Below are 56,165 nucleotides of genomic sequence, written 5' to 3'. Positions count from 1 at the left end.
TAGGAGACGATGTCGTCGGCGTACAGGGCCATGATTTTATCGACGTTCTTCGAGATGACCGCCTCACGATAGGTGTCGATCAGAGTCTGGATTTCGTGGGTAGCGCTCATGATGGTTCTCCGTGGTTTTTATGGGAAGACACCCTTAGTCGTCCGGCGATCCGCCAAATCGACAGTCGAAATAAAAATAATCCAGGAACGCAAACTCGCTAGAATCCGAGACTCATTCGTGTTGGAAAAAGGACACTCCAGTGACAGCCCGACTCGTGCCTTACGAAAGCCTGAATGCGCTGCAGCGCCAGCAGGTCGAGGCCATCGAAGTACATCCGCAACAGATCAGGTTTTGCGGCGATATTCATGGTGCGTTGCACACCCTGTTGTCCAAGCCCGGCCCCGGCGTGAAGGGCTTTGCCTTGCTGGCCGATGCGGTTCCCGTGGCCTTTCTGCTGCTCAAACGCCCACCGGTGTTGCCGGCATGGGCCGACGAACACAGCGCCACGCTGCACGCGCTACAAGTTGATCAGCGCGCTCAGGGCAAAGGTTACGGCAAGGCTTGCCTGCAAGCGCTACCCGAGGTGGCGCGCCTGGCGTGGCCGGAAATCCGGGGGCTGGAATTGTCGGTGGATGCCGATAATGACGCCGCCATCGCGTTGTATGCCAAATATGGTTTTGTCGACAGTGGCGAGGCGTACAAGGGGCGGATCGGCTATGAGCGGCGGATGGGCCTGAAATTCTGAAGTCAGCACATTCCAAATGTGGGAGCGAGCCTGCTCGCGATTGCGGTGTAACAGCTTGCATTGATGCTGACTGAAACGACGCAATCGCGAGCAGGCTCGCTCCCACAAGGGGGTCTGCGTCGGGTTTAGAGGTTCAGCACCATCTCATGCCAAGCCATTCCGCCATGGTCGGACGCCGATGGCTTGATGTAGGCAAAACCAAAGCCTGCATACAACGGAATATGCCTTTCCTTGCACATCAGGTTCATGCTGACCTTGCCCAAGACGCGCATACGTTCGATGAACTCGCCCATCAAGCGCTTCGCCAGGCCCTGCCCCTGATAGTCCGGGTGCACGACCACCGACATGATCACCACGTGCGGCCCGGCCGGGTCGTGGCCGATCAGCTCCTTGAACGCTTCGTCGGACATTTCCACCTGGAACGCCGCGCCGGAATTGATGAAACCGGCGACCACTCCATCCACTTCAGCGACGATGAAACCCTCGGGCCAGGTGGCGATGCGGGTGGCGATTTTTTCGCGGGTGGCAGCTTCGTCGCCTTCATAGGCCAGGGTTTCGATGGCGTAGCAGCGGTCCAGATCAGCAGGCGTGACGTGGCGGATGACGGTGTTCATGGCGGGTCGCAAATCAGTTGGAAAGGACGAGGATCATAAAGCAGCGTCGATAGGACATCGAGAGACGAATCGTTTTTGATCCGCCTCCCGACGTTGGGATCATGCCTTGATCGGCAACCAAATTTCCAGCTTGCCGGTTTTGAGCCTGGGGTTGAAGTCTTCGCTGTAGCGTTCGAATTCCGGTGCGTTCAACAGCTCGCGCCCGGACTGCGGCAGCCACGTGCCATGGATGTACTGGAAGGTCTGCGGCAAGGACTCCAGCGGCCCCTTGTGTTCGAACACCACATACTGTTGAGGCTGGACCTCGACCCAGCGGTATGTGTCCGGCAAATCATCGAGTTTGCTGATCTCGACACCCGCGATGTAATCAAAGCCGCCCTTGCCGTCGAAATTGCAGCAGACGCCGTAGGTCACTTCGCCCTTTTGCCCGGGAACATTGCCGGCATGTGGGATGAATTTTTCCCAGAGCTCGGGAATGCCTTTTACGTTTTGCTGGGTGAAGTGTCCGCCAAGCCCTGCAATGAGCAGGAAGTGTCCATGTTCGAAGCGGGGTTCCGTCACTTCGACGCGTGTTTGTTCATCCATGACTCGACTCCTGGAAGGTAAAAGTGGGTTCGGCTGGGAGTATAGAAGCCAAACCCGATTCGCCCACTTACAGGGCGTGCAACTGCTCGACGGCAGCTGCGCCGATAAACTCGTTGTAGCCCGATAGAATCACGTACACCGCGAAATAGCAGAAGATCGCCGCTGATGCCATATAGGAATAGCGCAGCAGCTTGTCGCCGAGCAACTTGCCGCCGTGGCTTGCCGCGAAGCACAGGCCGGCGGACCACAGCAACCCGGCGCAGAGAAATCCACCGAGGAACAGTGCCGAGCTGAGCGCGCCGCCGCCACCGGAACGAGCGATCAACGTGCCGCCTACTGCGGCGAACCAAAGAATCGCGCTGGGCGACGACATGGCGAGAAAAATCCCACGGAAAAACTCCTTGCGATGAGAGTTATGACCCACCTCGGCGGTTTCGGCCAACAGCGCCTCATGGTGGATCGCCGAGTAAATCATCTTTGCCGCGAAATACACGAGCAGCGCCGAACCGCCGATCCACAACACCCAGCGCACGGTTTCGTACTGCAGCAAAACGGTCATGCCGGCCAGCGCCAGCACGGCGTAGATCAGGTCGCCGACGCAAGTGCCCAGGCCCAGGGCGAAGCCTTGAAAATAGCCGCGCTGCATCGCCAGGGTGATCATCGCGATGTTGGCGACGCCAATGTCCAGGCACAGTGAAAGGCTCAACAGGAAGCCACTGGTAAATTCCATCCAATCCTTTCCTTCGGAAAAATTTGTTTACGTTGAGGCTGGACAGTCTGCCACAGCAGATCGTACATTCCGCCACAGGTCACCGCAGTGACCAGCGTCGCTCGGACGGTTCCGGGCGCTTACGTTATCCGAGGCAACAATGGCCGAACAAGGTTCGCCGCGCCGCTTTGCGCGCATCGATCGACTCCCCCCCTACGTTTTCAACATCACTGCCGAGCTGAAGATGGCCGCCCGTCGTCGTGGCGAAGACATCATCGACTTGAGCATGGGCAACCCCGACGGCGCCACGCCGCCGCACATCGTCGAAAAACTGGTCACTGTCGCCCAGCGCGAAGACACCCATGGCTACTCCACGTCCAAGGGTATTCCGCGCCTGCGCCGAGCCATTTCCAACTGGTACAAGGAGCGCTACGAGGTCGACATCGACCCGGAAAGCGAAGCCATTGTCACCATCGGTTCCAAGGAAGGCCTGGCACACCTGATGCTGGCTACCCTCGACCAGGGCGACACCGTGCTGGTACCCAACCCGAGCTATCCGATCCATATCTACGGTGCCGTGATTGCCGGCGCCCAGGTGCGTTCGGTGCCACTGGTGCCGGGCGTGGATTTCTTCGCTGAACTGGAACGGGCCATTCGCGGTTCGATCCCGAAACCGAAGATGATGATCCTCGGCTTCCCGTCCAACCCCACCGCCCAGTGCGTGGAACTGGATTTCTTCGAACGGGTGATCGCCCTCGCCAAGCAGTACGACGTGCTGGTGGTGCATGACCTGGCCTACGCCGACATCGTCTACGACGGCTGGAAAGCCCCGTCGATCATGCAGGTGCCCGGCGCCAAGGACATCGCCGTCGAATTCTTCACCCTGTCCAAGAGCTACAACATGGCGGGCTGGCGCATTGGCTTCATGGTCGGCAATCCGGAACTGGTCAATGCCCTGGCGCGGATCAAGAGCTACCACGACTACGGCACCTTCACCCCGCTGCAAGTGGCGGCCATTGCAGCGCTCGAAGGCGATCAGCAATGCGTACGCGACATCGCCGAACAGTATCGCCAGCGCCGTAACGTGCTGGTCAAAGGCCTGCATGAACTGGGCTGGATGGTGGAAAACCCGAAAGCGTCGATGTACGTCTGGGCCAAGATCCCCGACGCCTACGCGCACCTGGGCTCGCTGGAGTTCGCCAAGAAACTGCTGGCCGAGGCCAAGGTTTGCGTCTCGCCGGGTGTCGGCTTTGGTGAGTATGGGGACGATCATGTGCGCTTCGCGCTGATCGAAAACCAGGACCGGATTCGCCAGGCCGTACGCGGGATTCGCGGGATGTTCCGGGCGGATGGGTTAGCCCCGAAAACCAACAGCTAACACAAAACACTGTGGGAGCGAGCCTGCTCGCGATGAGGCCATCACATCCAACAAAGATGTCGACTGTCCCACCGCTATCGCGAGCGGGCTCACTCCTACATTGGTTTTGTGTACAGCCATGAGATCAACACCCACAAAAAAACCGCATCGCTGCGGTTTTTTTTGTGTCTGGCGAATGCCTTAAACGAACAACGACAACAACAGGATAAAGCCCAGGCCCACCACCGACAGAATGGTTTCCATCGCCGTCCAGGTCTTGAACGTCTCTGCCACGGTCATGTTGAAGTACTGCTTCACCAGCCAGAACCCGGCGTCATTCACGTGAGACAGGATCAACGAACCGGCACCGGTGGCCAGCACCAGCAGCTCACGGTTAACCCCTGGAATCATCCCGACAACTGGCACCACGATGCCCGCGCCGGTAATGGTCGCCACGGTCGCCGAACCGGTCGCGATACGGATCACCGCCGCCACCAGCCACGCCAGAAGAATTGGCGAGATCTGCGCGGCCACCGCCATGTTGCCGATGACGTTACCCACGCCGCTGGTCACCAGCATCTGCTTGAAGCCGCCACCGGCACCGATGATCAGGATGATCGCGGCGGTAGGCGCCAGGCTCGCGTCCAGCCATTTCAGAATCTGGTTGGAGCCAATGCCCTGCTTGTAGCCGAAGGTGTACAGCGACAGCAGCAACGACAGCAACAGCGCCGAGATCGGGTGACCGATCAGGTCCATGAAGGTACGGAAGAAGTTGCCTTCCGGTAGCACCACATCGGCAAAGGTTTTCAGCAGCATCAGGAACACCGGCAGCAGCACGGTGACCAGGGTGATACCGAAGCTCGGCAGTTCGGCCGAGTCCGATTCGCGGGCCAGTTGATCCACCAGCTCCTGGTTCGGATGACCGGGGATGTGTTTGGCGATGAAGGTACCGAAGATCGGGCCGGCAATGATGGCCGTCGGCAACGCAACGATCAGGCCGTACAGAATGGTTTTACCGATGTCGGCACCGAATACGCCGATGGCCAGCAACGGGCCCGGGTGCGGTGGCACCAGGCCGTGCACCGCGGAGAGGCCGGCCAGCAGCGGGATACCGATCTTGATGATCGACACGCCGGTGCGGCGGGCAACGATGAACACCAGTGGAATCAGCAGCACGAAGCCGATTTCGAAGAACAGCGGGATGCCCACCAGGAAGGCCGCGAACATCATCGCCCACTGCACCTTTTCCTTGCCGAAAGCGCGGATCAAGGTCTGGGCGATCTGGTCCGCCCCGCCCGACTCGGCCATCATTTTGCCGAGCATGGTCCCCAGCGCGAGGATGATCCCGACAAAACCGAGCACGCCGCCAAAGCCATCCTGGAACGCCTTGATGATGGTGCCGATCGGCATGCCGGAGGTCAGCCCGAGGAAAGCGGCGGCGATGATCAGTGCAATGAAGGGGTGGAACTTGAACTTGGTGATCAGGACGATAAGCCCGATTACCGTGACCACTGCGTCGAGCAGCAGGAACGTCTCGTGGGACATGCCAAACATTAGGGGTGTCTCCTGGTTGTTGTTGTTATTAAAGCGGGTTAATCAGAAGTCGTGAGGACAGCGCTGTCTTTGAAAGCACGTTCATACCGCCTGCTTCAGGCCGTTGGCCTGCCACCAGGTGTGGGCCTGCGCGGCCAGTTCTTCAACGCTGTAGATAGAAGCATTGAGCGCCAGTGTCAGTGGCTCACCCTTGGGAGACTCGAGGGTCGCGAACTGACTTTCGATCAGGGTTGCCGGCATGAAATGGCCTGGCCGATGGGAGACACGTTCGGCAGCAACTTCCGGGGTCAACTCCAGGAACACGAAGCCCAGGCCCGGCAAGGCACTGCGCAGGCGTTCGCGATAAATGTGCTTGAGCGCCGAGCAGGTCAGCACCGGGCGCTGGCCCAGGGCATCGATGCGGCGCAGTTCATCGCACAGGCTGTCGAGCCAGCCGGCACGGTCTTGATCGTTCAGGGGAATTCCCGCGCTCATCTTTTCGATATTGGCGGCAGGATGGAAAGAGTCGCCTTCAATGGCAGTGGCGCCGCTCAGATGGCACAGGGCTTCGCTGACGCACGTCTTGCCGCAACCGGCAACGCCCATGATGACCAGGGCGGTGATGGGATGATTCATGTAACACCTCAGCGCGCAGACAGCGCTACCTTTGAAAGCTATGACACTCGATCAAAAGCAGAAGTTGCCGACGCCTTTCTTGTCATTTTGTGGGTTGCAGCATGTGTGTTCCCAACGCCAAAAAGCGAGGATCAGGCGAACCCCCGCTCACGCATTTGCAGCTGCATCGAGACAGCGCTACCTTAGTGCCTTGAATTTTGTTTGGCAAGCCGTCGATGACTCCAACTAAAAACGATAAAAATACCCGCACCACTGGCCGCCCTACCCTGAACGAAGTGGCACGCCTGGCCGGTGTCAGCCCGATTACCGCTTCCCGCGCCCTGCGCGGGGTCAGTACGGTGGCCACCGAACTGGTGGAAAAAGTCCAGAAAGCCGCGCAGGAACTCAACTACGTGGTCAACCCCGCGGCCCGTGCCCTGGCTTCGGCACAGAGCCATTCGGTTGTGGTGTTGGTACCGTCCTTGTCCAACCTGCTGTTCATCGACACCCTGGAAGCCATTCATCAGGTATTGCGCCCCAAGGGCTTCGAAGTGCTGATCGGCAACTTCCATTACTCGCGCGACGAAGAAGAAAACCTGCTGCGCAACTACATGGCCTATCAGCCACGGGGCTTGCTGCTGACCGGTTTCGACCGCACCGAAAGTTCGCGGCGGATGATCGAAGCCAGCAACATCCCGTGCGTGTACATGATGGAGCTCGACAGTGCTGCCGGACTCAATTGCGTCGGCTTCTCGCAACTGGCGGCCGGCGAAACGGCGGCCGAGCATTTGCTCTCGCGTGGGCGCAAGCGCCTGGCCTACATCGGCGCGCAACTGGATCAACGCACCTTGCTGCGCGGTGAAGGTTTCCGCAAGGCACTGAAAAAGGCCGGCTTGTATGACCCCGCCCTGGAAGTACTGACCCCGCGCGCCTCGTCCGTAGGCCTGGGCGGTGAACTGTTCCTGCAGCTGCTGGCCAGTCATCCGGATGTCGATGCGATCTTCTTCGGCAACGACGACCTGGCCCAGGGCGCGTTGCTCGAAGCCATGCGATGTGGAATCAGGATTCCCGAACAGGTGGCGATTCTGGGCTTCAACGATTTGCCGATGTCGGAACACATGGTCCCGCGCCTCAGCAGCATCAACACCCCGCGCGAAGCCATCGGCCGTCGCGCGGCGGAGCAGATGCTGACGCTGATGGCCGGCAACAGCGTGGCCAAGCCGGTGCAGGACATGGGGTTTGAGTTGAAGGTGCGCGAAAGCACCTGAGGCTAAATTCAAGATCAAAAGATCGGAGCCTGCGACAGCTCCTACACTTGCCTATACGCCACTCTCGTTGGAGTCGTTCCATGGAACACACACTGAAGATTCTGGGAAAAGCCTCGTCGATCAACGTCAGAAAGGTCCTGTGGACCTGCGACGAAATGGGCCTTTCCTACGAACGCGAGGATTGGGGCAGCGGTTTTGCCTCGACCCACAGCCCTGAGTTTCTCCGGTACAACCCCAACGCGCAGGTACCGGTGATCATCGATGAGGCCGGTGTGCTGTGGGAATCCAACACCATCTGCCGCTACCTGAGCGCAAAACACCAGCATCACCACACTGAGCTGTTGCCCAGCGAACCGGCCGCCCGCGCGCGGGTGGAACAGTGGATGGATTGGCAAGCCACCGATCTCAATTCGTCCTGGAGTTATGCGTTCATGGCCCTGGTGCGCAAGGACCCGGAATTCCAGGATGCACATCGTATCGACGTCGGCGTACGCGGCTGGAACCAGAAAATGGCCATCCTCGAACACCAGCTCGCCACCACCAAAGCCTATGTCGCCGGGGCGAAATTCAGCGTGGCCGATATTGTCATCGGCCTCTCGGTCAACCGCTGGCTGATGACGCCCATGGAGCGCCCCGACTATTCGGCGGTCGATGATTATTTCAAACGCCTGGCGCAACACACGGGCTTTCTCAAACACTGCTGTAACGGCCTGCCTTGAGCGACTTCCGATAGCGGTCGGGCACTGCCGCCGGGCGGCAAGATCTGACCGCCGCCCCGCCCTGCCTGTTTGGCAAAAACTATCTAACCAACTGATTTAGATGATATTTAATCAATAGGCATACTATTTGCTGAACGCACTGCACCGCCAATACCTATAAGGTCTGCCTATCATGTTGGTCAGTGCACAATTAAACCTGATGACACCGCTTCCCAAACGCCCCGGCGAAGATCCGACCGCCGAAGCCGCCGCCGGCCTGCAAAGCGTCATGGCGCAGGCCCTGCAAAACAACGTGCAGGCGCAAACCACGCAAACCAGCACCCAGGTCGAGGAATCCGCCACGCAACTGGCCACGCAACAGGTGAGTGAAGCCTCGCGCATCAGCGATAACGTCGATGAAGCGTTCGCCAAGACTCGCGTCGGCCTGCAAGCGACCTCCGCGCCGCTGCCTGACGACGTCAAGGACAGGATCGGCGATGGCTCGGCGACGTCCGAATTCAAGGACTACATGAGCAAGACCCCGGAACAACGCATGCGCGATGCGATCCTGCAGGAGATGGGTTTGACCCAGGAGGAGATCGATCAGATGCCACCGGAGAAACAACAGGCCATCGGCGAAGAAATAGCCCAGCGCCTGCGGGACAAGACGCAGATGGCTGCCGCCGAGAAAGACCAACGCAATGGTGAAAACACCAGCATCGTGGGTGTGGACAAACTCATCGCCACGCTGTAACAGCGTATTTTTTGTAGGAGCCGGCAAGCCGGGCTCCTACAGGAAAATCAGGCGGCAGGTGGGCGATCAGTTCAACTGCAAGGTCGAGTTGAACTGGCTGATCGCGTCCACCACATGTCGCGATCCCTGCTGGATCTCCAGGATCACTTCCCCCGCCTCGTTCGCCAGTTCCACGCCCAGCCCGGTTCGACTCAGGCTCGACTGCATGCTCGACACCGCACTCAATGACAGGTCGTGGTTCTTGCGCACCACATCGACAATTTCCAGGGTGGCCTGGCTGGTGCGTGCGGCAAGGCTGCGTACCTCATCGGCCACCACGGCAAACCCTCGCCCATGCTCGCCAGCGCGGGCCGCTTCGATGGCGGCGTTGAGCGCCAGCAAGTTGGTCTGATCGGCAATCCCGCGGATGGTCTGGACGATGGTGCCGATGATGTCGGACTGTTTACTCACCGCATCGATGCTCAGCGCCGCCTGGTTCAAGTCCCTGGAGATGTCCTGGATGATCTGCACCGTCTGCTGCACCACCTCGGAGCCCTTGCGCGCGCAAGCGTCGTTTTGCACCGAGGTGCTGTGGGCCGAATCCGCAGCGGTTTGCAGAGTAGTCATTTGATGGGTGATGTCGCTGGCGAACTTGACCACTTTGTACAGGCGGCCCTTGGCGTCGAACAGCGGATTGTAGGAGGCTTCCAGGAAGATCGTCTGACCCTGCTTGTTCTTGCGCTCGAAACGATGGGAGTGATATTCGCCGCGGTTCAGCGAGGCCCAGAAATTCCTGTAGCCCTGGGATTCCGCCTCGGCGCGATGGCAGAACAGGCTGTGATGCTGACCGACGATTTCATGGAGTGAGTACTGCGTGGTTTTCAGGAAGTTTTCGTTGGCCGTGATCACCCGGCCTTCGGGGGTGAACTCGATCACCGCCATGGAGCGGCCAAGGGCGGCGAGCCTGCTTTGGTTTTCGTGTTCCTGATGAATCCGGGTGGAAATGTCGGTGGCCACCTTGATTACGCTGCGCACCTGCCGGTCCGGGCCGAACACCGGCATGTAGCTGGCTTCGAGCCAGATCTCCTTGCCGCTCTTGTTCAGGCGCAGAAAGGTGCCGCTGATCGGTTCGCCGCGGGCCAGATCACGCCACAACTTGGCGTACTCTTCACTGCGGTAAAACGCCTCTTCACAGAATATCCGATGGTGTTTGCCGCGCACTTCATCGGCGCTGTAACCCATGGCGTTGCAAAAATTCTCGTTGGCTTCGAGGACGATGCCATCGGGGGTGAATTCGATCATCGCCATAGACCGGCTGACAGCAGCCAGCTTGGCGTTGGCTTCAGTCAGCGCGCAGCTGAAACGTTCGATTTCCAGCAGGTCAGCCTTGTGATGCAAGTTAAACATGGTCGTACCACCTATGCGCGTTTATGAAAGTTGCTGATCTTTCAAATCCACCACTACGTTCAACAGAACAGGCACACGCGTTCCTCCAAGGAGGAGGAACCAATCAGGTGATAGGTGATGTTCGATCGGAGGGGTCCTTATCGCGACACTCTCATCAAGACATCCTTCTCTTGATAGCCCGGGGTCGGGCCAGCCCTAACGTGCTCATAAGCGAACTCCATTTCCGGACAACTCCCTGCAAGTGTGTCGGTGCCTTGGGTTGCGCACTCTGGCAGCTTGGCTCGATGATCCACAGCCGGCGATAACGGTCGGCATGGCTGGTTAGACGTCAGCATAGCCACGGGCCTGCGGCTTGCAAGGCCACTAGTCGGCCAGTATTGAGGACAAAATCGGTTCAGCGGGGCCGGGCGCCAGCGGGCTCTTCTACTGGGCAAACAACATGAACATGGGCGCAAACGCGATGCTCATGATCCGGTCGTTGTTTCCGGTCAGTCGGCTCTGGGAGTTGATCTCCGTCCAGGTGTCGATGACGCGGGTATCCTCGGGAATACTGAACGGACAACAGCCCTTGACCAGGATCACCTCCCTGATATTGCTCATCACCATGTTGCCCCTGGCGCCAGGCCCATCCACACCGAAGATCTTTACCGAGCCGGCCTTGTTGTTGTGCTGCCAGGAGGAGACCTCTGCGCTCATACCGTAGTCGGACAGATCGACGGGCCGGCTTTTCGCAGAACTGAGCAATGACAACTTCCTGCCCGCAAAATCCGCGGCGCTCCAGAGACAGATGTAACCATAGTCACAGGTGCGGTCTGACTGACCTGCGTCGCCGGGCACAGGGAAGGCCAGCACGACGGCCCCCTCGTCGTAAGTCACTTGGGTAGCGCTGACTTGATGCCCTCCGGACTTTGAAATGAGTTGTCGGTCAATTTGCCGTTGCACCAGGGCTTTTTGCTCAATCGTCATGGGCGGCTCAAACAAGGCATAAGGACTGCGCTTGAGCGTCGCCTGTTTCGCCGAAAAGAACAGTGCGCCGATACCGAGGCAGATTGCCACGACACCCACCAGCCATTTGCGGTTCATGTAGAGACCCCGTTCACCAGGCACGCTGAGCCCATTCAGCGTGAGCAGGAAACCAGAGTCCCTTCGGCACCTTTTATTGTCTACTGTCAGAAATAACAGGCTCGACGGATGGCGCCATCCGGCCGATTCTTGAAATAACCCCGCGTCCCGCTTGCGTGGCCCCCTCCTGCTCACTAACGTAGCGCCTTTATCGCGCGCCGCCGCCTTTACCCCGCAGGAGCTTTGCCATGGCCTCGCCAGCCCTTTCACATTTTCTACCCCGGTTCGGCGTTGCCGCAGCAGTGGCGGGAGCCTTGAGCCTGACCGGTTGTCAGAGCTTCAATACCCAGGACACCCTTCCGCCCACCTCTGGCGTAGAGCCGCTCAAAGGCCTGGCGCAGAACGTTTCGGTGCGACGCAATGCCATGGGCATGCCGTTGATCGAAAGCAGCACTTTCCACGACGCACTGTTTGCCCTGGGCTATGTGCACGCCAGTGACCGCATCACGCAGATGGTCACCCTGCGGTTGCTCGCCCAGGGCCGATTGGCCGAGATGCAGGGGGCGGACCTGTTAGACGCTGACCGCTATATGCGCGCGGTCAACCTGAAGAAAAGCGCCGGCGAGTTGTACAAGGCCGCTTCACCGCGGCTCAAGCGCTTCTTCGAAGTTTATGCACGCGGGGTCAACGCCTATCTGTTCCGCTACCGCGACAAGCTGCCTGCCGACCTGGTCGCCACCGGGTACAAGCCCGAGTACTGGAAGCCGGAAGATTCGGCGCTGATTTTCTGCCTGCTCAACTTCAGTCAGTCAGCCAACCTGCCCGAGGAAATTGCCTCGCTGGTGCTGGCACAGACCGTCACCAGCGACAAACTGCCGTGGCTGACGCCATCGGCCCCGGATGAAAAACTGCCGCTGGGCGAAAGTGAAAAGCTGCAAGGCATCAAGCTTAGCGGGCAGGTTCCGGGTCTGGCTGACATCAGCAAGGCCACCGGCCAACTGTCCGAGCTGAATCTGCTGGGCGCCACTTCATCGAACAACTGGGCCATTGCCCCGCAACGCAGCCGCAGCGGCAAAAGCCTGCTGGCCAGCGACAGCCATGGCCCGATGGGGGTGCCGGCGCTGTTCAGCTACGTGCAGATCCGCGCACCGAAGTATCAGGCTTCCGGCGTGACCGTCGCCGGCTTGCCGATGATCCTGGGCGGCTTCAACGGCAAAGTGGCCTGGAGCATGACGAGCGTCATGGGCGATAACCAGGACCTGTTCCTGGAAAAAATCAAACGCCAGGGCAACGGGCTCTCCTACGAAAATGCCGGCAAGTGGCAGCCGGCGATCGTGCGCAACGAAACCTACTTCGTCAAAGGCCAGCGGCCGATACGCGAAGCCGTGTTCGAAACCCGCCACGGCCCCCTGCTCAACAGTGCCCAAAGCCTGGCCCAGGGCAGCGGTTTTGGTTTGGCTTTGCAAACACCGAGCTTTACCGACGACAAGAGCCTCGACGCCTTCTTTGACCTGTCCCGGGCGCAGAACGTCGAGAAAGCTTCGGACGCCAGCCGTGAAATTCGCGCCATCGCCCTGAACCTGGTGTTTGCCGATGCCAGCAACATTGGCTGGCAAGTCACCGGCCGCTATCCGAACCGCCGCGAAGGCGAAGGCCTGCTGCCCTCGCCTGGCTGGGAGGGACGCTACGATTGGGACGGTTACGCCGACCCGATGCTGCACCCCTACGATCAGGACCCGGCCCAGGGCTGGCTCGGCACCGCCAACCAGCGGGTCATTCCCCATGGCTATGGCATGCAGCTGTCCAATTCCTGGTCGGCACCGGAACGTGGCGAGCGCCTGGCCGAGCTGGCTGGCGTGGGCAAACACGACACCCGTAGCCTGATCGCCATGCAATACGACCAGACCACGACATTCGCCGCCAAACTGAAGAAAATGTTCGAAGCACCGGGCATGTCACAGCCGCTCAAGCAGGCCATCGAGGCGTTGCCTGTGGCAGATCGTGGCAAGGCCCGCGAGGCCCTGACCCGCTTGATGGCGTTTGACGGCAAACTCGCCCCGACCTCCGCAGACGCTGCGATTTACCAGTTGTTCCTGCAGGAAAGCACCCGGCAGATTTTCCTCGATGAACTGGGACCGCAAGGCAGCCCGGCGTGGCAAGCGTTCATCGCCAATGGCGCCTTGTCTTACGCGGCGCAGGCCGATCACTTGCTGGGGCGTGAAGACAGTCCGTTCTGGGATGATGTGCACACCGCGCAGAAGGAAGACAAGCCGGCGATCCTCGCCCGCAGCCTGGCCGCGGCGATCACCGCTGGCGACAGTCAGTTGGGCGGCGATCACAGAGCCTGGCAGTGGGGCAAACTTCACCGCTATGAGTGGAAGAACGCCAGCGGCCAGACGGTGCGCGGTCCGCAGCCGGCCGGCGGCGACCACACCACCCTCAACACCGCCGCGTACGCCGTGGGCCAGGATTTCAACACCACGCGAGTGCCGGCCATGCGCCTGATCGTCGACTTCGGCCAGCCCGAACCGTTGATGGGCCAGATCGCCACCGGCCAGTCCGGCAACCCGGCCAGCCCGAACTACCTCAACGGTATCGAGCCGTGGCTGAAGGGGCAGTACCAGAGCCTGCCGATGCAGCCGGAGAACTTTGACAGGGTGTATGGAACCAAGCGGCTGACTCTGACGCCTGGAAAGTAACAATCGACACTGAACCAATGTGGGAGCGAGCCTGCTCGCGAAGAGGCCCTGTCAGTCAACATCCATGCTGACTGACACACCGCTTTCGCGAGCAGGCTCGCTCCCACAGTCGTTTCCCCATTGAACTCCGATAGAACTTCTCCCCCCGCGCCAGCCTCCTAGCTAACAAGCCCCTCCACCTGGATAACAACGTGGACCTTGTCATCGCGCGTCCCGAAGGCTTGTATTGCCCCGCCGGCGATTTCTACATTGATCCATGGCGGCCAGTCGAGCGCTCGGTCATCACCCACGCCCATGGCGACCACGCCCGTAGCGGCAACCAGCACTATCTGGCGGCGGCGCCCGGTGAAGGAATTCTGCGCGCGCGACTGGGCCAGGACATCAACCTGCAAACCCTGGCGTATGGCGAACGGCTGCGGCATCACGGCGTCACCCTGAGTTTCCACCCCGCCGGCCACGTCCTCGGCTCGGCCCAGGTGCGCCTGGAATATGCCGGGGAAGTCTGGGTGGCGTCAGGGGACTTCAAGATCGAACCCGATGGCACCTGCGCCCCTTTCGAGCCCGTGCGCTGCCACACCTTCATCACCGAATCGACATTCGGCCTGCCGATCTATCGCTGGCAGCCGCAGGCGCAGGTCTTTGCCGAGATCAATCGGTGGTGGCAGGCCAATGCCGCGCAAGACAAAGCCAGCGTGCTGTTCTGCTATTCCTTCGGCAAGGCCCAGCGCATTCTCCACGGCATCGATGCCAGCCTCGGGCCGATCCTGGCGCATGGCGCGGTCGAACCGCTGAACCGTGTCTATCGTGAGGCCGGGATAGAGCTGCCACCGACGCTCTACGCCGGTGACTTCAAGAAAAGCGATGCGATCCTGCGCAAGGCTCTGATAATCGCTCCACCTTCGGCCGGTGGCAGCACCTGGATGCGCCGCTTCGGTGACTACAGCGACGGTTTCGCCAGCGGCTGGATGCGCTTGCGCGGAACGCGTCGGCGTCGCGGTGTGGATCGTGGTTTCGTGTTGTCCGATCACGCTGACTGGCCGGGCTTGCTCTGGGCCATCGAACAGACGGGAGCAGAACGGGTGATGGTCACCCACGGTTCGGTCGCGGTGCTGGTGCGCCACCTGCGTGAACAAGGCCTCGATGCCCAGGGCTTTCGTACCGAGTACGGTGACGACGAGGAAGCCTCGACGGCCGAGGCCGAGAGCGTCGAGGCGCTGTCATGAAGGCTTTTGCCCAGTTGTACGCCGAGCTCGACGCCACCACGTCGAGCAACGCCAAGCTGGCGGCAATGCAAGATTATTTTGCCCAGGCCGCACCGGAAGATGCCGCGTGGGCGGTGTACTTTCTGTCCGGAGGACGCCCCAGGCAATTGGTGCCGGTGCGCGTCCTGCGTGAGTTGGCAGTCGCCTATTCCGGACTTTCAGCGTGGCTGTTCGAAGAAAGCTACCAGGCGGTGGGCGATCTGGCGGAAACCATTTCCCTGGTGCTGCCCGAGATGCCCTACCGCTCCAGCGACGGCCTGGCGGTGTGGATCGAAGACAAACTGCTGCCATTGCGCGGCGAATCCCCGCAGGTGCTCGCCGAACGCCTGCCCGTTCTCTGGTCGCAACTGGATCGCCCCAGCCTGATGCTGTGCATCAAATTGATCACCGGCAGCTTTCGCGTCGGTGTCTCCAAGCTGCTGGTGACCCGGGCCCTGGCCTCCATGGCTGGCCTGGACAGCAAGCGCGTGGCCCAGCGCATGGTCGGCTACACAGACCTGTCCCACCGACCCAGTGCCGCCAGCTACCTGAAGTTGATCGCCGAGCAATCCCCCGACGAGCATGCGCAAAGGGGTGGCCAGCCGTATCCGTTTTTCCTCGCCCATGCCCTGGCACAACCGGTCGAACAATTCGAAGCGCTGCTCGGCGCCACCAGCCAGTGGCAGGTGGAATGGAAGTGGGACGGCATCCGCGCCCAGATCGTCAAGCGCGAGGGGCGCCTGTGGATCTGGTCCCGGGGTGAAGAGTTGGTCACTGATCGCTTTCCTGAATTTGACAGCCTGATCCACTGCCTGCCCGACGGCACTGTGATCGACGGCGAGATCGTCGCCTGGAAAGCCACGCAATCGGGCACCGAAGATGCCTTCGATCCGCCTGAGGCAAGCCCCTCCGTGCAGCCTTTCGCCCTGTTGCAACAGCGCATCGGCCGCAAAAACCTCACTCGCAAGATTCTCAATGACGTGCCGGTGGTTCTCCTCGCTTACGACTTGCTGGAATGGCAAGGTGCGGACTGGCGCAACCAGCCGCAAAGCCGGCGGCGCAGCCAACTGGAGCAGGTGATCGCCCAGGCCAACAATCCCCTGCTGCTCGCCTCGCCCTTGTTGACCGGCGAAGACTGGTTCGACCTCGCCAGGCAGCGGGAAGCATCGCGCAGGCTCGGGGTCGAAGGCATGATGCTCAAGGCCCGGGACGCGCTCTACGGCGTCGGACGCACCAAGGACATGGGGGTCTGGTGGAAATGGAAAGTCGACCCGTTCAGTGTCGACGCAGTGCTGATCTACGCACAACGCGGCCATGGCCGGCGGGCCAGTCTCTACAGCGATTACACCTTCGCCGTCTGGGACGCGCCACCCGACGCCAGCGAGCGCGCGCTGGTGCCGTTTGCCAAGGCCTATTCGGGGTTGACCGACGAGCAAATGCGCCAGGTCGACAACATCGTGCGCAGGACCACGGTGGAAAAATTCGGCCCGGTGATCAGCGTCAGGCCGAGCCTGGTGTTTGAACTGGGTTTCGAGGGCATTGCCTTGTCCAAGCGCCACAAAAGCGGGATTGCGGTGCGGTTTCCGCGGATGCTGCGCTGGCGCCAGGACAAATCGGTCGAAGAAGCGGATCACCTGGGTACTTTGCAGGATTTGCTCGGCTGAATGCATCTTGCGAGCGCTGCGCGGATCCAAAAAAGTGCGGGCTTTTCATGACGCCCATTTTCGTGCACTAATCCCCTCCGGCAATTTCTTGAAAAAACCTTTTAAACGCTTGTTCGGCACTATGGTTCGGAAATTGCTACTTTCTTTAGGGCTTACGCTTACCAGTAACAATAATTCTGCGCCACAAGCGCTCATATTGGTTCTTAGGGATTGAATAATGAAAAAAGCATTGCTGACCCTTTCTGCACTGGCGTTGTGCGTGGCAGCCGGTTCCGCGCTGGCAAAGGAATACAAGGAATTGCGTTTTGGTGTTGACCCATCCTACGCGCCGTTCGAGTCGAAAGCGGCCGACGGCAACCTGGTAGGCTTCGACATCGACCTGGGGAACGCGATCTGCGCCGAGCTGAAGGTCAAGTGCAAATGGGTCGAAAGCGACTTCGACGGCATGATTCCTGGCCTCAAGGCCAATAAATTCGACGGCGTGATCTCGTCGATGACCGTCACCCCGGCCCGCGAAAAAGTCATCGACTTCTCCAGCGAGCTGTTCTCCGGCCCGACCGCCTACGTGTCCAAGAAAGGTTCTGGCGTGACCGCAGACGTCGCTTCGCTGAAGGGCAAGACCGTCGGCTACGAACAAGGCACCATCCAGGAAGCCTATGCCAAGGCCGTCCTGGACAAGGCTGGGGTGAAAACCCAGGCCTACCAGAACCAGGACCAGGTGTATTCCGACCTGACCTCCGGTCGTCTCGACGCCGGGATCCAGGACATGCTGCAAGCCGAACTGGGCTTCCTGAAGTCGCCAAATGGTGCCGATTACGAAATCAGCAAGCCGGTCGACAGCGAACTGCTGCCAGCCAAGACGGCGATCGGTATTAAGAAAGGTAACACCGAGCTGAAAGCACTTTTGGATAAAGGTATCAAAGCGTTACACGATGATGGCACCTACGCCACTATTCAAAAGAAACACTTTGGCGATCTGAACCTGTACAGCGGCAAGTAATGCCCGGCGCCCATCCCGCGATGGGCGCTTTTTTCATCCGATCAGGTTGCTGATTTATGTTCGAAAACCTCCTGCAAAATCTGGGGCTCTCCGCCTTCAGCCTCAAGGGCTTTGGCCCGCTGCTGATGGAAGGCACCTGGATGACCATCAAGTTATCGGCGATGTCGCTGCTGGTGGCCGTATTGCTCGGCCTGCTCGGCGCCAGTGCCAAACTGTCCAAAGTCAAACTGCTGCGCCTGCTCGCCCAGTGCTACACCACGCTGATTCGCGGGGTGCCGGACCTGGTGCTGATGCTGCTGATCTTCTACAGCCTGCAAACCTGGCTGACGTCACTCACCGATTACATGGAATGGGAATACATCGAGATCAACCCGTTCAGCGCCGGGGTGCTGACCCTGGGCTTCATCTACGGTGCGTACTTCACCGAAACCTTCCGCGGCGCGATCCTCGCCGTGCCTCGCGGCCAGGTCGAAGCGGCCACCGCCTACGGGCTCAAGCGCGGCCAACGATTCCGTATCGTGGTGTTCCCGCAAATGATGCGTTATGCCTTGCCGGGTATCGGCAACAACTGGATGGTCATGCTCAAGGCCACGGCACTGGTGTCGATCATCGGCCTCGCCGACCTGGTCAAGGCCGCCCAGGATGCGGGTAAAAGCAGCTACCAACTGTTCTACTTCCTGGTGCTCGCCGCCCTGATCTACCTGGTGATCACCAGTGTTTCCAACTTCATACTGCGCTGGCTCGAACGCCGCTACGCCGCCGGTACCCGGGAGGCCGTGCGATGATCGAACTCCTGCAGGAATACTGGAAACCCTTCCTCTACAGCGACGGCAACAACATCACTGGCCTGGCCATGACCCTGTGGCTGCTCAGTGCGTCGATTTTCATCGGCTTCATTGTCTCGATTCCGCTGTCGATCGCCCGGGTTTCACCGCACTTCTACATTCGCTGGCCGGTGCAGTTCTACACCTACCTGTTCCGCGGCACGCCTTTGTATATCCAGCTGCTGATCTGCTACACCGGGATCTACAGCCTGGCCGCCGTGCGCGCACAACCGGTGCTCGACAGTTTCTTTCGCGATGCGATGAACTGCACCATCCTGGCATTCGCCCTGAACACCTGCGCCTACACCACGGAGATCTTCGCCGGTGCGATCCGCAGCATGGCCCATGGTGAAGTCGAAGCCGCCAAGGCCTATGGCCTGACAGGCTGGAAGCTGTATGCCTACGTGATCATGCCTTCAGCCCTGCGTCGCTCGTTGCCGTATTACAGCAACGAAGTGATCCTGATGCTGCACTCGACCACCGTGGCGTTCACCGCGACCATCCCGGACATCCTGAAAGTCGCTCGGGACGCCAACTCGGCGACCTTCCTGACCTTCCAGTCGTTTGGCATCGCCGCACTGATCTACCTGACCGTCACCTTTGCGCTGGTCGGCCTGTTCCGCCTCGCCGAACGCCGATGGCTGGCCTTCCTCGGGCCGACTCACTAGGACCCGCTTCGGGAAACAAGACAAATGCGCCACCAGATACATGACCTGCTGGCCCCACTGCCGGGGACCACACGACAGATCCACAGTTTTCATTTCGGGCCGCAACCGGCCAACGGCAAGATCTACATCCAGTCGTCCCTGCACGCCGATGAAATGCCCGGCATGCTGGTGGCCTGGCACCTCAAGCAACGCCTGGCGGAGCTGGAAGCCGCCGGCCGCCTGCGCAGCGAAATCGTCCTGGTGCCCGTGGCCAACCCGGCGGGCCTGGAACAGGTGCTGATGGATGTACCGCTGGGCCGCTATGAGCTCGAAAGCGGGCAGAACTTCAACCGCTGGTTCGTCGATTTGAGCGAAGAGGTAGGCAACGCGATCGAAGGCCAGCTCGGCGACGACCCGCAGCACAACCTCGAACTGATCCGCGACAGCCTGCGCCAGGCATTGGCGCGGCAGACCGCCAGCACCCAGTTGCAATCCCAGCGCCTGACCCTGCAACGGCTGGCTTGCGATGCCGACATGGTGCTGGACCTGCATTGCGATTTCGAGGCTGTCGCCCACTTGTACACCACGCCCGAGGCCTGGCCGCAGGTCGAGCCGCTGGCCCGCTACATCGGTTCCCAAGCCAGCCTGCTGGCCACTGATTCCGGCGGTCAGTCGTTCGATGAGTGTTTCACCCTGCTCTGGTGGCAGTTGAAAGAGCGCTTCGGCGAGCAGTTCGACATTCCCCTGGGCAGTTTCTCGGTCACCGTCGAACTGCGCGGCCAGGGCGACGTCAACCACCCACTGGCCAGCCTCGACAGCCAGGCGCTGATTGATTACCTGATTGATTTCGGCGCGATTGCCGGTGAGTCGGCGCCCTTGCCCGACCTGCCCTACCCGGCCACCCCCCTGGCCGGGGTGGAACCTGTGGCGACGCCGGTCGGCGGCTTGCTGGTGTTCAGTGCGCTGCCGGGGCAATACCTGGAAGCCGGGCAACTGATCGCCGAAATCATTGACCCGATCAGCGACCGTGTCACACCTGTCCATTGCACGGTCGCCGGCCTGATGTACGCCCGCTCGCTGCGCCGCATGGCCACGGCCGGAATGGTGATCGCCCACGTCGCGGGCGTCGAAGCCTACCGCAGCGGCTACCTACTTTCGCCTTGAGGATGCATGCTCCATGTACAAACTGACCATTGAAGGCCTGCATAAAAGCTATGGCGATCATGAGGTGCTCAAGGGCGTTTCGCTCAAGGCCAACACGGGCGATGTCATCAGCCTGATCGGTGCCAGCGGTTCCGGAAAAAGCACTTTCCTGCGCTGCATCAACTTCCTCGAACAACCCAACGACGGTGCCATGAGCCTCGACGGCCAGGCCATCCGCATGATCAAGGATCATCACGGCATGCACGTGGCCGATCCCGATGAACTGCAACGAATCCGCACCCGCCTGGCCATGGTGTTCCAGCATTTCAACCTGTGGAGCCACATGACGGTGCTGGAAAACATCACCATGGCCCCGCGCCGGGTGCTGGGCTGCAGCAAGCAGGAAGCCGAAGACCGTGCCCGACGCTACCTCGACAAGGTCGGGCTGCCAGCGCGCGTCGCAGATCAGTACCCGGCATTCCTGTCCGGTGGCCAGCAACAACGGGTGGCAATTGCCCGCGCGTTGGCCATGGAACCGGAAGTGATGCTGTTCGACGAACCGACCTCGGCACTGGACCCGGAACTGGTGGGTGAAGTGCTCAAGGTGATCCAGGGCCTGGCCGAAGAAGGCCGGACCATGATCATGGTCACCCATGAAATGAGCTTCGCGCGCAAAGTGTCGAGCCAGGTGTTGTTCCTGCACCAGGGGCGGGTGGAGGAAGAAGGTGCGCCGGAGGATGTGCTGGGCAACCCGAAGAGCGAGCGTTTGAAGCAGTTCCTCAGCGGTAACCTGAAGTAACCGTTCCGCCCTTGAAACGGGAGCCGGGCTCACTGGCTTCCGTCACTCAACGTGCTTCGTACTCCAGCCTGAAACTGCCGTTTTCCACCTCGATACCGTCGGCATCCAGGCCACTGAAAATTCCGGCAAACTGTGCGTCGCCTCCCACCGTCAAATCAAGCGACCCTCGATACAGCTCCGCTTCCGAGCCGTCCGCCACATGAATGATCATGGGAGATCGCTCACACAGCCCCAGGGCAAACCTGCCACTCTCGATATCCTGCGGCAGATAGACATAAAACGCTTTGTCGTGGCCATTATTCGCGCCAAGACAACGCAGACCTGGCTGCTCGAAATAGTCCAGCGTTGGTGCTGCCCGAAACGCCAGCGGCCCACTGGCCATGAGCAAATCGGCGCGCAAATGCCCTGCACGAACTGACTTCATCTGAATGTTCCTTTTCATATTCTTCGACTGGCTGTCGGCCTTTGCGAAACGCCGCCGAGCGAACAGCGCAGCGATAAAAGCACGGCCTGGCGGCCCAAAGGTTTCAACGATAGACACAGTTTTTTCCGGATATGAAAAGCGCACGGCGAGAAACGTGCCGGCCCATTTATTTGATTAAACCTTTGCCAGGCCGGCGTGGTCATTGAAAGAAGCCATCCAGAGCGCACGCGGCCCGAATGGGAACCCACAACGACTCCGCCAAACGCTGGTTTACCGCTCGCGACTGGAAGCCATTCGAGTTTCAGAAACAGGTATGGGTAGCCATCAAGCGCGGGCAGTCCGGGTTGCTCCATGCAAGCACCGGTGCCGGCAAAACCTACGCTGTCTGGTTCGGCGCGCTCAATCGCTTCGCACGCTGTTCACCTGCGGTTGAAACACCACGTAAACGAAAGCCCGTGGCCGAGCCCCTGACCGTATTGTGGATAACCCCGATGCGCGCCTTGGCTGCAGACACCGCCCGCGCGCTGCAAGGGCCGCTGCTCGACCTGCAGATCCCGTGGAGCGTCGGCCTTCGCACGGGCGATACCAGCAGCAGCGAACGTGCGCGCCAGAGCCGACGCCTGCCAACCACGCTGATTACCACCCCGGAAAGCCTGACGTTGATGCTCGCCCGGGCCGACGCGCAAACTGCACTCTCGACCTTGCGCATGGTCGTGGTCGACGAATGGCACGAATTGCTCGGCAACAAGCGCGGTGTGCAACTGCAACTTGCGCTTGCCCGCCTGCGCCGCTGGAACCCGCAATTGATCGTGTGGGGCGTTTCCGCGACGCTGGGTAATCAGGACCACGCCGAGCAGGTATTGATCCCACAGGGCGGCGGCATCAGCGTTCAAGGCCGGGCCGATAAAAAACTGCAGGTCGATACCTTGCTGCCACCGGAGATCGAACGCTTCCCCTGGGCCGGTCATATCGGCCTGAAAATGTTGCCGCAGGTCGCCGCGCAACTGGATGCCAGTAACAGCAGCCTGGTCTTCACCAATACTCGGGCGCAATCGGAAATCTGGTATCAGGCCTTGCTTGAAGCAAGGCCTGACTGGGCCGGGCTGATCGCGCTGCATCACAGTTCGTTGTCCCGGGAAACCCGTGACTGGGTGGAGCGCGCCCTCAAGGAAGGCCAACTCAAGGCGGTGGTCTGCACGTCCAGCCTGGATCTGGGTGTGGACTTCCTGCCGGTGGAACGGGTGCTGCAAATTGGCTCAGCCAAAGGCGTGGCGCGGCTGATGCAGCGTGCGGGTCGTTCAGGGCATGCGCCGGGGCGAATGTCTCGGGTAACACTGGTGCCGACTCACAGCCTGGAGCTGATCGAGGCCGCAGCGGCACAGGACGCGGTGGCGCAGCGGCGCATCGAACCTCGAACCTCACCCCATAAACCGTTGGATGTACTGGTTCAGCATCTGGTCAGCATGGCGCTGGGCGGTGGGTTTGTTCCCGAGCAGTTGTTTGATGAGGTCCGCGCCGCCTGGGCCTATCGTGATCTCACCGAGGCGGACTGGACCTGGGCGCTGGCTTTCGTACGCCATGGCGGGCTTTCCCTGACAGCCTATCCGGATTACCGCCGGGTCGAACCCGATGATCAGGGAGTCTGGCGTGTCCCCGATGCGCGATTGGCCCGACGCCACCGCATGAGCATCGGCACGATTGTCAGCGATGCGAGCATTCAGCTGAAGTTCTGGAGCAAGGGCGGCGGAGGCAAACAACTGGGCAGTGTTGAAGAAGGTTTCATCGCACGACTCAAGCCGGGCGACGGATTTCTGTTTGCCGGACGCCTGCTGGAGTTGGTGCGCGTGGAAAACATGACCGCCTATGTCAAACGCAGCACCGTGAAGAAAGCCGCGGTGCCACGGTGGAATGGCGGTCGGATGCCTCTTTCCAATGAGCTGGCGCAAGCGGTGGTCGCGCGTTTCAGTGCGGCGGCGCGCGGCGAGTTCAGCGGCCCGGAAATGCAGGCACTGCGCCCGCTGCTGGAGCTGCAGCAACGCTGGTCCGGCTTGCCGACGTCGCAATCGTTGCTGGCCGAGGCGTTGAAGTCCCGTGAGGGCTGGCATCTGTTCCTTTATCCCTTCGCCGGCCGTCAGGTGCATCTGGGCCTGGGCAGTTTGCTGGCGTGGCGAGTCAGCCAGCAGCAGGCCGTGACGTTTTCCATTGCGGTCAATGATTACGGGCTGGAACTGCTGAGCGCCACCCCTGTGAACTGGGCGCAAGCCTTGAGCCCGGAGTTGTTGAGTGCAGAGCATTTGCTCAGGGACGTACTCGCCAGCCTGAATGCCGGAGAGCTGGCCTTGCGGCGCTTTAGGGAAATCGCCCGGATCGCCGGGCTGGTGTTCGCCGGTTATCCCGGTGCACCGAAAAGCACGCGCCAGGTTCAGGCCTCCAGCGGGTTGTTTTTCGAAGTGTTCAAACAGTACGACGCGGGCAATTTGCTATTGGTCCAGGCTGGCGAAGAAGTCCTGCGCGAAGAACTGGATATTCATCGCCTGGAACAGACGTTGGCGCACATCAGCCATCTGCATCTCGACCTGCATCACGTCAAACGCCCTACACCCCTCGGGTTTCCACTGCTGGTGGAACGTATGCGAGAGAGCATGAGTTCGGAAAAACTCGCCGACCGCATCAGGCGCATGGTCAGCGATCTCGAAAAAACCGCCACGACCGGGAAAGCCTGATGAGTACGCCCTACCCCGTGCGACTGGCCGGCGAGGAACTTTGGCTGCTGCCGGAAAAAGCCCTCTACTGGCCTGCCCAGCAAGCTTTGTTGATCGCCGACGTGCATTTCGGCAAGGCCGCCGCCTACCGAAGCCTTGGCCAACCCGTCCCCCAAGGCACCACCGGCCACAACATCGCCGTACTCGACGCACTGCTGGCCAGCCTGCTCTGCCGACAGCTGATTTTCCTCGGCGACTTTCTTCACGGACCGGGCTCCCATGCCACCGCTACGCTCAAAGCCTTGGTTGACTGGCGAACACGCCATGCAGAGCTGCCCATGACACTGATTCGCGGCAACCACGACAAGCGTGCCGGGGATCCGCCGGCCTCGTTGAACATTCGCGTGGTGCCTGAGCCGTTGCTGCTGGGGCCGTTCGCTTTGCAGCACGAACCGCAACCGCACCCGGATCGACATGTGCTCGCCGGTCACGTGCATCCGGTCTACCGGCTCAACGGACGGGGTCGGCAAAGCCTGCGGCTGGCCTGTTTCAGACTGGGCGAGGACGTCAGCCTGCTACCGGCCTTTGGCGCGTTTACTGGAGGCTATCCGGTGCAACGGAACGAAAACTGCCGGATGTTTGTCATTGGTGACAACGAAATATGGCCCCTGTAGGAGCGAGCATGCTCGCGATGAACCCGAGAACGACGGGGGCGCCAGGCTTCCCGCGTAATCGTTGACGTCCATCGCGAGCAGGCTCGCTCCTACAGGAAGCAGGAAGGAGATGTCAGGCCACCGGCGCAGGAGGCGGCTCGTCGGGCAGGGTTGGCTCACCGGGCTCGGTCGGTTGTTCGTTAGGGGTATCGGGATCAGGCTGGCCGGGGATGCCCCCTGCCATGCTGACGGGCGGGTGTGCCAACAAGGACCAGGCCAAAACGCCAACCTGATTGGGCTCAAGCCTTGCCAGTTCGGCACTTATTCTGGGATCGATCTTCATAAAGCACTCCTGGGCGATGGCCCGATCCGCCTTGCGCGAATCGGAACAGTACACTCCATAGAGTGTACGCTCGCCCAGGAATTCCCAAGGTTCGTCGGACGGCTGACTCAGGTGCGTGGCAGGGTGACGCCACGCTGGCCCTGATACTTGCCGCCACGGTCCTTGTAGGAGACTTCGCACTCTTCGTCGGATTCGAGGAACAGCATCTGCGCCACGCCTTCGTTGGCGTAGATTTTCGCCGGAAGGTTGGTGGTGTTGGAGAACTCCAGGGTCACGTGGCCTTCCCACTCAGGCTCGAGCGGCGTGACGTTGACGATGATGCCGCAGCGCGCGTAGGTGCTTTTACCCAGGCAAATGGTCAATACGTTACGCGGGATGCGGAAGTATTCGACGGTGCTGGCCAGGGCGAAGGAGTTCGGCGGAATGATGCACACGTCGCTGTGGATGTCGACGAAGCTGCCGGCATCGAAGTTTTTCGGATCGACGATGGCCGAATTGATGTTGGTGAACACCTTGAAGTGATTGGTGCAACGCACATCGTAGCCGTAGCTGGACACGCCGTAGGAGATCACACGGCTCTCGTCGCTGCCGCGCACCTGGCGCTCGACGAAAGGCTCGATCATGCCGTGTTCCTGCGCCATGCGGCGAATCCACTTGTCCGATTTGATGCTCATGGCGGGTGTCCTGAATAGCGAGGTCGAAAAATTCTGTCCGGCATCTTACCGGGCGCGCCGCCGGGTTCAAAGTCCGCGCTGCAATTCTCGCCGGACAGTCAGGATTTACCTGCGCTGGCGACGAAGCGTCACACCGTCGATCCTTAAAACAGAGAAACCTTCGCAAGAAGCATTGGCACGTTCCGGAAAAAGGGTTAAGGTGGCGCCACTGTGCTGCTTGTGTCACTGAGAATCTCTACACGATATGTTGAATTTCGATCCAACCATCTACAAGAATTTTTCCTGCTCTTTGCACTCAGTCTCGGCCAGGGTTCTTCCTGAGTCGCAGTTATCTTTGTTCAAGGAGTTACACCATGTCTAATCGCCAAACCGGTACCGTTAAGTGGTTCAACGATGAAAAAGGCTTCGGCTTCATCACTCCACAATCCGGTGACGACCTGTTCGTTCACTTCAAAGCTATCCAATCCGACGGCTTCAAAAGCCTGAAAGAAGGCCAACAGGTTTCTTTCATCGCTACCCGCGGTCAGAAAGGCATGCAAGCTGAAGAAGTACAAGTTATCTAACTTGTACTTGCTTTAGTAAAAGGCCCCGCCCTCAAAAGCGGGGCTTTTTTGTGCCCGTGTGTTTTTGCCGGGCAAAAAAAATCGCGACCCGCAGGTCGCGATTTTTTTATGCCTTACCAGGTCACGCCAAATCCGGCCGTGTATCGGGTCTTGTCCAGGTCAGCATCGTCAGTCCCGTCGATGATATCCCGCTCGGCCTTGAGGTTCAGCGACGCCCAGTCTGTCACCTTGTAACGCAGCCCCATCTCGGCATCCAGTGCATATTCAGCAACGCCGGACAGTGGTTTGCCCACCTCGCCATTGGTGAAGAACTCGACTTTCTTGCCAATCAGGTAGCGGTTGTAATCCCACTTCATGGCCACCGAATAGAAGTTTTCCTTACTGCCGTCAGCGAATTGATAGTCCGTGCGGTTGACTAGCGACCCGAGCGAGAACGCACCCAGTTCGTCATCCCAGAACTGATAACCGGGGCCGGTACCGACGGTACGCTGGCGGGACAGATCTTCGACCTTGTCACGCTTGTACACCAGGCGACCTTGCCAGAACCATTTTTCCGTCAGGAAACGGTCGAGGGAGTACTCTCCCCGCCAATTGTCGGTCGTGACCACGTCATCCTGGAATTCGCGGTTGTACTCGCCTTCTGCGGTATGCCTCCACCGGCCATGGCGGGCCGTGGTCTTGAAGTCGATGTCGTAATCGTCGGTGTCCTTGTCTGCCCGCTGATAATCCAGCGCCGCATCAATATTGCCTTTCCACACCAGATCCTCGACTACAGGCTTGGGCTTGAGGATTTGCTGGACACTCGCCAGCTCTACCGTCTTGGGCCCATCACCGTTTTCCAAGGTCACCTTGCCATCATCCGCGGCGTGCAGCGACTTGGCCTTCTCGCCGGTGTAGGCATCCTGCTTGACCAGCAGTTGCTGATCACTTTCGAGGGTCTTGACCTGCTTCCAGTCGATCGGCACCGCGCCGGCGTACTCCGTCTGGACCAGCAGCTTGCCACCGTCGAACAGGATGATCTTGCCGCTCAGCTTGTCACCGTTCTTCAACCAGACGGTATCCGCGAGCAAGGGAGTGGAAGCACTGACGACAGCGAGGCACAGCAAGGTTCTGGACAACATAAGCAAAAACGGGCTCAGGTTCGCGAAAAAAAGTCGGCATTATCCTCAGGAATAAGACCCTAGCAACGACTGACCCAACTTTTTCTATTGAGTTCATTTCTCAACTGGCAATCCAGCATTTACTCTACAGACGGTAGAGCGAACGACTTCAGGAACTGCGAACGTGATCGAGCCGAGCGAAAAAACCGAGAGTGCCGCGCAAATCCGACGCACGGCGCTCTACCTGACACTTGCGCAAGTACCCGAAGGCAAGGTCGTGAGTTATGGTCAACTCGCTGAACTTGCGGGCCTCGGACGCGCCGCTCGCTGGGTCGGCAGGACACTGAGCCAACTGCCCGGCGACAGCAAATTGCCTTGGCACCGTGTGCTCGGTGCCGGCGGACGACTGAGCCTGCCCGCAGGCAGTCCCTCCGGGGACGAACAGCGAGCGCGATTACGCATGGAAGGCATCAGTGTCCTGAACAATCGTGTTGATATTCAGCGCCATGGGTGGCGCCCGGTAGAGGACAGCGGTTAGAGTGCGCGCTTTGTTTCCGTATTTCTTGAGGCAGACTCCAGCCCATGCCCCGTAAAACCTGGCGCGCCGCGCTTGCTGCCTATGCCAGCCCTTCGACGCTCGTACTGTTATTGCTGGGTTTCGCCGCCGGCTTGCCCTACATGCTGGTGTTTTCAACGCTTTCGGTCTGGTTGCGTGAAGCCGGTGTGGCGCGCGAAACCATCGGCTATGCAAGCTTGATCGGCTTGGCATATGCCTTCAAATGGGTCTGGTCTCCCCTGCTCGACCAATGGCGCCTGCCGTTGCTGGGCAAACTCGGCCGACGACGTTCCTGGCTGGTGTTGTCGCAAGCGCTGGTCATTCTGGGCCTGGTAGGGATGGGCTTTTGTGACCCGCAAAAACATTTGTCCTGGCTGATCGCCATCGCGGTGGTCGTCGCCTTCGCCTCGGCGACGCAAGACATTGCAGTGGACGCCTACCGCCTCGAGATCGCGGATGACAGTCGCCAGGCGGCGCTCGCCGCCAGCTACATGTCCGGCTACCGCATCGCGGCACTGCTGGCCACGGCCGGCGCGCTGTTCTTCGCCGAAGGCTTCGGCTCCACCGGTTTCAACTACAAACATTCGGCATGGGCCGGCACTTACCTGCTGTTCGGCGCCCTGATGGTCCCGGCGCTGCTCACCTCGCTGTTCATGCGCGAGCCTTCGGTGCCTCTGCGCACTCAACTGCAGGCCGGGCGCTACAGTTTCGTGCATCAACTGGCCTCGGTGTTCGTCCTGATCGTGCTGCTGGTGTCCGTGCCGGCCATGTTTACCCAGCTCTACAACACCGACTTCGCCAGCGTGCTGTTCGAAGGCGAGAGCCTGCTCGACCTGCTGCTCGAAGACCGCGCGTTCCTGCGCGCCATCCTCTACACCACCCTCACCGCCCTGTGCCTGTCGGCCATGGGTCGCCGGGGCCTGGCACCGGTACTGACGCCGATCAACGACTTCATTCTGCGTTATCGCTGGCAAGCGCTGCTGCTGCTGGGGCTGATCGCCACCTATCGGATGTCCGATACGGTGATGGGCGTGATGGCCAACGTTTTCTACATCGACCAGGGTTTCACCAAGGACCAGATCGCCAGCGTCAGCAAGATCTTCGGCCTGATCATGACCCTGGTGGGCGCCGGCATGGGCGGCCTGCTGATCGTGCGCTTTGGCATCCTGCCGATCCTGTTCATCGGCGGCGCTGCGTCGGCGGGTACCAATATATTGTTCCTGTTGCTCGCCGACATGGGCGCCAACCTCAACATGCTGATCCTCACCATCTCCCTGGACAACTTCAGTTCAGGCCTGGCGACTTCGGCATTCGTCGCCTACCTGTCGAGCCTGACCAACCTCAAATTCTCCGCCACCCAATACGCCCTGCTCAGCTCGATCATGCTCCTGCTACCGCGCCTGATCGGCGGTTATTCGGGCGTCATGGTAGAGAAATTCGGTTATCACAACTTCTTCCTGATCACCGCCCTGCTGGGTGTTCCGACGCTGCTGCTGATCGCCTTGCACTGGTTCCAGGAGAACCGTCGCGCAGGTCCGACACCGAAACCTGAGCCGGCTCCTACCCAGGTTGTGGAAGAATCGTAGGGAACACGCGCAGAAATCCTACAGAGGACGGGCTCAATTCCGTCCTCCTGCCACCGCACCGACCGCACGCCTGTACGACAGCGGAACTCGCCCGTACAATGCTCCGTCATTTCTCGTCATCAGCAATCGATAACGGCCAACCATGCGCACCAGTCAATTTTTGCTTGCCACACAAAAAGAAACGCCTTCCGACGCGGTCGTGATCAGCCATCAGCTGATGCTGCGCGCCGGTATGATCCGCAAACTCGCCTCAGGCCTGTACACCTGGCTGCCGATGGGCTTGCGAGTGATGCGCAAGGTCGAAGCCGTCGTTCGCGAAGAAATGAACGCCGCCGGCTCGCTCGAAGTGTTGATGCCGAGCACTCAACCGGCTGAGTTGTGGCAGGAATCCGGGCGCTGGGAAGAGTACGGCCCTGAATTGCTGCGCTTCAAGGATCGCCACGGTCGCGATTTCTGCGCAGGCCCCACCCACGAAGAAGTCATCACCGACCTGATGCGCAACGAGTTGAGCAGCTACAAACAGCTGCCGATCAACCTGTATCAGATCCAGACCAAATTCCGTGACGAGATCCGCCCACGCTTCGGCTTGATGCGCGGCCGCGAATTCATCATGAAGGACGCCTATTCGTTCCACGCTGACCAGCCATCGCTGCAGGTCACGTACGATCGTATGCACCAGGCGTACTGCAACGTGTTCACCCGCCTGGGCCTGAAGTTCCGCCCGGTTGAAGCCGACAACGGCTCCATCGGCGGCGCCGGTTCCCACGAGTTCCACGTACTGGCCGAGTCCGGCGAAGACGATATCGTCTTCAGCAACGGTTCCGACTACGCGGCGAACATCGAGAAAGCCGAAGCCGTACCGCGGGAAACCTCGCGTCCAGCGCCAAGCGAAGAGCTGCGCCTGGTCGACACGCCAGACACTAAAACCATCGCTGCACTGGTGGAAAAATTCAATCTGCCGATTGAAAAGACCATCAAGACCCTGATCGTGCACGCCGAAGAAGAAGGCAAGCTGATCGCCCTGATCATCCGTGGCGACCACGAGCTGAACGAAATCAAAGCCGCCAACCAGCCTGGCGTTGCCAGCCCGCTGGTCATGGCCAACGATGCCGAACTGCGTGACGCCATTGGCGCCGGCGCCGGCTCCCTGGGCCCGCTGAACCTGCCACTGCCAATCATCATCGACCGTTCCGTGGAGCTGATGAGCGACTTCGGCATCGGTGCCAACATCGACGACAAGCACTACTTCGGCGTGAACTGGGAACGCGACCTGCAGGTTCCGACCGTTGCCGACCTGCGTAACGTGGTCAGCGGCGACCCAAGCCCGGACGGCAAGGGCACCCTGGAAATCAAGCGCGGCATCGAAGTCGGGCACATCTTCCAGCTGGGCAACAAGTACAGCAAGGCGATGAAGTGCGAAGTGCTGGGCGAGAACGGCAAGCCGGTCACCCTGGAAATGGGCTGCTACGGCATCGGCGTTTCCCGCGTGGTCGCGGCAGCCATCGAGCAGAACAACGACGAAAAAGGCATCATCTGGAGCGACACCCTGGCACCTTTCCAGGTTGCCCTGGTGCCACTGCGCTACGAGACCGAACTGGTTCGCGAAGCCACCGACAAGCTGTACGCAGAACTGACTGCCGCCGGCTTCGAAGTGCTGCTGGACGACCGCGACAAGAAAACCAGCCCGGGCATCAAGTTCGCGGACATGGAGCTGATCGGCATTCCTCACCGGATCGTGGTCAGTGACCGTGGCCTTGCCGAAGGCAACCTGGAATACAAGAGCCGTACCGAGGCCGAGCCGCAAGCGCTGCCGGTCGCCGACGTGCTGCCTTTCCTTCAGGCCCGTATCCGCCGCTGAAACCAGATAGAGACGTCATGTTCAAGCGAAACACCTTAGGCCTCGGTGGTGCCGCCCTGTGCGGCACCCTGCTGGTCAGCGGCTGTGCCAACCACATGTCACAACGCAGCGAGCACGAGGAACGTGTCGAGCGCAAATTGCTTGATCACAGCCTGCAGATCGATGTGGGTGAGCCCAAGGTGCTTGAGCTCCCTCAGCGCCGGGTGAAAATCCACGAGCAGAAGACTTTCGAAGTCACCGAGTTCGAGGTCACCCGCCATTACGATCGCTACACGCCGTACCAACCCTGGCGGGAGGTCTATGAGATCCCGCTGGGCGCGGTCGCGGTGGTGGCCGGGGTCGGCGCCAACGTGGCCAACGTGTTTGCCCTGGGTAATCTGCCGGATAGCATGACCAGGGACTGGTTCAGCTACGGCTTCGCCGGGCTCAACCCGTTCATGAACGTGCAGTCCCATGGACGCGCCCAGCAGAACCTGGCCGGCATCGACGAAGTGCAGCTCGACAAACGCACGGAGTACTCGAGCCTGCCCTGGAGCGAGCGCCCGGTCGAAGTCAAGGCCGGCAAGGAAACCTTCGAGCTGAGCACCGACAAGAACGGCGTGTTGCGCCTGAACCTGTTGGACAGCCCGTTCGCCGAACATGACCTCAATCACCTGAGCAAGTTGCAGATCAACGTCCAGGACGCCAAGGACGATGTGCACAGCGATTCGTCGCTCGCGCTGAGCAGCACCTTGCGCGGCAAGTTGCTCGAAGCCCACGGCTTGATTTACGACGACCTTGAAGACGACGAAGTGAGCCAGTGGGTTCACCGGGTCAAGCGCCTGTCGGAACTGGGCCTGGAAGAAGAAGCCACGGAACTGGAACAGAGCCTGATCGAACTGACTCGCAACGATCCGGAGCTGCAGACCGAATTCCTCAAGTCCCTGACCAAGGATGCCGGGCGACTGGTGGCGGATCCGGGACCGAATTAAGGCCTTTTATAAAGATCCCAGCCTGCGGCAGCTCCTACAGAGGATCGCACTCCCCCTGTAGGAGCTGCCGCAGGCTGCGATCTTTTGACTTTAAGGTTTATCGCTCAAACAACTCCATCTGCTCAAACCCGCCCCGCAAATCCTCCAGCCTCACCCCCACGCCCAACAACCGCACCGGCTTACCGCCACGGTTGAACGCCTGCGTCAGCAACAACTGATAACTGCCCAGGTCCCGCCCCGCCCCCGCCTGCTCCAGCGTGGTCTGGGTGAAATCATGGAACTTCACTTTGACGAAGGGTTTGCCCGGCCGATAGCTGCTGTCGATTCGCGCCATGCGCGAGGCGAGGGTTTCCAGCAGTTCCGGCAACTTGTCCAGGCAACTGCGCAGGTCCGGCAAGTCGACGTCGTAGGTGTTTTCGACACTGATGGACTGGCGACGGCTGTCGTTATGCACCAGGCGGTCATCGATCCCACGGGCCAGGCTCCAGAGTCGCTCGCCAAAGCTGCCGAATTCGCGCACCAGCGCCAACTTGTCCCACTCACGCAGCTGCGAGCAGTCAGTGATGCCGAGCTTGCCCAGCCTTTCGGCGGTGACTTTACCGACCCCATGCAGCTTGCTCACCGGCAACCCACTGACAAACGCCTCGACCTGATCCGGGGTGATGACAAATAACCCGTTGGGCTTTTTCCAGTCGCTGGCGATCTTGGCCAGAAACTTGTTGGGCGCCACCCCGGCAGAGACGGTGATGTGCAATTGATTGGAGACGCGCCGACGAATGTCCTGGGCAATTCGCGTGGCACTGCCGCCAAAATGCGCACTGTCCGACACATCGAGGTAAGCCTCATCCAGGGAAAGCGGCTCGATGATCTCGGTGTAGTCGCGAAAGATCGTGTGAATTTCCCTGGACGCTTCTCTATAGGCGTCCATTCGCGGTTTGACGATCGTCAGGTCCGGGCACAGCTTCAATGCATGCCCCGAGGACATGGCCGAGCGCACGCCATAGGCCCGGGCTTCATAATTGCAGGTGGCAATCACCCCGCGCCGGTCCGCCGACCCGCCGACCGCCAGGGGTTTTCCAGCCAGGCGCGGGTCGTCACGCATCTCGATGGCGGCGTAGAAACAATCACAATCGACGTGGATGATTTTTCGCTGGGTCATTTCAACGCGGTGTTCATGGAGTAGAAATAGCGTCACGCGGTGTAGGAAAACAGTATCTCACTGACAACTGTATATAGCACCAGTACCTTGAGGGTTCTTTTTCACACGTAGGAACGCCCCGAGAAATTTATTTTCTCAATCAAGAAGTTGGCTCCAATAGAGCCTCAACCCTTGCCACGCCTGCCTCTCAGCCCATCCTAGACATGCAATTTGCAGCTAAGCGATTGAACCGGAACAGGTTTTGTCAAAATTGCAGGTTGACACCCCCGCGCATTTCTATAGAATTGCCAACACAGACGCGGGATGGAGCAGTCTGGTAGCTCGTCGGGCTCATAACCCGAAGGTCGTCGGTTCAAATCCGGCTCCCGCAACCAAACATCAAAAAAGGCTACTCGAAAGAGTGGCCTTTTTTGTGCGTGTCAGTTTTGTCGTCCGCCCCCCACCTCCTCAAGGCGACCCGCACCACGACACCAAGAGAAATCGTTCTGATTCCGAAACTTAGCTCCCCTCCTCCGACTGCTTTAATCTTTTTCGCACTTATTTGACCAAGTTCTGGATTAACGGTTGACACCCCAGCGATTCTCTATAGAATGCCGCCACACAGACGCGGGATGGAGCAGTCTGGTAGCTCGTCGGGCTCATAACCCGAAGGTCGTCGGTTCAAATCCGGCTCCCGCAACCAAACATCAAAAAAGGCTACTCGAAAGAGTGGCCTTTTTTGTATCTGTAGAAAAAGTCCTTTCGCAACAATGATCTGTCACTGTGCGGTGAACCTTCCGGGCTCACCGATGCGCTGAGTTCCGACTATGCTCAATCGCACATCGCACGCTCTACGACTGAAGACGAACTGTCACCGGGACTCGGTGCCAGGCGTTAATATTCGTGATTATTTTTTTCTACAGGGATTGGTAACTTGGCTGGATACCCCCATCCTGTCGCGCACAATCCAAGAGGTGATTGATGCGCGCCAACTCGTCTGATCCACAAGACACCGTCACAGCGACACAACCGATCAAGGCGCAACGGCTGCGTTTGCTTGACCTGATCAGCAAGTACCGCCAACCCATCGGCCTGGCGGTCACCCTGTTGTTGTTCACCATTGCGCTGATTGCCTGCCGTCACCTGTTGAGCGAACTCGACCTGGACGCTTTGCACGACTCGATCCTCGAGGTTCCGCAACCGGCACTGCTGGGTGCGTTGGCTGCTACCGTCGCAGGCTTCATCATTTTGCTGGGTTACGAATGGTCGGCCAGCCGCTACGCCGGCGTCAGCCTGGCACCGCGAACCCTGGCGCTGGGCGGCTTCACCGCCTTCGCGATCGGCAATGCCATTGGTCTTTCGATGCTGTCCGGCGGCTCGGTGCGCTACCGCCTGTATGCGCGCCATGGCCTGGGGGCCACTGAAGTCGCGCGCATGACGCTGTTCGCCAGCCTCTCGCTCGGCTGCGCCCTGCCACCGCTTGCCGCGCTGGCGACACTCAGCGACCTGCCCGCAGCTTCCACCGCCCTGGGGCTTTCGCCAGTCTTGCTGGGCACTATCGCGACGACTGTGTTGTTGCTGTTCGCGGTACTGGCCATCGGCATCTACCGTCGTCGACTGCCGGAACAACCGTACGCCGACAACCTGCTGGTGCAGATCGGCCGCCGCACCTTGCGCCTGCCCGGGCGCCGCCTGACCTTCCTGCAACTGGTCATTACTGCACTGGACGTGGCCGCCGCCGCTACCGTGCTCTATTTGTTATTGCCGGAAGCGCCGCCGTTCGGCGCGTTCCTCCTGGTTTACCTGCTGGCCCTGGCCGCCGGCGTGCTTAGCCATGTACCGGGCGGGGTCGGCGTGTTCGAAGCGATTTTGCTCGCTGCCTTCTCCGACAAACTCGGTGCCGCGCCTCTGGCCGCCGCCCTGCTGCTCTACCGCTTGATCTACGTGGTGCTGCCGATGCTGGTGGCCTGCCTGTTCCTGTTGATCAGCGAAGGCCAGCGCCTGTTTCAGACGCGCCAGACCCTGCGTGCCGCCTCAGGCCTGGCCGCGCCTATATTGGCGGTGCTGGTGTTCCTGTCCGGCGTTGTGTTGCTGTTCTCCGGCGCGACACCGGAAATCGACACGCGCCTGGAACATATCGGTTTTTTGATCCCGCACCGCCTGGTCGATGCCTCGCACTTTGGCGCCAGCCTGATCGGCGTGTTGTGCCTGCTGCTGGCCCAAGGCCTGCGTCGTCGACTGTCGGCCGCCTGGATGCTGACCACCATTCTGCTGCTGGTCGGCGCCCTGCTCTCCTTGCTCAAAGGTTTTGACTGGGAGGAAGCCACTCTGATGGTGCTGACGGCGAGCCTGCTGGGGGTTTTCCGGCGCTCGTTCTATCGCCCCAGCCGCCTGACCGAGGTGCCGTTCTCACCCCTGTACCTGGTGGCCAGCGTGTGCGTACTCGGCGCCTCGATGTGGCTGCTGTTGTTTGCGTACCAGGACGTTCCCTACAGCCATCAACTCTGGTGGCAGTTCACCCTCGATGCCGATGCCCCCCGTGGCTTGCGCTCGCTGCTCGGCGCGGCGGTCCTGCTGGTGGTGGTGTCCCTGACCTGGCTGCTGCGCACCGCACGCCCGGTCATCCACCTGCCGACAGCCGATGAGCTGGAGCGCGCGAGCAAGATCCTCATGGCGTCCGCCCAACCGGATGGCGGCCTGGCCCTGACCGGCGACAAGGCGCTGCTGTTCCACCCCAACGACGAGGCGTTCCTGATGTACGCCCGCCGCGGCCGCAGCCTCGTAGCGCTGTATGACCCGATCGGTCCGGGCCAGCAACGGGCGGAAATGATCTGGCAATTCCGCGACCTGTGCGACATCCATCACGCCCGCCCCGTGTTCTATCAAGTGCGCGCGGAGAACCTGCCGTACTACATGGACATCGGCCTGACCGCGATCAAGCTGGGCGAAGAAGCCAGGGTCAACCTCAAGCGCTTTGATCTCGAGGCCAAGGGCAAGGAGATGAAGGACCTGCGCTACACCTGGAACCGCGGCACCCGCGATGGCCTGTCGCTGGAAATCCATGAGCCGGGCCAGGCGCCAATGGATGAGCTCAAGGTGATTTCCGATGCCTGGCTGACCGGCAAGAACGTGCGCGAGAAAGGCTTCTCCCTCGGCCGCTTCAGCGACGATTACCTCAAGCACTTCCGCATTGCTGTGATCCGTTTCGAAGGACGCCCGGTGGCGTTCGCCAACCTGCTCGAGACCTACGGCCATGACCTGGCCAGCCTCGACCTGATGCGCGCGCACCCGGACGCCCCCAAGCTGACCATGGAGTTCATGATGGTCGGCCTGATCCAACATTATAAGAGTCACGGATACGCGCGTTTCAGCCTGGGCATGGTGCCGTTGTCGGGGTTGCAACCCCGTCGCGGTGCCCCTTTGACCCAGCGCCTGGGCTCGATGGTATTCCGCCGTGGTGAGCAGCTCTACAACTTCCAAGGCTTGCGCCGCTTCAAAGACAAGTTCCAGCCTGACTGGGAACCCCGTTATATGGCCGTGCCTGCCGGACTCGATCCGCTGGTTGCCTTGGCCGACACTGCCGCCCTGATCGCGGGCGGCTTGACTGGATTGGTGAAACGCTGATGATTCAACGCTCCCTGCGCTATGTACTGGGCACCCTGGTAGTGGTGGCCCTGATTCTCGGTGGTGGCTACTGGTACCTCAAACGTCCGGCACCGGAACCAACCCTCGAACTGCTGACCCCGACTGATGGCGCGGCGATGACCCGCGTTATCCCCGGCACCACGCCAAAGGCCCAGGTGCTGGTGGCGGTCAATGAAGAACAGAAGCTCAGCGACAAACAATTGCTGACCCTGAGCCGTAGCGGTTCGGCGCAGATTGTCCAGGTGATCCTGCCCAAGGACTGCCTGCTGCAAAGCCGTGCCCTGCAGTCGGGCCTGCGGGAACTGAAAGGCCCGGCCACTTTGGTCAGCGGCATCGGCCCGGGCGCGGTACTGGCCTGGCGCTGGTTGTCCGAGCAGAAGAACGACAAGGCCCAGGCCGTGTCGGTGGACCTGGCCCTGGAAAAACCCGGCTGCACCCACCTGCTGCCGAAAAGCGCCGCCCACGGCCATTGGCTGGTGGCGTGGAACGACAACCCGGACGACACCAGCGCCGGCTTCGTGCGTGACCAGCCCAACGCCGAAACCAGCATCAGCGACTACGACATCAACCTGCCTCAGGTGCTGAACAACGAACTGCGCAAACTGCTGGTCGGTGGTGACAAGGAAGCGGGCGGCTTGCAAATTCCGGTGGTCGAAGTGCCGGCCGGTCAGGCCAAGGATACCGTCACGCTGTTCCTTTCCGGTGACGGCGGCTGGCGCGACCTCGACCGCGACGTAGCGGGCGAGATGGCCAAGATCGGCTACCCGGTGGTCGGCATCGACACCCTGCGCTACTACTGGCAGCACAAGAGCCCCGAGCAAAGCGCCCTGGACCTCGCTGAACTGATGCAGCACTACCGGCAGAAATGGGGCACCAAGCGCTTCATCCTGACCGGCTACTCGTTCGGCGCCGATGTGCTGCCGGCGATCTACAACCGCCTGGCAGAGTCCGAGCAGCAGCGCGTCGACGCCATAATCCTGCTGGCGTTCGCCCGCACCGGCAGCTTCGAAATCGAAGTCGAAGGCTGGCTTGGCAACGCTGGCAAAGAAGCCGCCACCGGCCCGGAAATGGCCAAGCTGCCTGCCGCCAAAGTGGTGTGCATCTTCGGCGAAGAAGAAATCGACGAAAGCGGCTGCACAGACAAGAGCGCGGTGGGCGAAGCCATCAAGTTGCCTGGCGGCCACCACTTCGACGAGAACTACCCGGCCCTGGCGCAGCGCCTGGTGGATGTGATCCAGAAGCGGCAAGCGCAGGAAACCGAAGCCCAGGAATAATCCTGGCTGCACAAAAAAGCCCCCGCAGCCTGAAGGCTCCGGGGGCTTTTTCATGCAACACCACAACCCACTGTAGGAGCGAGCCGGCTCCGGGCGGCGTTCCGACGATGGACGTCAACGTTAACGCTGACTGCCTGAATGCACGCGGTGCACTCAGGTTTTTCGCGAGCAGGCTCGCTCCTACAGGAAGCCTTACATCTCCACCTGCGTCCCCAACTCAATCACCCGGTTCAGCGGCAGGTTGAAGAAGCGCAAATTGCCGTTGGCGTTCTGCAACATGAACGCGAACAACGCCTCGCGCCACCGGGCCATGCCTTCGAGCTTGGAGGCGATGACTGTCTCGCGGCTGAGGAAGTACGTGGTGCGCATTGGGCTGAAGTCCAGCTCATCGAGATGACACAGTTTCAGCGCCTTCGGCACGTCCGGCTCGTCGGTGAAACCGAAATGCAGGATCACCCGGAAGAAGCCTTCGCCGTAGGATTCGACCTCGAAGCGCCGGCTCGCCGGCACTCGCGGAATGTCTTCGTAGACCACCGTCAGCAGCACCACCTGCTCGTGCAGCACCTGGTTATGCAGCAGGTTGTGCAACAGCGCGTGGGGCACGGCATCCGGTCGCGCGGTGAGGAACACTGCCGTGCCCTGCACGCGATGCGGCGGTTGCACGGCGATGCTGCTGATGAAAATCTCCAGCGGCAGGCCACCCTCGTCGATACGCTCCACCAGCAACTGCTTGCCGCGCTTCCAGGTCGTCATCAACACAAACAGTGCAAAACCGGCGATCACCGGGAACGCCCCGCCCTGGACGATTTTCGGCACGTTGGCGGCAAAGTACACACCGTCCACTATCAGGAAACCCAGCAGCACCGGCACTGCCAGAACCGGCGGCCATTTCCACAGCAGCAGGATCACCGCCGACACCAGGATACTGGTCATCAGCATGGTCCCGGTCACCGCCACGCCATAGGCCGAAGCCAGGGCACCGGAGGATTCGAAACCGAGCACCAACAGCACCACGCCGACCATCAACGCCCAGTTCACCGCGCCGATGTAGATCTGGCCCTGCTCGGCGCTGGAAGTGTGCTGGATGTGCATGCGCGGAATGTAGCCGAGCTGGATCGCCTGGCGGGTCAGGGAGAACGCCCCGGAAATCACCGCCTGGGAGGCGATCACCGTGGCCAGGGTCGACAGCGCCACCAGTGGAATCAGCGCCCAGCTGGGTGCCAGCAGATAAAACGGGTTGCGCGCGGCCTCCGGATCGCCCAGCAGCAGCGCCCCCTGGCCGAAGTAATTGAGCACCAGCGCCGGCAGCACCAGGATGAACCAGGCACGGGCAATCGGCTTGCGGCCGAAGTGGCCCATGTCGGCATACAGCGCTTCGGCACCGGTCAGTGCCAGCACGACCGCGCCAAGGATCGCCACGCCCATGCCCGGGTGCACGACAAAGAAACGCACGCCCCACGCCGGGTTCATCGCCTGCAACACTTCAGGGTGCTGGAGGATCCCATGGACACCCAATGCCCCCAGCACCACAAACCAGGTCACCATGATCGGCCCGAACAGAATGCCGATGCGCGCAGTGCCATGACGTTGAATCAGGAACAACGCCACCAGCACGATCAGCGACAGTGGCACCACCCAATGGTCGATGCCATCGAAGGCCAGCCCCAGGCCTTCAATGGCCGACAGTACAGAAATCGCCGGGGTGATCATGCTGTCACCATAAAACAGCGCCGCACCGATCAGCCCGCAGACCACCAGCAGCGTGCGCAATTTCGCATGCCCTGCCGCCGCCCGCCGGGCCAGCGCGGTCAAGGCCATGATCCCGCCTTCGCCCTGGTTGTCGGCACGCAGCACAAACATCATGTACTTGATCGACACGACCCAGATCAGCGACCAGAAGATCAGCGCCAGAATTCCCAGCACGCCGTCATGGTTGACCGGTACGCCATAGTCGCCGGAGAACACTTCTTTGAGGGTGTACAACGGGCTCGTGCCGATATCGCCATAAACCACCCCGACCGCCGCGACCAGCATGCCTATCGGCTTGGCCGCCGAATGCTCGGCGCCCGCCGCGTGACTACTTGCCTGACCCATCCAACACTCCTGATTCCCAGACCGGCTTCTTTGAACGAAGCACTATGCTTTGCATTGCAGCATGCGCCGTTTTACCTGTTGTTACAGACGTTTTCTTGACTGTAAAAAATCGGTAAGGCCCAACGGCGCGAAGCATAGCGCAGCACTCGTCGCATTTCCCTGCATAAAGCTGGTCAAGTGAGCGTCTCATCGCTAGAATTGCGCACTTTTTGATCAGAGGCACGCCAAGTGCCCGTTTGTCGCCTTGCCCGTTTGCGGCTGGAGGCGTCACAAATACCGAGGTTAGACATGTCCACCACTCCTGCGCCGGCCAATCCAAAGGTTGGCTTCGTATCCCTGGGTTGCCCTAAAGCACTGGTCGACTCCGAGCGCATCCTTACCCAGCTGCGCATGGAAGGCTATGACGTCGTGTCCACCTATCAGGACGCCGATGTCGTGGTGGTCAACACCTGTGGCTTCATCGACTCGGCCAAGGCTGAGTCCCTGGAAGTGATCGGCGAAGCCATCAAGGAAAACGGCAAGGTCATCGTGACCGGCTGCATGGGCGTCGAAGAAGGCAATATCCGCAACGTACACCCGAGCGTGCTGGCCGTCACCGGTCCGCAGCAGTACGAGCAAGTGGTCAATGCCGTGCACGAAGTCGTGCCGCCACGCCAGGACCACAACCCGCTGATCGACCTGGTGCCGCCACAAGGGATCAAGCTGACCCCGCGCCACTACGCCTACCTGAAGATTTCCGAAGGCTGCAACCACAGCTGCAGCTTCTGCATCATCCCGTCGATGCGTGGCAAGCTGGTCAGCCGTCCGGTCGGTGACGTGCTCGACGAGGCCCAGCGCCTGGTCAAGTCCGGCGTCAAGGAGCTGCTGGTCATCTCCCAGGACACCAGCGCCTATGGCGTCGACGTCAAGTACCGCACCGGTTTCTGGAACGGCGCACCGGTTAAAACCCGCATGACCGAACTCTGCGAAGCCCTGAGCACCCTGGGTGTCTGGGTACGCCTGCACTACGTTTACCCGTACCCGCACGTGGACGAGCTGATCCCGCTGATGGCCGCCGGCAAGATCCTGCCGTACCTGGACATCCCGTTCCAGCACGCCAGCCCGAAAGTGCTCAAGTCGATGAAACGCCCGGCGTTCGAAGACAAGACCCTGGCGCGGATCAAGAACTGGCGCGAAATCTGCCCGGACCTGATCATCCGTTCGACTTTCATCGTCGGCTTCCCCGGCGAAACCGAAGAAGACTTCCAGTACCTGCTGAACTGGCTGACCGAAGCCCAGCTCGACCGCGTCGGCTGCTTCCAGTACTCGCCGGTTGAAGGCGCCCCGGCCAATGACCTGGACCTGGAAGTAGTGCCGGACGACGTCAAGCAGGACCGTTGGGAGCGCTTCATGGCGCACCAGCAGGCCATCAGCTCGGCGCGCCTGCAAATGCGCATCGGCCGTGAAATCGAAGTGCTGGTCGATGAAGTCGACGAGCAAGGCGCGGTCGGCCGCTGCTTCTTCGATGCCCCGGAAATCGACGGCAACGTGTTCATCGACAATGGCAGTAACTTGAAGCCGGGCGACAAAGTCTGGTGCAAAGTGACCGACGCCGACGAATACGACCTGTGGGCTGAACAGATCTAGTCGCAAAAAATATGAAAAGCCCCGCTCTCTTGACGATATGCGGGGCTTTTTTACGGCTATCGTTTGGTGAGGAACGGATTCTCATCTCCAATCACCCAAGGGGCAGGCTGGCATGCGCCAACATTCGGTCATTCATACACCGAAACAAAGCGACTACGAAGAATTGACCAGGGTCTGGGAGGCCTCGGTCCGCGCTACCCACGACTTTCTGCCGGACAGCTACATAGAGCTGTTGAAGAACCTGGTGCTGACCCGCTACCTCGACGCGGTGATGCTGATCTGCACCAAAGACCCGCAGCAGCGAATCACCGGATTCGCCGGTGTCGCGGCGGGCAAGATCGAGATGCTGTTCATCGACCCGGCGCATCGCGGCCAGGGCCTTGGCAAACGGTTGTTGCGCTATGCCCTGGAAAACCTCAACGCCGATGAGCTGGACGTCAACGAACAGAACCCGCAAGCCCTGGGGTTTTACTTCAAGCAGGGTTTCGAAGTGATCGGACGTTCGGAAGTCGACGGCATGGGCCAGCCATATCCGCTGTTGCACATGCGTTTGCGCCAGGACCAGAAACTTTCACAACACGGCTGACACAACGCACCGCTGTGCCCACAAAAAGCCCCTGCGGCAAAATGGTTCCGGGATTAACCGGCGCCAGGCAGGTACAATGCCCACCCCTTTTTTGTTACGGCCCTGTCATGACTGACCCGATTCGACTCTCCAAACGCCTCATCGAACTCGTCGGCTGTTCCCGTCGGGAGGCTGAGCTGTTCATCGAGGGCGGCTGGGTCACCGTCGACGGCGAAGTCGTCGACGAGCCGCAGTTCAAGGTCGGCAGCCAAAAAGTCGAGCTGGATCCAGAGGCCAAGGCCTCGGCGCCAGAGCCAGTCACCATCCTGCTCAATGTGCCCGCCGGCATGGACGCGGACACCGCCATGGCGACCATCAGCGCCGAGACCCTGAGCGAAGAGCACCGCTACGGCAAACGCCCGCTCAAGGGCCACTTCCAGCGCCTGACCGCCAGCACCGACCTGCAGGCCAATGCCAGTGGTTTGCTGGTGTTCACCCAGGACTGGAAGATCCTGCGCAAGCTCACCGCCGACGCGAGCAAGATCGAGCAGGAATACGTGGTCGAAGTCGAAGGCGACATGGTTGAACATGGCCTCAATCGCTTGCAACACGGCCTGACCTACAAGGGCAAGGAACTGCCACCGGTCAAGGCCAGCTGGCAGAACGAAAACCGCCTGCGCTTCGCCATGAAGAACCCGCAGCCCGGCGTGATCGCCCTGTTCTGCCAGGCCGTCGGCCTTAAGGTCGTGGGCATCCGCCGCATCCGTATCGGCGGCGTGTCCATCGGCAAGGTGCCCCTGGGGCAATGGCGCTACCTGTCCGGCAAAGAGAAGTTCTAAAGCTTCTCACGCCGCCACACATTCTGGCGCCGCTGCTTGTGCGGCGCCCACTGCTGAATATCAGGATTGCACACCATGATTCACAATGACGTACTGCGCAGCGTGCGCTACATGCTCGACATCAGCGACAAGAAAGTCATCGAGATCATCAAGCTCGGCGGCATGGACGTGGCCTTGGCCGACCTGCTGACCTACCTCGACAAGAAAGAGGAAGACGAGGAAGGTTTCGTACGCTGCCCGGACGAGGTCATGGCACATTTCCTCGACGGCCTGGTGATCTACAAGCGCGGCAAGGACGAAAGCCGCCCACCGCAGCCGATCGAAGTGCCGGTGACCAACAACATCATCCTGAAAAAGCTGCGCGTGGCCTTCGAGCTGAAAGAAGACGACATGCACGCGATCCTCAAGGCCGCCGAGTTCCCGGTATCCAAGCCTGAGCTGAGCGCGCTGTTCCGCAAGTTCGGCCACACCAACTACCGCCCGTGCGGCGACCAGTTGCTGCGTAACTTCCTCAAGGGCCTGACCCTGCGCGTTCGCCCGCAATAGCTTCCGACGCGAATCTACCCTGTAGGAGCTGCCGAAGGCTGCGATCTTTTGATTTTTAAAAACAAGATCAAAAGATCGCAGCCTTCGGCAGCTCCTACAAGACCGTATGCCCCTCCATTCCGCGTAAAAATAGTGGCTCCGCTTCCGGCGGCTGACGACTAGGGTGTAAAGACCCTCAGCTCTCAGGATTCGCCATGCATCCCTATTTCTCCCTGCAAGGCCGCACCGCACTGGTGACCGGCGGCACCCGCGGTATCGGCAAAATGATCGCCAAGGCCTATGTCGAGGCTGGCGCCACCGTCTACGTCTGTGCCCGTGATGTCGAAGCCTGCCGGCAAACGGCAGACGAACTCGGCGCGTTCGGACGCTGCCACGCAGTGGCCGCCAACCTGGCCACTGAAGAAGGCGTGCAGCAGTTGGCCACGCGCCTGGGTGAGCAGATGACCCACCTCGATATTCTGGTGAACAACGCTGGGACCACGTGGGGGGCACCACTGGAAAGCTACCCGATCAAGGGCTGGGAAAAGGTCATGCAGCTGAATGTGACGTCAGTATTCAACTGCATCCAGCAATTCCTGCCACTGCTACGCGCAGCCGGTTCGCCTGCGAACCCGGCCCGGATCATCAACATCGGTTCAGTCGCCGGGATTTCCTCCTTCGGCGAACAGGCGTATGCCTACGGGCCGAGCAAAGCGGCCTTGCATCAACTGTCGCGGATTCTGGCGCGGGAACTGGTGAGCCAGCACATCAACGTCAACGTGATTGCACCGGGGCGCTTTCCAAGCAAGATGACCCAGCACATCGACAGTGATGCGCAGGCACTGGCGCAGGATACGGCGCTGATTCCGATGAAGCGTTGGGGTCGCGAGGAGGAGATGGCGGCGCTGGCGATCAGCCTGGCGAGTACGGCCGGGGCGTACATGACCGGGAATATCATTCCGCTGGATGGTGGGTTCAGTCTCTGAGACCGGCGGTGCGGCCATCGCGGGCAAGCCACGCTCCCACAGGGATTTTTGGTGCTCACAAAATTTGTAGCCGACCGAGATCCACTGTGGGAGCGGGCTTGCCCGCGATAGCGGACTGACAAGCACCACCGATGCAAAGGTCGATCGGGTTATCATGCCCGCCCCATAACGCCTCGACCCCAAATCATGACCTACAGCGTTTCCCCCATCGGCTTCGTGCGCTCCTGCTTCAAGGAGAAGTTCGCCATCCCCCGGCAGCCGCAATTGGCCCCGGCCGCGCGCGGCGTCCTGGAACTGGTGGCACCATTCGATCAGGGCGACGCCGTGCAGGGCCTGGAACAGGTCAGCCATGTCTGGCTGCTGTTCCTGTTCCATCAGGCCCTGGAAGAAAAGCCGCGGCTCAAAGTCCGCCCGCCTCGCCTGGGCGGCAACAAGTCCATGGGCGTGTTTGCCACCCGCGCCACCCACCGTCCTAACGGCATTGGTCAGTCCGTGGTCAAACTGGACAAGGTCGAAGCCAATCGCCTGTGGATATCCGGCATCGACCTGCTCGATGGCACGCCGATCCTCGACATCAAACCCTACGTGCCTTACGCAGACATCATCGACACAGCCACCAATAGCGTCGCCAGCGCCGCGCCACAGTTGATTGCCGTGCAGTGGACGGACTCAGCCCTGCAACAGGCTCACGGGCACGCCCAGCGCCTTGAAGAGCCCTTGGTTGAGTTGATCGAGCAGTGTCTGGCGCAGGATCCGCGCCCGGCGTACCAGACGCCTGCCCCGGAACGGGAATATGGTGCGCAATTGTGGGATGTGGATGTGCGTTGGCATTATCCGACGCCGGAGATGATCCGCGTGCTTGAAGTCATTCCCGCGAAGGGCTGAACGCCAGAAACAAATGTGGGAGAGAGCCTGCTCACGAAGGGGTGTCAGTCGACATTGCGTTGACTGTCACACCGCCATCGCGAGCAGGCTCGCTCCCATAGGTAGAGCAAAAGCAGTTGTTCGTGCTTATTTCTCGACGAACGCACGCTCGATCAGGTAATCACCCGGCTCGCGCATCCGCGGCGATACTTTCAGGCCGAAGCTGTTCAGCACTTCGCTGGTCTCGTCGAGCATGCTCGGGCTGCCGCACAGCATCGCGCGGTCGTCCTGCGGATTGATCGGTGGCAGGCCGATGTCGCTGAACAGCTTGCCGCTGCGCATCAGGTCGGTCAGGCGACCTTCGTTTTCGAACGGCTCGCGGGTCACGGTCGGGTAGTAGATCAACTTGTCACGCAGGGCATCGCCGAAGAACTCGTTCTGCGGCAGGTGCTCGGTGATGAACTCGCGGTAGGCGACTTCGTTGACGTAACGTACGCCGTGGCACAGGATCACTTTTTCGAAACGCTCGTAGGTTTCCGGGTCCTGGATGACGCTCATGAACGGCGCCAGACCGGTACCGGTGCTGAGCAGGTACAAATGTTTGCCGGGCTTCAAGTCATCCAGCACCAGCGTGCCGGTAGGCTTCTTGCTGATGATGATCTCGTCGCCTTCCTTCAGATGCTGCAGCTGGGAAGTCAGCGGACCATCAGGCACCTTGATGCTGAAGAACTCGAGATGCTCTTCCCAGTTCGGGCTGGCAATCGAGTAAGCGCGCATAAGCGGGCGGCCGTTGGGTTGTTGCAGGCCGATCATCACGAACTGACCGTTCTCGAAGCGCAGGCCCGGATCACGGGTGCACTTGAAGCTGAACAGAGTGTCGTTCCAGTGATGAACACTGAGGACACGCTCGTGGTTCATGTTGCTCATGTACGGGGACTCCTGGAGATTGGGTCTGCGCTTGCCCTTTCAGGAAGAGACCTGTGGTGCGCAATTGCATCGCATTCTAATAGCGACGACAATATCTGTTAACTGGATTATTAAGATAAGGGTTATCGGTTATATAGATATGCGATTTACTCTCCGTCAACTTCAAGTGTTCGTTGCCGTCGCCCAGCAGGAAAGCGTCTCCCGTGCTGCGGGCCTGCTCAACCTCTCACAGTCGGCGGCGAGCACATCGATTACCGAGCTGGAGCGCCAGTGCAGCTGCCAGCTGTTCGACCGCGCCGGCAAACGGCTGAGTCTCAACGCCCTGGGTAAACAACTGCTGCCCCAGGCCGTAGCCTTGCTCGACCAGGCCAAGGAAATCGAAGACCTGCTCAATGGCAAGTCCGGTTTCGGCTCATTGGCGGTGGGCGCAACCCTGACTATTGGCAACTACCTCGCGACCCTGCTGATCGGCGGCTTCATGCAGCGCCACCCGGAAAGCCAGGTAAAGCTGCACGTGCAGAACACCGCCAATATTGTGCAACAGGTCGCCCACTACGAAATTGACCTGGGTCTGATCGAAGGCGATTGCAGCCACCCGGACATCGAAGTGCAAAGTTGGGTCGAAGATGAACTGGTGGTTTTTTGCGCGCCACAGCATCCGCTGGCCAAACGCGGTACCGCGAGCATGGAGGAACTGAGCCAGGAAGCCTGGATCCTGCGCGAACAAGGCTCAGGCACACGCCTGACGTTCGACCAGGCCATGCGCCACCACCGTAGCGCGCTGAACATCCGCCTGGAACTGGAGCACACCGAAGCCATCAAGCGCGCCGTCGAGTCCGGCCTGGGGATAGGCTGTATCTCGCGACTGGCGCTACGGGATGCGTTCCGTCGCGGCAGCCTGGTGGCGGTGGAGACGCCGGACCTGGACCTGGCGCGACAGTTCTATTTCATCTGGCACAAGCAGAAGTACCAGACCTCGGCGATGCGTGAGTTCCTCGACCTGTGCCGCGCGTTCACCGCCGGGGTTCAGCGCAGCGACGAGATCGTTCTGCCTACGATCGCTTAAAGCAGAATCACCGCCCAGACCAGCGCGATCATGGTCAAGGCCACCAATTGCGCGGCGCTGCCCATGTCCTTGGCGTTTTTCGACAACGGGTGCAATTCCAGGGAAATGCGGTCGATGGCCGCTTCCACGGCCGAATTGAGCAACTCGACGATCAGCGCCAGCAGGCATACCGCAATCAGCAACGCCTGCTCGACACGGCTCACGTTCAGGAAGAACGACAGCGGGATCAGAATGACGTTGAGCAACACCAGTTGCCGAAAAGCGGCTTCGCCGGTGAACGCTGCGCGCAGGCCGTCCAGCGAGTAGCCGGAAGCATTAAGGATACGTTTCAGGCCGGTCTGGCCTTTGAAAGGTGACATAGAGTAGGAACTGACCAAAAAAAGGAGTGAGAACGCTAGATTAACCAAAGTCAAAAAAGCGTGAAGGCGCCAGCGCTCAATGGCTTGAAATTGACTCAAGTTGTTGCAGCAGCAGCGCCGCCTGGGTGCGGGTCCGCACATTCAGTTTACGAAAAATTGCGGTGACGTGAGCCTTGATGGTCGCTTCGGAAACGCTCAGTTCGTAGGCAATCTGTTTGTTCAGCAACCCTTCGCAGACCATGGTCAGCACCCGGAACTGTTGCGGAGTCAAGCTTGCAAGGCCTTCACTGGCGGCCTTGGCTTCATCGGAAACGCTGACCGCTTCGAACGCCTGTGGTGGCCAGAAAACATCACCATCGAGCACCGCGCGCACGGCTTTCTGGATAACGCTCAGGTCACTGGACTTGGGGATGAAACCGCTTGCACCAAATTCGCGGGACTTCACCATGATCGTCGCTTCTTCCTGGGCCGAGACCATGACCACAGGAATTTGCGGATACTGGCCGCGCAACAGCACCAACCCGGAAAACCCATACGCGCCTGGCATGTTCAGGTCCAGCAGCACCAGATCCCAGTCAGCCTTTTCGCTCAGGCGCGCCTCCAGCTCGGCAATGCTCGCCACTTCCACCAGTCGGACATCCGGGCCCAGGCCCAGGGTCACTGCTTGATGCAGGGCGGAACGAAAAAGAGGGTGGTCATCGGCAATCAGGATTTCGTATGTGGCCATTTTTCAAATGATCCTGTTTTTCATGGGATGCCCGATGCATTCGGGTATCGCCAACACAACGCGAGGTAACAGCCACGCAGCTGCACCAACGGGGCACGTTCAACGCAAAAAACGGCGTTTCAAACTCTGGCCGCACCCTAATCGGCGCCAAGCATGCCCAGCGAAACCGGGGTGGTCAAGCGACATGGCCGGTACACTTTATTGCAGTATCGGCGACAATCAGTCCATCGATACCACTGCCGGTTGAACATAGGGCATCAACTCGGTGTGCGCCGGGGTCGAAACATTCATTTCCAGCTGACGCTTGGCATCGAGGTAATGCTGGCTGAACACATCGAAATAAGCGTCGAGCGCCGAAGCCGCCTCGACATCCCCCGCCAGATCGAGACACAACGCCGCGACTTCCGCGGTGCACAGGTGTTCGCTTCGGGTGGAGCGGCGCAATTGATAGCGCGAGAGCTTCTCCGGCAACAGGCTGAGGATCGGCAGCGCGTCGAAATAGGGGCTTTTGCGGAAAATCTTCCGCGCTTCGGTCCAGGTCGCATCCAGCAAGATGAACAGCGGCCGCCTGCTTTGATCCACCGCCACGCTGTGAGTCACCCGCTCGGGCGCTACATATTCGCCGGGGAACACCAGGTAAGGCTGCCATTGCGGGTCGGACAACAACGCCAGCAACTGCTGATCGACTTCGGTACGCGACCAGATGAATGCATGGTTGTCTCGCACCACGTCGGCAATCAGCCAGCCGGTGTTGCTGGGCTTGAACACTTCCTTGCCGGTCATGATCAGGCACACCCCGGAGCGCGTCTCGACCTGCGGGCGCCAGGCGCACAGGCAGTGACTCTCGATCACCCGGCACGCGCGGCACCGCGTTGCCCGCCATCCACGGGCCTGGATCGGCTTGATGCCTTCCTCTTCGCGCTGGTCGCGCAGGCGGGCTACGGCGTTGGGGGCATGGTTCATCGCAGGCCACGCCGGCAGGAAAAAGAGATCGACACGAAAAGCACTCGGCAAGGGGTGAAAGTGCAGGCAGTTTACCAGACCCTCTGGCGCAAACCTGTACCGTCCAGGCCTGCTCCCCTATAATTCGCCGCCACTGAACGCACAGTCATGTGGTGGGTCAAACCCCCATCACTGCCCCAGGAGAGTTTCATGCTGCGCCTTATCGTTCCCACCGCTGCCATTCTGCTGGCGTCGCCATTCATCGCTCAGGCTGCGTCCTTGAGTGAGCAGAATCTGAACAGAGAGCTGCGAAACGTCGCCACCCAAAGCAGCGTCGGCACTCCTCGGGCGATCAATGAAGACATTCTCGATCAGGGCTACACGGTCGAAGGCAATGTGCTGATCAACCACCTGAGCGTGCAAAGCAGCCACGCCAACAAGATGCGTGCCGACCCCAAGGCTGTGTATTTCCAGCTTGGTGCCTCGGTGTGCAACAACCCGTCCTTCCGCAAGCTGATGGCCAAGGGCGCAGTCATGCGTTACGACTTCACCGAGGTAAAGACCAACCGCGCGGTCGGTTCTGCAAGCTATCAGGAATCGGATTGCCCGAAAGCGACCCAGAAGAAAAAGTAAGTCAGTGGGATTCTGCGCGCCGCTGCTCATCCTCGGCGCGCAGTTCCGCCACCAGCGCCTGCAAATAGCGTGAGCGCCGCTCCGCGTCCTCAAGACGTCGGCAGCACTCCTCCTCGAGACTCAAATGATTGATCTCGGCTGATGACTTCAGCAATCGATACAGTTGCGTATCGATCTCCAGAATGACCCTGGCCATGGCTTACCGGCTCCCTGCACCTCGCTCGTGCTGAGCGAAAAATCCTTTACCGCTTGTACCCTGCGCCCTGCCCTTGACGCCAAGTTGTCGTGTAGTACCTGTAACTTAGTAAATCAGAGTACGGAACACCCGGGGCGGGTTCAGACGGGCGGTGAAACCACCTTGCAAATCGTCAATAAACGGTTGCCAGGAAAGACTTTGCGGCGCAATGATCAAGGCAGCACGAATCATCGCGAGGGTCTAGATTTCAGGTATCTACGTTCATAGATTCAGGGCAGGAAAGGAGCCACCCGTTTCGTCTTGCACTGTGCGAACGTTTCTTTCACCCAAGGGAAAAACAGAGCCGGTATGGATGACCCGATCAGGGTCAAGTGAATCGCCCAGGCATGGGCCTGGGCAGACAGCGACACATGAAGTGTCGTGGCGTTGGCGCTTCAATGGTCGAAGCCGATGGCTCTGTGCAGAAGGAGAAGTTGAATGCCTTACCAACCGAATGACCTCCTGAGCCGTCATTTTGAACAAAGCGGCCACAACCTCATCAGCAAGGTCGAAGAGCAACTCAACCTGGTTTCACCCAATAGCCCGAACATTCCGATCTACCGCGACATGATCCTGACCGTGCTGCGCATGGCCCAGGAAGACCACAACCGCTGGAACGCCAAGATAACCCTCCAAGCCCTGCGCGAACTCGAGCACGCTTTCCGTGTGCTGGAGCAGTTCAAGGGGCGACGCAAAGTCACAGTCTTCGGCTCCGCACGCACCCCAGTGGAACACCCCTTGTATGGCCTCGCCCGGGAGCTCGGCGCCGCCCTGGCGCGCTCGGACATGATGGTCATCACGGGTGCAGGAGGCGGCATCATGGCCGCGGCTCACGAAGGTGCAGGCCTGGAACACAGCCTGGGATTCAACATCACCCTGCCCTTCGAGCAACATGCCAACCCCACCGTTCAGGGCACGACCAACCTGCTGCCCTTCCATTTTTTCTTCACGCGCAAGCTGTTCTTCGTCAAGGAAGCCGATGCACTGGTGCTGTGCCCTGGCGGTTTCGGCACCCTGGACGAAGCGCTGGAAGTACTGACGCTGATCCAGACGGGCAAAAGCCCGTTGGTGCCCGTGGTGTTGCTGGACGCGCCAGGTGGCAAGTTCTGGCAGGGCGCCCTGGACTTCATCCACCAGCAACTGGAGGAGAATCGCTACATCCTGCCCACTGACATGAAGCTGGTGAAACTGGTCTACAGCGCCGAGGAAGCCGTGGCGCAGATCAACCAGTTCTACAGCAATTACCACTCCAGCCGCTGGCTCAAGCACCAGTTCGTGATTCGCATGAACCACAAGCTCAGTGACCTGGCACTCGAACACATGCAGGAGGCATTCGCCGACCTGTGCCTGAGCGATCAATTCCATCAACACGCCTATAACGGCGAAGAGCAGGACGAAGCACGGTTCAGCCACCTGGCGCGGCTGGCTTTCAACTTCACCGCCCGTGACCACGGTCGCCTGCGCGAGTTGGTGGACTACATCAACCTGCCGGAAAACTGGGCACACACCCAGCCACAGGCGCAGCAGCGAACGCGAGAACCCTTAAAGGTTACGTGAGGCGAAAAAAAAAAACGGCCCGCTATCGAAATAGCGAGCCGTTTCAGTCAATCGTCCATCCCTCGGCCGCTGAACAAGCGGCTGATCATTTCCATGGAGTAGCCCCGATACGCCAGGAACCTGCCTTGCTTGGCACGCTCCCGGGCATCTATCGGTAACTGCCCGGAAAACTTGCGTCGCCAGGTGTCCTGCAATTGTTCCTGCCAGTCGATGCCGCTCTCGCGCAGGGCGAGCTCGATGTCGCTACGCTGTAGGCCACGCTGGCCCAATTCTTCACGAATGCGCAAAGGGCCATAGCCACTACGGGCACGGTAGGAAACGAAGCTTTCAAGGTAGCGGGATTCGGACAACAAGCCCTCTTCCGTCAATCGGTCGAGTGCTGTTTCGATCATTTCGGGGAGAGCGCCGCGCTGACGCAGTTTGCGCGTCAGCTCGACTCGACCGTGCTCGCGTCGTGCGAGCAGGTCCATTGCGGTTCGCCGCACCGCGACGAGGGTATCGAGTACGGCGGTCATCGGATCAATCAGATATCAGCGTCAGCCAGATCGTCTTCGGTCTCTTTGACCGCAGAAGCCTTGGCATCCGCTACCGAAGCCGGAGACAGCAGTTTGTCACGCAGTTGTTTCTCGAGCGTTGCGGCAATATCCGGGTTATCCGCCAGGTACTTGGCCGAGTTGGCCTTACCCTGACCGATCTTGGTGCCGTTATAGGCATACCAGGCACCGGACTTCTCAACGAAACCGTGCAGAACACCCAGGTCGATCATCTCGCCGTTGAGATAAATGCCCTTGCCGTAAAGAATCTGGAACTCGGCCTGACGGAACGGCGAAGCCACCTTGTTCTTTACAACCTTGACGCGGGTCTCGCTACCGACGACTTCATCACCTTCTTTCACCGCACCCGTGCGGCGGATATCCAGACGAACCGACGCGTAGAACTTCAGCGCGTTACCGCCGGTAGTCGTTTCCGGGCTACCGAACATCACGCCGATTTTCATACGGATCTGGTTGATGAAGATCACCAGGCAGTTGGCGTTCTTGATGTTACCGGTGATTTTACGCAGTGCCTGGGACATCAGACGGGCTTGCAGGCCCACGTGCATGTCACCCATTTCGCCTTCAATTTCAGCTTTCGGCACCAGCGCCGCCACGGAGTCGACGATGATCACGTCAACCGCATTGGAACGCACCAGCATGTCGGTGATTTCCAGGGCTTGTTCACCGGTGTCAGGCTGGGACACCAGCAGGTCGTCGACGTTGACGCCCAGCTTGCCGGCGTACTCAGGGTCCAGGGCGTGCTCGGCATCGACGAATGCGCAGGTCGCGCCGGCTTTCTGGGCCTGGGCGATCACGGACAATGTCAGTGTGGTTTTACCGGAAGATTCAGGACCGTAGATTTCAACAATGCGGCCTTTTGGCAAGCCGCCAATGCCCAAAGCGATGTCCAGACCCAGAGAGCCAGTGGAGATGGCCGGGATCGCCTGACGGTCCTGATCGCCCATACGCATTACGGCACCCTTGCCGAATTGACGTTCGATCTGACCCAGGGCCGCAGCCAAGGCTTTCTTCTTGTTGTCGTCCATTAAAGTCCTCACGTAATCAATAAGGCCTGACGGCCAACACCTGTATAAGTAGACAGTATTATTCCACAGCGTTTGCGGATCGCCTACCCCTGATTTGCGATTTCTCCCGCGGCATGGCGCAGCAGCCCCTCTAGCGCGGCCTTCACCGTTTGTCGGCGGACCTCATCGCGGTTACCGGCAAAGTGCTGCACCTCGCTGTACACCTGGTCGTCGACACCCCACGCCAGCCATACGGTGCCCACCGGCTTGCTTGGCGAACCGCCGTCCGGCCCTGCCACCCCACTGACCGCCACGGCAAAACGCGCACGGCTTTTTTCCTGTGCGCCACGCACCATGGCCTCGACCACCTCCCGACTGACCGCCCCCACCGTTGAAAACAACTCGGTCGGGACATTCAGCTGGAGCGTCTTCTGTCGGTTGGAATAGGTGACATAACCGGCTTCGAACCACGCCGAGCTTCCCGGTATCCGGGTAATCGCCTCGCTGATACCACCACCCGTACAGGACTCGGCGGCGGTGACGTGGGCATTGAGAACCTGCAGGCGCCTACCGAGTTCAGCGGCCAGCTGTGTGATTTCTTTCACGGTCATCTCCTGATCGAACGGAATGAGGCCTAACGTACACGAGCGAATGGCGCTTGCAAGTTACAGAAGCGATTCAAAATGTCAGCGAGCAAGCGCTCTGACACAGGGCCTTGCCGACTTGCAGGCGGGGCCAGGATCAGACCGCAGGTGGGCACAACACGGTCTTTGCCCGCTCCCAAAGCAGCAAACGATCCTGGAGCCCGTTCAAGCCACCATTGATCCGTCGGGTAATACTGTTGAACTCATCGCCATCGGCCAGTTCATTAAGGCCGTTTCGCGCCCAGAACCAGGCCGCGGATTCAGCGGCCCATTGTGGCAGCTCCAGCAGTTCGGGTTGTTGCAGCAAGCGCTCATCACTAAAAAGAGCCCAACTACACTGCAGATAGTTGCTGCGGCCGGTAATCTGGATAAGCCCACGGCCCCGATAGCGTTGACCGTCGCCGTCGGGCTCAGGGGAATTGCCCAGGCGCATGGCCAGGTCCCCGATGTCGTACTTCTTGAAATAGTTCTCGCTGCCCAACTCTCGCACATGTCGCAACTGCCCCGACTCGTGGCCGATTTGCGCCAGGAAGGCGGCCATGCGCCCGGGGGTACTGATATTACGACGCGTCATGGCGTTATTGAGGGCGAGTATGAACACGCCCGCCTGAGTGCGAGCGCCGGGGAAAATCATGAGTAACTGTTGCTCAGTGAGGCGCATCGTTCACTCCTTTGATTGATGCTTGAAATTGGCAAGGTGGCGCTGGGAGAAATCCGCCGGCAGCCGATTGACTGCCGCGCCCGAACGCCAGATTACACACCTCACCCACGCGAGCCTCGCCGGTAATTGTTGCACCGTGTTGTGGTGCCAGCGGACGCCGTAGCGACAAGGGCAACGCGCCACCCATTCACTGTGGGTCGGGACGAGAATCGCGCGGCGGTGCATCATCGATACCGATACGCCGGGCCACCCAACGCCCGTACAAGCCTACGACCATGTCAGCCCCGGCTATCGCGGTGAGGCAACCGAAAGCGCCAGCGGCCCAGATCGACATCCCGGCGGCGTACAGCAACATCATTGCCGAGACGCCACACACCATGCAGGCCCCGGAACGGAGGGCCAGGCGTCGCAGTAATGACCAACCACGAGTGCCCTCCTTGTCGGCGCGCCACATTTCCCCGGACACCCCACTGACCACTGCGAGCGCGACGACGAGCCAGATCGGCAGGGGCAGCAACAGTTGTTGCTCGTTT

General features: G+C 60.2%; 54 protein-coding genes, 2 tRNA genes and 2 pseudogenes (1 of these 58 running past the window's edge). 33 read left to right on the top strand and 25 right to left on the bottom strand.

Annotated elements, in window-relative coordinates:
- Nucleotides 1-110, bottom strand: the 5' portion of a protein-coding gene (locus tag PMI35_RS13840; protein WP_008060755.1) for a YybH family protein. The gene continues 316 nt to the left of window position 1, outside the view; only the first 110 of its 426 coding nucleotides appear in the window; its start codon is at nt 108-110; the stop codon falls past the left edge of the window.
- A gap of 140 nt (nt 111-250) precedes the next feature.
- Between PMI35_RS13840 and PMI35_RS13845 the strand changes: the two genes are divergently transcribed.
- Entirely contained in the window at nt 251-736 is a 486-nt protein-coding gene (locus tag PMI35_RS13845) for a GNAT family N-acetyltransferase (protein ID WP_008060754.1), read from the top strand.
- A 125-nt stretch (nt 737-861) separates the two neighbouring features.
- Here the strand turns inward: PMI35_RS13845 and PMI35_RS13850 are convergent, their stop codons facing one another.
- From PMI35_RS13850 to PMI35_RS13860, 3 genes are all read right to left on the bottom strand, one after another.
- Nucleotides 862-1,350: a GNAT family N-acetyltransferase gene (locus PMI35_RS13850; RefSeq protein WP_008060752.1), complete on the bottom strand. Its 489-nt coding sequence runs from the start codon at nt 1,348-1,350 to the stop codon at nt 862-864.
- A gap of 99 nt (nt 1,351-1,449) precedes the next feature.
- Nucleotides 1,450-1,935, bottom strand: a complete 486-nt coding sequence (locus PMI35_RS13855) for a GyrI-like domain-containing protein (RefSeq protein WP_008060750.1) — start codon at nt 1,933-1,935, stop codon at nt 1,450-1,452.
- 67 nt (nt 1,936-2,002) lie between these two features.
- Nucleotides 2,003-2,665, bottom strand: coding sequence for a LysE family translocator (locus PMI35_RS13860; protein ID WP_008060748.1), 663 nt, complete (start codon nt 2,663-2,665; stop codon nt 2,003-2,005).
- Nucleotides 2,666-2,804: 139 nt separating this feature from the next.
- Between PMI35_RS13860 and alaC the strand changes: the two genes are divergently transcribed.
- Nucleotides 2,805-4,022 (top strand): alanine transaminase, encoded by a 1,218-nt coding sequence (alaC, locus tag PMI35_RS13865; RefSeq protein WP_008060747.1) that lies wholly within the window; start codon nt 2,805-2,807, stop codon nt 4,020-4,022.
- Between the two features lie 180 nt (nt 4,023-4,202).
- On the opposite strand, the gene PMI35_RS13870 is transcribed toward alaC, so the two are convergent.
- Nucleotides 4,203-5,555 carry a GntP family permease gene (locus tag PMI35_RS13870; protein ID WP_008060740.1) on the bottom strand — a complete coding sequence of 451 codons (1,353 nt, stop codon included), beginning with the start codon at nt 5,553-5,555 and terminating at the stop codon, nt 4,203-4,205.
- 81 nt (nt 5,556-5,636) lie between these two features.
- Nucleotides 5,637-6,170: a gluconokinase gene (locus tag PMI35_RS13875; RefSeq protein WP_008060733.1), complete on the bottom strand. Its 534-nt coding sequence runs from the start codon at nt 6,168-6,170 to the stop codon at nt 5,637-5,639.
- Nucleotides 6,171-6,385: 215 nt separating this feature from the next.
- On the opposite strand from PMI35_RS13875, the gene PMI35_RS13880 reads away from it, so the two are divergent.
- The 3 genes from PMI35_RS13880 to PMI35_RS13890 all read left to right on the top strand — a co-directional run bounded on the left by PMI35_RS13880 (nt 6,386) and on the right by PMI35_RS13890 (nt 8,869).
- Nucleotides 6,386-7,417, top strand: coding sequence for a LacI family DNA-binding transcriptional regulator (locus PMI35_RS13880; RefSeq protein ID WP_008060730.1), 1,032 nt, complete (start codon nt 6,386-6,388; stop codon nt 7,415-7,417).
- Between the two features lie 80 nt (nt 7,418-7,497).
- Nucleotides 7,498-8,136 (top strand): glutathione S-transferase family protein, encoded by a 639-nt coding sequence (locus PMI35_RS13885; RefSeq protein ID WP_008060727.1) that lies wholly within the window; start codon nt 7,498-7,500, stop codon nt 8,134-8,136.
- Between the two features lie 172 nt (nt 8,137-8,308).
- On the top strand, nt 8,309-8,869 hold the full coding sequence (locus tag PMI35_RS13890) for a hypothetical protein (protein WP_008060725.1): 561 nt from the start codon (nt 8,309-8,311) through the stop codon (nt 8,867-8,869).
- Between the two features lie 66 nt (nt 8,870-8,935).
- Here the strand turns inward: PMI35_RS13890 and PMI35_RS35935 are convergent.
- The 3 genes and pseudogenes from PMI35_RS35935 to PMI35_RS13900 all read right to left on the bottom strand — a co-directional run.
- A pseudogene (locus PMI35_RS35935) lies at nt 8,936-9,355 on the bottom strand (methyl-accepting chemotaxis protein); the annotation flags it as partial.
- Between the two features lie 129 nt (nt 9,356-9,484).
- A pseudogene (locus PMI35_RS35930) lies at nt 9,485-10,150 on the bottom strand (PAS domain-containing protein); the annotation flags it as partial.
- A 528-nt stretch (nt 10,151-10,678) separates the two neighbouring features.
- Nucleotides 10,679-11,338, bottom strand: coding sequence for a peptidase inhibitor family I36 protein (locus PMI35_RS13900; protein ID WP_008060722.1), 660 nt, complete (start codon nt 11,336-11,338; stop codon nt 10,679-10,681).
- 227 nt (nt 11,339-11,565) lie between these two features.
- Between PMI35_RS13900 and PMI35_RS13905 the strand changes: the two genes are divergently transcribed.
- From PMI35_RS13905 to PMI35_RS13940, 8 genes are all read left to right on the top strand, one after another.
- Complete coding sequence (locus PMI35_RS13905; RefSeq protein ID WP_008060719.1) at nt 11,566-14,016, top strand: penicillin acylase family protein; 2,451 nt, start codon at nt 11,566-11,568, stop codon at nt 14,014-14,016.
- Nucleotides 14,017-14,207: 191 nt separating this feature from the next.
- The gene (locus PMI35_RS13910) at nt 14,208-15,239 is read left to right on the top strand and encodes a ligase-associated DNA damage response exonuclease (RefSeq protein WP_008060717.1); all 1,032 of its coding nucleotides are present in this window, start codon (nt 14,208-14,210) and stop codon (nt 15,237-15,239) included.
- Nucleotides 15,236-16,921, top strand: coding sequence for an ATP-dependent DNA ligase (locus tag PMI35_RS13915; protein ID WP_008060716.1), 1,686 nt, complete (start codon nt 15,236-15,238; stop codon nt 16,919-16,921). The genes PMI35_RS13910 and PMI35_RS13915 overlap by 4 nt, the downstream gene beginning before the upstream one ends.
- 217 nt (nt 16,922-17,138) lie before the next feature.
- Nucleotides 17,139-17,921: a transporter substrate-binding domain-containing protein gene (locus PMI35_RS13920; protein WP_008060714.1), complete on the top strand. Its 783-nt coding sequence runs from the start codon at nt 17,139-17,141 to the stop codon at nt 17,919-17,921.
- Between the two features lie 56 nt (nt 17,922-17,977).
- The gene (locus PMI35_RS13925) at nt 17,978-18,706 is read left to right on the top strand and encodes an ABC transporter permease (protein WP_008060712.1); all 729 of its coding nucleotides are present in this window, start codon (nt 17,978-17,980) and stop codon (nt 18,704-18,706) included.
- Nucleotides 18,703-19,413, top strand: a complete 711-nt coding sequence (locus tag PMI35_RS13930) for an ABC transporter permease (protein ID WP_008060710.1) — start codon at nt 18,703-18,705, stop codon at nt 19,411-19,413. The genes PMI35_RS13925 and PMI35_RS13930 overlap by 4 nt, the downstream gene beginning before the upstream one ends.
- A gap of 24 nt (nt 19,414-19,437) precedes the next feature.
- Nucleotides 19,438-20,556: a succinylglutamate desuccinylase/aspartoacylase family protein gene (locus PMI35_RS13935; protein ID WP_008060708.1), complete on the top strand. Its 1,119-nt coding sequence runs from the start codon at nt 19,438-19,440 to the stop codon at nt 20,554-20,556.
- Between the two features lie 13 nt (nt 20,557-20,569).
- Complete coding sequence (locus PMI35_RS13940; RefSeq protein WP_008060706.1) at nt 20,570-21,334, top strand: ABC transporter ATP-binding protein; 765 nt, start codon at nt 20,570-20,572, stop codon at nt 21,332-21,334.
- 46 nt (nt 21,335-21,380) lie between these two features.
- On the opposite strand, the gene PMI35_RS0132770 is transcribed toward PMI35_RS13940, so the two are convergent.
- Nucleotides 21,381-21,875, bottom strand: coding sequence for a hypothetical protein (locus PMI35_RS0132770; protein ID WP_238543180.1), 495 nt, complete (start codon nt 21,873-21,875; stop codon nt 21,381-21,383).
- A 119-nt stretch (nt 21,876-21,994) separates the two neighbouring features.
- On the opposite strand from PMI35_RS0132770, the gene PMI35_RS13945 reads away from it, so the two are divergent.
- Complete coding sequence (locus tag PMI35_RS13945; protein WP_008060701.1) at nt 21,995-24,481, top strand: ligase-associated DNA damage response DEXH box helicase; 2,487 nt, start codon at nt 21,995-21,997, stop codon at nt 24,479-24,481.
- Entirely contained in the window at nt 24,481-25,134 is a 654-nt protein-coding gene (gene pdeM / locus PMI35_RS13950; protein ID WP_008060699.1) for a ligase-associated DNA damage response endonuclease PdeM, read from the top strand. Before PMI35_RS13945 ends, pdeM begins: the two co-directional genes overlap by 1 nt.
- Before the next feature lie 112 nt (nt 25,135-25,246).
- On the opposite strand, the gene PMI35_RS13955 is transcribed toward pdeM, so the two are convergent.
- Both PMI35_RS13955 and dcd read right to left on the bottom strand, forming a co-directional pair.
- Complete coding sequence (locus PMI35_RS13955; protein WP_008060697.1) at nt 25,247-25,456, bottom strand: hypothetical protein; 210 nt, start codon at nt 25,454-25,456, stop codon at nt 25,247-25,249.
- A 107-nt stretch (nt 25,457-25,563) separates the two neighbouring features.
- The gene (gene dcd, locus PMI35_RS13960; RefSeq protein WP_008060695.1) at nt 25,564-26,130 is read right to left on the bottom strand and encodes a dCTP deaminase; all 567 of its coding nucleotides are present in this window, start codon (nt 26,128-26,130) and stop codon (nt 25,564-25,566) included.
- 353 nt (nt 26,131-26,483) lie between these two features.
- Here dcd and PMI35_RS13965 point away from each other — a divergent pair, with 353 nt between their 5' ends.
- On the top strand, nt 26,484-26,693 hold the full coding sequence (locus tag PMI35_RS13965) for a cold-shock protein (protein ID WP_002554837.1): 210 nt from the start codon (nt 26,484-26,486) through the stop codon (nt 26,691-26,693).
- Nucleotides 26,694-26,806: 113 nt separating this feature from the next.
- Here PMI35_RS13965 and PMI35_RS13970 read toward each other — a convergent pair whose 3' ends face one another.
- Nucleotides 26,807-27,814, bottom strand: coding sequence for a DUF481 domain-containing protein (locus tag PMI35_RS13970; protein ID WP_008060693.1), 1,008 nt, complete (start codon nt 27,812-27,814; stop codon nt 26,807-26,809).
- 163 nt (nt 27,815-27,977) lie between these two features.
- On the opposite strand from PMI35_RS13970, the gene PMI35_RS13975 reads away from it, so the two are divergent.
- The 4 genes from PMI35_RS13975 to PMI35_RS13990 all read left to right on the top strand — a co-directional run bounded on the left by PMI35_RS13975 (nt 27,978) and on the right by PMI35_RS13990 (nt 32,764).
- Nucleotides 27,978-28,331 carry an MGMT family protein gene (locus PMI35_RS13975; RefSeq protein WP_008060691.1) on the top strand — a complete coding sequence of 118 codons (354 nt, stop codon included), beginning with the start codon at nt 27,978-27,980 and terminating at the stop codon, nt 28,329-28,331.
- 44 nt (nt 28,332-28,375) lie between these two features.
- Nucleotides 28,376-29,935: an AmpG family muropeptide MFS transporter gene (locus PMI35_RS13980; RefSeq protein WP_008060689.1), complete on the top strand. Its 1,560-nt coding sequence runs from the start codon at nt 28,376-28,378 to the stop codon at nt 29,933-29,935.
- A 142-nt stretch (nt 29,936-30,077) separates the two neighbouring features.
- A complete protein-coding gene (locus PMI35_RS13985) occupies nt 30,078-31,793 on the top strand; it encodes a proline--tRNA ligase (RefSeq protein WP_008060687.1) in 1,716 nt (571 codons plus the stop codon).
- Between the two features lie 17 nt (nt 31,794-31,810).
- On the top strand, nt 31,811-32,764 hold the full coding sequence (locus tag PMI35_RS13990; protein WP_008060685.1) for a hypothetical protein: 954 nt from the start codon (nt 31,811-31,813) through the stop codon (nt 32,762-32,764).
- Between the two features lie 97 nt (nt 32,765-32,861).
- On the opposite strand, the gene dinB is transcribed toward PMI35_RS13990, so the two are convergent.
- Nucleotides 32,862-33,923 carry a DNA polymerase IV gene (gene dinB, locus PMI35_RS13995; protein ID WP_008060683.1) on the bottom strand — a complete coding sequence of 354 codons (1,062 nt, stop codon included), beginning with the start codon at nt 33,921-33,923 and terminating at the stop codon, nt 32,862-32,864.
- Between the two features lie 297 nt (nt 33,924-34,220).
- On the opposite strand from dinB, the gene PMI35_RS14000 reads away from it, so the two are divergent.
- From PMI35_RS14000 to PMI35_RS14015, 4 genes are all read left to right on the top strand, one after another.
- Nucleotides 34,221-34,297 (top strand) — tRNA-Met (locus PMI35_RS14000).
- A 231-nt stretch (nt 34,298-34,528) separates the two neighbouring features.
- Nucleotides 34,529-34,605 (top strand) — tRNA-Met (locus PMI35_RS14005).
- Nucleotides 34,606-34,883: 278 nt separating this feature from the next.
- Nucleotides 34,884-37,526, top strand: coding sequence for a bifunctional lysylphosphatidylglycerol flippase/synthetase MprF (gene mprF, locus PMI35_RS14010; protein ID WP_008060682.1), 2,643 nt, complete (start codon nt 34,884-34,886; stop codon nt 37,524-37,526).
- Nucleotides 37,526-38,821 (top strand): virulence factor family protein, encoded by a 1,296-nt coding sequence (locus PMI35_RS14015; protein ID WP_008060681.1) that lies wholly within the window; start codon nt 37,526-37,528, stop codon nt 38,819-38,821. Before mprF ends, PMI35_RS14015 begins: the two co-directional genes overlap by 1 nt.
- A gap of 192 nt (nt 38,822-39,013) precedes the next feature.
- On the opposite strand, the gene PMI35_RS14020 is transcribed toward PMI35_RS14015, so the two are convergent.
- Nucleotides 39,014-40,915, bottom strand: a complete 1,902-nt coding sequence (locus PMI35_RS14020; RefSeq protein WP_008060680.1) for a potassium transporter Kup — start codon at nt 40,913-40,915, stop codon at nt 39,014-39,016.
- 288 nt (nt 40,916-41,203) lie between these two features.
- Here PMI35_RS14020 and rimO point away from each other — a divergent pair, with 288 nt between their 5' ends.
- The 6 genes from rimO (at nt 41,204) to tsaA (ending at nt 46,341) form a co-directional block, all read left to right on the top strand.
- Nucleotides 41,204-42,541, top strand: a complete 1,338-nt coding sequence (rimO, locus tag PMI35_RS14025; RefSeq protein WP_008052161.1) for a 30S ribosomal protein S12 methylthiotransferase RimO — start codon at nt 41,204-41,206, stop codon at nt 42,539-42,541.
- A gap of 112 nt (nt 42,542-42,653) precedes the next feature.
- The gene (locus tag PMI35_RS14030; RefSeq protein WP_008060679.1) at nt 42,654-43,127 is read left to right on the top strand and encodes a GNAT family N-acetyltransferase; all 474 of its coding nucleotides are present in this window, start codon (nt 42,654-42,656) and stop codon (nt 43,125-43,127) included.
- Nucleotides 43,128-43,234: 107 nt separating this feature from the next.
- Nucleotides 43,235-43,945 (top strand): rRNA pseudouridine synthase, encoded by a 711-nt coding sequence (locus tag PMI35_RS14035; protein ID WP_008060656.1) that lies wholly within the window; start codon nt 43,235-43,237, stop codon nt 43,943-43,945.
- A gap of 75 nt (nt 43,946-44,020) precedes the next feature.
- Nucleotides 44,021-44,491, top strand: coding sequence for a DUF1456 family protein (locus PMI35_RS14040; RefSeq protein ID WP_008060655.1), 471 nt, complete (start codon nt 44,021-44,023; stop codon nt 44,489-44,491).
- Nucleotides 44,492-44,685: 194 nt separating this feature from the next.
- Entirely contained in the window at nt 44,686-45,456 is a 771-nt protein-coding gene (locus PMI35_RS14045; protein ID WP_008060654.1) for an SDR family oxidoreductase, read from the top strand.
- Nucleotides 45,457-45,642: 186 nt separating this feature from the next.
- Nucleotides 45,643-46,341, top strand: coding sequence for a tRNA (N6-threonylcarbamoyladenosine(37)-N6)-methyltransferase TrmO (tsaA, locus tag PMI35_RS14050; protein ID WP_008060653.1), 699 nt, complete (start codon nt 45,643-45,645; stop codon nt 46,339-46,341).
- A gap of 126 nt (nt 46,342-46,467) precedes the next feature.
- Here tsaA and fpr read toward each other — a convergent pair whose 3' ends face one another.
- Complete coding sequence (fpr, locus tag PMI35_RS14055) at nt 46,468-47,247, bottom strand: ferredoxin-NADP reductase (protein WP_008054100.1); 780 nt, start codon at nt 47,245-47,247, stop codon at nt 46,468-46,470.
- Between the two features lie 139 nt (nt 47,248-47,386).
- On the opposite strand from fpr, the gene PMI35_RS14060 reads away from it, so the two are divergent.
- Complete coding sequence (locus tag PMI35_RS14060; protein WP_008060651.1) at nt 47,387-48,313, top strand: LysR family transcriptional regulator; 927 nt, start codon at nt 47,387-47,389, stop codon at nt 48,311-48,313.
- On the opposite strand, the gene PMI35_RS14065 is transcribed toward PMI35_RS14060, so the two are convergent.
- The 3 genes from PMI35_RS14065 to PMI35_RS14075 all read right to left on the bottom strand — a co-directional run bounded on the left by PMI35_RS14065 (nt 48,310) and on the right by PMI35_RS14075 (nt 50,362).
- The gene (locus PMI35_RS14065) at nt 48,310-48,672 is read right to left on the bottom strand and encodes a diacylglycerol kinase (RefSeq protein ID WP_008060649.1); all 363 of its coding nucleotides are present in this window, start codon (nt 48,670-48,672) and stop codon (nt 48,310-48,312) included. The genes PMI35_RS14060 and PMI35_RS14065 overlap by 4 nt on opposite strands.
- A 76-nt stretch (nt 48,673-48,748) precedes the next feature.
- The gene (gene erdR, locus PMI35_RS14070; protein ID WP_008060647.1) at nt 48,749-49,399 is read right to left on the bottom strand and encodes a response regulator transcription factor ErdR; all 651 of its coding nucleotides are present in this window, start codon (nt 49,397-49,399) and stop codon (nt 48,749-48,751) included.
- Between the two features lie 219 nt (nt 49,400-49,618).
- Entirely contained in the window at nt 49,619-50,362 is a 744-nt protein-coding gene (locus tag PMI35_RS14075; RefSeq protein WP_008060645.1) for a tRNA-uridine aminocarboxypropyltransferase, read from the bottom strand.
- Between the two features lie 189 nt (nt 50,363-50,551).
- On the opposite strand from PMI35_RS14075, the gene PMI35_RS14080 reads away from it, so the two are divergent.
- Entirely contained in the window at nt 50,552-50,974 is a 423-nt protein-coding gene (locus tag PMI35_RS14080) for a PA3611 family quorum-sensing-regulated virulence factor (RefSeq protein ID WP_008060643.1), read from the top strand.
- A 1-nt stretch (nt 50,975) separates the two neighbouring features.
- Here PMI35_RS14080 and PMI35_RS14085 read toward each other — a convergent pair whose 3' ends face one another.
- Nucleotides 50,976-51,170 (bottom strand): hypothetical protein, encoded by a 195-nt coding sequence (locus PMI35_RS14085; RefSeq protein WP_008060634.1) that lies wholly within the window; start codon nt 51,168-51,170, stop codon nt 50,976-50,978.
- A 477-nt stretch (nt 51,171-51,647) separates the two neighbouring features.
- Between PMI35_RS14085 and PMI35_RS14090 the strand changes: the two genes are divergently transcribed.
- Nucleotides 51,648-52,766, top strand: a complete 1,119-nt coding sequence (locus PMI35_RS14090) for a TIGR00730 family Rossman fold protein (RefSeq protein ID WP_008060632.1) — start codon at nt 51,648-51,650, stop codon at nt 52,764-52,766.
- Nucleotides 52,767-52,813: 47 nt separating this feature from the next.
- Here the strand turns inward: PMI35_RS14090 and recX are convergent, their stop codons facing one another.
- The 5 genes from recX to PMI35_RS14115 all read right to left on the bottom strand — a co-directional run.
- Complete coding sequence (gene recX, locus PMI35_RS14095; protein WP_008060631.1) at nt 52,814-53,281, bottom strand: recombination regulator RecX; 468 nt, start codon at nt 53,279-53,281, stop codon at nt 52,814-52,816.
- A gap of 8 nt (nt 53,282-53,289) precedes the next feature.
- Nucleotides 53,290-54,348 (bottom strand): recombinase RecA, encoded by a 1,059-nt coding sequence (recA, locus tag PMI35_RS14100; RefSeq protein ID WP_008060630.1) that lies wholly within the window; start codon nt 54,346-54,348, stop codon nt 53,290-53,292.
- A gap of 83 nt (nt 54,349-54,431) precedes the next feature.
- Entirely contained in the window at nt 54,432-54,932 is a 501-nt protein-coding gene (locus tag PMI35_RS14105; RefSeq protein ID WP_008060629.1) for a CinA family protein, read from the bottom strand.
- Nucleotides 54,933-55,068: 136 nt separating this feature from the next.
- A complete protein-coding gene (locus PMI35_RS14110; RefSeq protein ID WP_008060628.1) occupies nt 55,069-55,632 on the bottom strand; it encodes a glycoside hydrolase family 19 protein in 564 nt (187 codons plus the stop codon).
- 187 nt (nt 55,633-55,819) lie between these two features.
- Nucleotides 55,820-56,165, bottom strand: a 346-nt coding sequence (locus PMI35_RS14115; protein WP_008060627.1) for a phage holin family protein, incomplete at its 5' end; no start/stop codon positions are given.

Source organism: Pseudomonas sp. GM78 (assembly GCF_000282475.1).
In the GTDB taxonomy this organism is placed as follows: Bacteria; Pseudomonadota; Gammaproteobacteria; order Pseudomonadales; family Pseudomonadaceae; genus Aquipseudomonas.
This window is presented reverse-complemented; position numbering and strand designations above follow the sequence as displayed.

What these genes read in the sequence shown, in the direction of transcription:
- PMI35_RS13850 (WP_008060752.1), bottom strand. Translation starts at nt 1,350, where the DNA reads ATGAACACCGTCATCCGCCACGTCACGCCTGCTGATCTGGACCGCTGC.
- PMI35_RS13855 (WP_008060750.1), bottom strand. Translation starts at nt 1,935, where the DNA reads ATGGATGAACAAACACGCGTCGAAGTGACGGAACCCCGCTTCGAACAT.
- PMI35_RS13860 (WP_008060748.1), bottom strand. Translation starts at nt 2,665, where the DNA reads ATGGAATTTACCAGTGGCTTCCTGTTGAGCCTTTCACTGTGCCTGGAC.
- alaC (WP_008060747.1), top strand. Translation starts at nt 2,805, where the DNA reads ATGGCCGAACAAGGTTCGCCGCGCCGCTTTGCGCGCATCGATCGACTC.
- PMI35_RS13870 (WP_008060740.1), bottom strand. Translation starts at nt 5,555, where the DNA reads ATGTTTGGCATGTCCCACGAGACGTTCCTGCTGCTCGACGCAGTGGTC.
- PMI35_RS13875 (WP_008060733.1), bottom strand. Translation starts at nt 6,170, where the DNA reads ATGAATCATCCCATCACCGCCCTGGTCATCATGGGCGTTGCCGGTTGC.
- PMI35_RS13880 (WP_008060730.1), top strand. Translation starts at nt 6,386, where the DNA reads ATGACTCCAACTAAAAACGATAAAAATACCCGCACCACTGGCCGCCCT.
- PMI35_RS13885 (WP_008060727.1), top strand. Translation starts at nt 7,498, where the DNA reads ATGGAACACACACTGAAGATTCTGGGAAAAGCCTCGTCGATCAACGTC.
- PMI35_RS13890 (WP_008060725.1), top strand. Translation starts at nt 8,309, where the DNA reads ATGTTGGTCAGTGCACAATTAAACCTGATGACACCGCTTCCCAAACGC.
- PMI35_RS13900 (WP_008060722.1), bottom strand. Translation starts at nt 11,338, where the DNA reads ATGAACCGCAAATGGCTGGTGGGTGTCGTGGCAATCTGCCTCGGTATC.
- PMI35_RS13905 (WP_008060719.1), top strand. Translation starts at nt 11,566, where the DNA reads ATGGCCTCGCCAGCCCTTTCACATTTTCTACCCCGGTTCGGCGTTGCC.
- PMI35_RS13915 (WP_008060716.1), top strand. Translation starts at nt 15,236, where the DNA reads ATGAAGGCTTTTGCCCAGTTGTACGCCGAGCTCGACGCCACCACGTCG.
- PMI35_RS13920 (WP_008060714.1), top strand. Translation starts at nt 17,139, where the DNA reads ATGAAAAAAGCATTGCTGACCCTTTCTGCACTGGCGTTGTGCGTGGCA.
- PMI35_RS13925 (WP_008060712.1), top strand. Translation starts at nt 17,978, where the DNA reads ATGTTCGAAAACCTCCTGCAAAATCTGGGGCTCTCCGCCTTCAGCCTC.
- PMI35_RS13930 (WP_008060710.1), top strand. Translation starts at nt 18,703, where the DNA reads ATGATCGAACTCCTGCAGGAATACTGGAAACCCTTCCTCTACAGCGAC.
- PMI35_RS13935 (WP_008060708.1), top strand. Translation starts at nt 19,438, where the DNA reads ATGCGCCACCAGATACATGACCTGCTGGCCCCACTGCCGGGGACCACA.
- PMI35_RS13940 (WP_008060706.1), top strand. Translation starts at nt 20,570, where the DNA reads ATGTACAAACTGACCATTGAAGGCCTGCATAAAAGCTATGGCGATCAT.
- PMI35_RS13945 (WP_008060701.1), top strand. Translation starts at nt 21,995, where the DNA reads ATGGGAACCCACAACGACTCCGCCAAACGCTGGTTTACCGCTCGCGAC.
- pdeM (WP_008060699.1), top strand. Translation starts at nt 24,481, where the DNA reads ATGAGTACGCCCTACCCCGTGCGACTGGCCGGCGAGGAACTTTGGCTG.
- PMI35_RS13955 (WP_008060697.1), bottom strand. Translation starts at nt 25,456, where the DNA reads ATGAAGATCGATCCCAGAATAAGTGCCGAACTGGCAAGGCTTGAGCCC.
- dcd (WP_008060695.1), bottom strand. Translation starts at nt 26,130, where the DNA reads ATGAGCATCAAATCGGACAAGTGGATTCGCCGCATGGCGCAGGAACAC.
- PMI35_RS13965 (WP_002554837.1), top strand. Translation starts at nt 26,484, where the DNA reads ATGTCTAATCGCCAAACCGGTACCGTTAAGTGGTTCAACGATGAAAAA.
- PMI35_RS13970 (WP_008060693.1), bottom strand. Translation starts at nt 27,814, where the DNA reads ATGTTGTCCAGAACCTTGCTGTGCCTCGCTGTCGTCAGTGCTTCCACT.
- PMI35_RS13980 (WP_008060689.1), top strand. Translation starts at nt 28,376, where the DNA reads ATGCCCCGTAAAACCTGGCGCGCCGCGCTTGCTGCCTATGCCAGCCCT.
- PMI35_RS13985 (WP_008060687.1), top strand. Translation starts at nt 30,078, where the DNA reads ATGCGCACCAGTCAATTTTTGCTTGCCACACAAAAAGAAACGCCTTCC.
- PMI35_RS13990 (WP_008060685.1), top strand. Translation starts at nt 31,811, where the DNA reads ATGTTCAAGCGAAACACCTTAGGCCTCGGTGGTGCCGCCCTGTGCGGC.
- dinB (WP_008060683.1), bottom strand. Translation starts at nt 33,923, where the DNA reads ATGACCCAGCGAAAAATCATCCACGTCGATTGTGATTGTTTCTACGCC.
- mprF (WP_008060682.1), top strand. Translation starts at nt 34,884, where the DNA reads ATGCGCGCCAACTCGTCTGATCCACAAGACACCGTCACAGCGACACAA.
- PMI35_RS14015 (WP_008060681.1), top strand. Translation starts at nt 37,526, where the DNA reads ATGATTCAACGCTCCCTGCGCTATGTACTGGGCACCCTGGTAGTGGTG.
- PMI35_RS14020 (WP_008060680.1), bottom strand. Translation starts at nt 40,915, where the DNA reads ATGGGTCAGGCAAGTAGTCACGCGGCGGGCGCCGAGCATTCGGCGGCC.
- rimO (WP_008052161.1), top strand. Translation starts at nt 41,204, where the DNA reads ATGTCCACCACTCCTGCGCCGGCCAATCCAAAGGTTGGCTTCGTATCC.
- PMI35_RS14030 (WP_008060679.1), top strand. Translation starts at nt 42,654, where the DNA reads ATGCGCCAACATTCGGTCATTCATACACCGAAACAAAGCGACTACGAA.
- PMI35_RS14035 (WP_008060656.1), top strand. Translation starts at nt 43,235, where the DNA reads ATGACTGACCCGATTCGACTCTCCAAACGCCTCATCGAACTCGTCGGC.
- PMI35_RS14040 (WP_008060655.1), top strand. Translation starts at nt 44,021, where the DNA reads ATGATTCACAATGACGTACTGCGCAGCGTGCGCTACATGCTCGACATC.
- PMI35_RS14045 (WP_008060654.1), top strand. Translation starts at nt 44,686, where the DNA reads ATGCATCCCTATTTCTCCCTGCAAGGCCGCACCGCACTGGTGACCGGC.
- tsaA (WP_008060653.1), top strand. Translation starts at nt 45,643, where the DNA reads ATGACCTACAGCGTTTCCCCCATCGGCTTCGTGCGCTCCTGCTTCAAG.
- fpr (WP_008054100.1), bottom strand. Translation starts at nt 47,247, where the DNA reads ATGAGCAACATGAACCACGAGCGTGTCCTCAGTGTTCATCACTGGAAC.
- PMI35_RS14060 (WP_008060651.1), top strand. Translation starts at nt 47,387, where the DNA reads ATGCGATTTACTCTCCGTCAACTTCAAGTGTTCGTTGCCGTCGCCCAG.
- PMI35_RS14065 (WP_008060649.1), bottom strand. Translation starts at nt 48,672, where the DNA reads ATGTCACCTTTCAAAGGCCAGACCGGCCTGAAACGTATCCTTAATGCT.
- erdR (WP_008060647.1), bottom strand. Translation starts at nt 49,399, where the DNA reads ATGGCCACATACGAAATCCTGATTGCCGATGACCACCCTCTTTTTCGT.
- PMI35_RS14075 (WP_008060645.1), bottom strand. Translation starts at nt 50,362, where the DNA reads ATGAACCATGCCCCCAACGCCGTAGCCCGCCTGCGCGACCAGCGCGAA.
- PMI35_RS14080 (WP_008060643.1), top strand. Translation starts at nt 50,552, where the DNA reads ATGCTGCGCCTTATCGTTCCCACCGCTGCCATTCTGCTGGCGTCGCCA.
- PMI35_RS14085 (WP_008060634.1), bottom strand. Translation starts at nt 51,170, where the DNA reads ATGGCCAGGGTCATTCTGGAGATCGATACGCAACTGTATCGATTGCTG.
- PMI35_RS14090 (WP_008060632.1), top strand. Translation starts at nt 51,648, where the DNA reads ATGCCTTACCAACCGAATGACCTCCTGAGCCGTCATTTTGAACAAAGC.
- recX (WP_008060631.1), bottom strand. Translation starts at nt 53,281, where the DNA reads ATGACCGCCGTACTCGATACCCTCGTCGCGGTGCGGCGAACCGCAATG.
- recA (WP_008060630.1), bottom strand. Translation starts at nt 54,348, where the DNA reads ATGGACGACAACAAGAAGAAAGCCTTGGCTGCGGCCCTGGGTCAGATC.
- PMI35_RS14110 (WP_008060628.1), bottom strand. Translation starts at nt 55,632, where the DNA reads ATGCGCCTCACTGAGCAACAGTTACTCATGATTTTCCCCGGCGCTCGC.